Consider the following 57,671-nt stretch of genomic DNA (forward strand, 5'->3'; position numbering starts at 1 on the left):
AAAATCTGTCTCATATCTCATATCTCACATCTCAAATCTAATTAAAAAAACTAATTTCGTTGGCAATGAACGAGCATCTTGACCCCGGAGCAGAAAGATTGACCAATACCGAGCGCGATATTGAGAGGGTATTGCGTCCGCAGCAATTTGAGGATTTTACCGGTCAGCATAAAATATTAGCCAATTTAAAAGTCTTTGTACAAGCTGCCCGCCAGCGCGGCGAGGCGCTTGACCATGTGTTGTTACACGGTCCTCCGGGATTAGGCAAAACTACCCTGTCGCATATTATCGCTAACGAAATGAGTGTGGGTATCAAAATCACCTCAGGCCCGGTACTGGATAAACCCGGAGACCTTGCAGGCTTGCTTACCAACCTGGAAACCGGCGATATCCTGTTTATTGATGAGATCCATCGTTTAAGTCCGCTGGTTGAGGAGTATTTATACTCGGCCATGGAGGATTTTAAGATAGATATTATGCTGGAAAGCGGCCCAAACGCCCGTTCGGTGCAAATATCACTTAATCCCTTTACGCTGGTAGGTGCTACCACCCGCTCAGGTCTGCTCACGGCGCCATTAAGAGCCCGCTTTGGCATTAACTCTCGGTTGGAATATTATGATGCCAAGTTGCTTACAACTATTGTACTGCGCTCGGCATCCATACTCAAAACCCCTATCACGGATGAAGGTGCATATGAAATAGCCCGTCGCAGTCGCGGTACGCCGCGTATAGCGAATGCACTGCTACGCAGAACACGCGATTTTGCCCAGATCAAAGGCAACGGTAATATCGATACCGATATAGCTCAATACGCCCTGAACGCACTGAATGTGGATGAACATGGTTTAGATGAGATGGACAACAAGATACTCGTTACCATTATTGATAAGTTTAAGGGCGGCCCAGTTGGTTTAAAAACCATTGCTACCGCCGTTGGTGAGGATGAAGGTACTATTGAAGAAGTATACGAACCCTTTTTGATACAGGAAGGCTTTTTGATGCGCACCGCTCGCGGGCGCGAGGCTACAGAAAGCGCTTATAAACATTTAGGCAAAATAAAACTGGGTGGCAATCCATCTCTATTTTAGTAAACCAAAAAATCTACCATATTAAGCCATGAGAACACCATTACAAAAAAGTTTCGGGTTTTATTGCAAAATGCTTTTAGCTATTGCTATTATTTTCACAGTTTATTCAGCTAATACGCAAGCGCAGATCACCCCGGCCGACTCCCTGGCCAAAATTAAAGCCGATAGCCTGGTAACACGACGATTAGCTACCGGTACTAAAGTGGGTATTGCTGGGTTGAACCATGACCATATACATTTGATATTGAATGAGTACCGCCATGGTAACGTGAACATTGTTGGTATAGCTGAGCCCGACAAAAAGCTTTGGCAAAAGTTTGGTAAAATATATAACCTGCCCGACTCCCTGTTTTTTGAGGACCTGAAAACCATGTGCCTCAAACGTAAACCTACCATTGTATTGGGCTATAATGCAGTAGGCAAACACATTGACATTGTAGAAACTTGTGCCCCGATGGGTATCTCGGTTATGGTTGAAAAACCTTTGGCAGCCACGCTCGAGCAGGCTAAAAGGATGGAATTCCTGGCGCTTAAATATTACATTAACCTGCTTACTAATTACGAAACCACCTGGTACCCATCGGTACAAAGCGCCTATAATACCGTAAAAACCGATAGTATTGGCGTTATCCGTAAGATGGTTTTTCATGATGGCCACCAGGGTCCCCGGGAGATTGGCTGTAGTGAGGATTTTTTAAGCTGGCTAACCGATCCGGAACTTAACGGAGCAGGGGCATTAAATGATTTTGGCTGCTACGGTGCCGATATGATGACCTGGTTCATGCAGGGCCAGCGTCCTATCGCGGTAACAGCAATCGCTCGTCATTACAAACCATCGGTATATCCCAAAGTAGAAGATGATGCTACCATTATAGTAGAATATCCCAATGCTACCGGGATGATCGAAGCATCGTGGAACTGGCCTTTTAGCATAAAGGACATGGAAATATTCGGGGCCAAAGGTTATATCCATACTTTTGATCCTGACAAAGTTCAGGTACGCATCAACAATGATGTAAAAGAGTTTAAAGCGCCTCCATTGGCCTTAACAGAAAGCGCCCCTGTACCTTATTTTACCACCGCACTTAAAAACCCCATCAAAGTACGCAACGACCGCTCATCGTTAAAATACAACATGATCGTAATGCAGATACTGGATGCCGCCAAAAGATCGATCAAAGAAGGTAAAAGAATAGTTTTGTAATAGCTGGTTAAATAATTTTATTTATAAAATTGCAAACCTGCACATTTATAATATTAATTTCGCCGTTAATTATAATCTAAAATCATTACTGTCATATGTTAAAAAAAGCTTTTGTGTGGTTAACCGTTTGTACATTAGGTGCAATGTCATGCCAGTCTAAACCTTCTGATAAAACAGCTGCGGCTGCTGATAAAAATGCCGGAACTCCTGCCGCTACACCGGGTGGAAAGATTGATAACGCCGCCATTATGGCCCGTAAACAGGTGCCTGTGGTTTGCTATCACCAGATACGCGACTGGAAAGCCACCGATTCAAAAAATGCCAAAGATTACATCGTACAAATAGCGGCTTTTAAAGAACATATCAAAATGCTGGCCGACAGTGGATACCATACTATTTTGCCTGATCAGTTATACGCTTATCTGACAACCGGCGCACCACTGCCTAAAAAGCCTATTATGCTAACATTTGATGATACCGACCTTGATCAGTTCACTATTGCTAACCCAACGCTCAAAAAATATGGCTTTAAGGCTGTTTATTTTGTAATGACGGTATCTATCGGCCGCCCTCATTATATGACTGCCGATATGGTTAAGAAACTATCTGATGAGGGTAACATAATCGGAAGCCATACCTGGGATCATCATCGGGTTGATAAATACTCCCATAATTCGACGTTGAAGATCATTGGCAAAAACGGCAAAGTAACTACCCGTCCGGTTGATGATTGGGTTACACAGATAGATAAGCCTACCAAAAAACTGGAAGAAATTACAGGTAAAAAGATAGATTATTTCGCCTATCCTTTCGGCATCTGGAAAAAACCGGTTTTACCAGAGATCCAAAAAAAGGGTTTTAAGATAGCTTTCCAGCTGGCTGATAAACGTGATCCGGATTACCCGCTAATGACCGTTAGAAGGATATTGGATAGTGGTTACTGGAGCACCAAAACGTTCAGCAATAGCGTAAGAAACAGCTTTTAGCCCCCGGCCCCCTAAAAGGGCAGTTTACGATTAAACCTTTATCACCATGCTATTAAAACCCCTGCTACTGTTGCTTGCTTCAGGCATTATAGCATGTCAGTCGAAACTAACTACAAAAGCTGCTGTAATTCCACAGCCGGCTATAAAAGCAGCAGTATCAACGGGTATAAGCCCTGTTGATACTGCTGCTATCATGAAGCGAAAACAGATCCCTGTTTTATGCTATCATCAGATAAGAGATTCGCGCCCTACAGATTCCAAAAGCGCTAAAGATGATATTGTACAAATAGCGGCATTTAAAGAGCATATCAAAATGCTGGCTGATCAGGGATATCACAGCATTCTGCCCGACCAGTTGTATGATTATCTCACTGCGGGTACTCCACTGCCGTCCAGGCCAATCATGTTTACTTTTGACGATACTGATCTGGACCAATTTACCATCGCTGCCCCGGAGTTAAAAAAATACAATTTCAAAGCCGTTTATTTTATCATGACGGTATCTATTGGCCGGTCGAATTACATGAACAAAGCACAGATCAAACAACTATCTGATGAAGGAAATGTGATTGGCAGTCATACCTGGGATCATCATCCTTTTACAAAACTTAGCGGCAAGGATTGGGAAATTCAGTTGGACAAGCCCACAAAAAAGTTAGAGGAAATAACAGGCAAACCTGTTAAGTACTTTGCCTACCCTTTTGGTTTATGGAACAAAGAAGGACTCCCCGAGTTACATAAAAGAGGTTTTAAGGGAGCTTTTCAGCTCTCTACAAAACGTTATCCTGGTGATCCATTAATGACCATCAGAAGGATCATCGACAGCGGACATTGGAATGCAAAAAATCTGATGGGTAATATAAACCGTGATTTTTAATTGACTGTCTTCCAATTAGTCGTTAAACTGCGCTCAATAGGACGACTATCGACTTACCACTAAAGACTTTTAACTTAACACTATTTTCCGGCAACCCATTTTACAGCTTCATCCAACTGCTCCAAAGGGTAACCTTTATACTGTCCTGGAATAATGTATTTAAACAGGTGACTAAATTCACGTACACCTTTTTGATCGGTTACAATAGCAAGTTTGTGCCATCGCAAAAAGTATTTCAGGCCTATTTCGATGTTTCCGCACCAGGCCCCTGCTGTAAAATTTTGAATATTAGTTTCTAAAACTAATAAAAAATTGATTTTCCCTGTTTTTGTTACCTGCTCCTGGAGCAAAGGTAAAAGGGCTTTCTCGTAATCGTTAATGGTTACCTCACCAACTGCATGCATACCTAACACATGTGAAGGCAAATAATTCATGTGTTCAAGCATCTTCCATATTTGCAACAATAGTTACAAATACCACACCAATAATTAAAAAAAGTATTTTTTATTTAAAATACTATGATTAGCGGCTTCTGATTAATAACAGTTAGCTAAATGGCCCTCGATTTATGAATTTTATTTTATACTATCTTTGCATTGGTAATGCAAAACAGGACAATATATAGCCAATTGATCAAAACCGAAGCCCAAAAGCTTGGTTTTTTGTTTTGTGGTATCTCAAAAGCCGAATTTTTGGAAGATGAAGCCCCACGGCTGGAGTCATGGTTAAAAAAGAACATGCATGGCGAAATGCAATACATGGAAAATCATTTTGACAAACGGCTTGATCCCCGTTTGCTGGTTGATGGTGCCAAATCGGTAATATCATTAGGTATTAATTACTACACGAATAATAAACAAGAAGACCCTAACGCTCCCAAAATATCCAAATACGCCTATGGAATTGACTACCATACGGTTATCAAGGATAAATTAAGACAGCTTTTACAAACCATTAATGAAAAAATAGGCGAGGTTGGCGGTCGTGTATTTGTTGATTCAGCCCCGGTACTGGATAAAGCCTGGGCAAAAAAGGCAGGCATGGGCTGGATTGGCAAAAACTCCAACCTGTTGAATAAAAAGGCTGGTTCCTTCTTTTTTCTGGCCGAACTGATCATTGATCTGGAATTGGAATATGATATAGCCCCAACGATGGATCATTGTGGTACCTGCACCAATTGTATTGATGCCTGCCCTACCGATGCCATTGTTGGCCCATACATGGTTGATGGAAGCCGCTGCATCTCCTACCTCACTATTGAGCTAAAGAACGAAATTCCGCAAGAGTTTAAGGGCAAAATGGATAACTGGATGTTTGGCTGCGATATTTGCCAGGATGTATGCCCCTGGAACCGTTTTTCAATACTGAATACCGAACCTGCTTTCACACCACACCCCGAACTGCTTCATCTGAAAGCTGATGACTGGCAGGAAATAACGCAGGACGTTTTTCAAAAAGTATTTAAAAACTCAGCCGTAAAACGCACCAAATTCACGGGACTAAAACGGAATATTGATTTTTTGAAAGAGATATGAGATATGAGATATGAGATATGAGATATGAGATATGAGATATGAGATATGAGATATGAGATATGAGATATGAGAACAATTGCCAATCAGAATAATTGTTTTAATTTCTTAACAAAAAAGCCTTGCAGATTAACCGCAAAGCCTTTTTGTATAAATATAAATGGTTAAATACGAGATTGCGTTGTCTCAAATCTCATATCTAACATCTCAAATCCAACTTATCCCTTTTTAAACTTCAGGGCTAATTGTTGCAGCATATCGTCATCAACAGGTTTCGCGGGCTCTTCCTTCTTTTTATTAAAAGGTTTAGGCGGATATTGAGTCCGGGTATGATCGGGTTTGGTAAATTCTTTTTTAGGGTAATCAGTTCTTGGAGTATCCGCTTTTGGAGCTTGTTGTTCTGGTTTTGGTTGTGCTGCTGCTTTTGCCTGGCGCTCAGCCGCTTTTTTACCATTCCAACGGGTGTATATTTCTTCCAGCTTCCTTTTGGTATATAGCGGAAAATCACCCTGCATCATCCAGGAATAATAGCTTGGTTCTACGTTAAATACATCCTCCACGCGTTTACCTTTATGCTTACCAAAATTGATCAGCTCTTCGCCTTGCTCATTAAAAACCATACGACCGGCAAAATCAACCGGCTTGCTTAGGTTAGTAAAATTATGTAGTGCCTCTACATCGCCCACAACCGGGATACTGATATTTCCTTTCTTATCTTCCCACTGCATATTCTCGTAGCGTTCAATCTGCGCCAGTAAAACTTCCATAGTGGCGCGGGTATCGGCTTCGGCAGAGTGTGCGTTCTCAATCACCTTATTACAGTAAAACTGATAGGCCGCTTTTAATGTACGCTGCTCCATCTGGTGAAATATGTTTTGTACATCCACAAAATGACGCGCATCCAGGTTAAATGATACTCCAGCACGCAAAAACTCCTCCATTAACATTGGGATATCAAACTTGTTAGAATTGTAACCGGCCAAATCACTTTCACCAATAAATTCCGCTACCGCCTGCCCTATTTCCTTAAACAGCAATTCATCCTTGATGTGCTCATCATAGATACCATGCACCAGGGATGACTCCAAAGGAATAGGCATGCCAGGGTTAACGCGCCAGGTTTTTACCTCCTCGCTGCCATCCGGGTTTAGTTTTATTACAGAGATTTCAACTATACGATCGGAACCAATATTGGTACCGGTTGTTTCCAGGTCGAAAAAAGCAAGAGGGCGTTTTAAATTTAATTTCATTTTAAAAGTATCGATAGTAGATGGTACAAAGGTCGCAAATGTCCTAAAAAGAATCAGCAGAATAAATTTTTTAATTTATTTAATATAAACGTTTTATTTTTAATTTAATACCTTCCTATTTTATCACAATATTTCATGAAGAAACTTTTACTCATTTCGCTTTTATTCATTGGTATACAACACATTGCAGTAGCACAAGACTTTAAAGAAGGTTTTGTACAGGAAGAGGTAGACATGCGCCGATACGACAAAGATACGGCTGCCCACGCCGTTTATTTAAATGAATATGGCAATTCGAGGATAGATGTAACAAGCGACGACCATATCAGGCTTATTTATAACTACCATGCCAAAATAAAAATATTTGATAACAAGGGTTTCTCCAACGGTACTATCGAGATTCCTATACACAATAGTGATGATGTATCAGAAGAAGTGACGGACATAACCGGCACTACTTATTACAAGGACGACAATGGACTGATACAAAAAATAGATCTTGACCCCAAAAAAGTGTTCAAGACAAAAGATTATAAATATGGTAGTACGGTCAAATTCGCCCTGCCTGGCCTGCGTAACGGCTGTGTTATTGAGTTCAGATATACATTGATATCGCCCTATTGGGACAGTTTTCGCAAATGGGAATTCCAGGATGATATACCCAAGATCTACTCCCAGTATGAAGTTCATATACCTGGTTTTTGGACATTCAACGCATCGTTAAGAGGCCCATATAAACTTACTAAAACCACCTCCGAATTGGAGCGGGAGTGCTTTACTTCGCACGGATCAAAAAGTGATTGCTCGCATCTGGTTTATGGCATGAAAGATATTCCAGCATTTGTAGTGGAAGATTATATGACTTCACCAAAGAATTTTTTGTCAGCTATATATTTTGAGTTAGTGGAGTGGACCAATCCTTATACCGGCGTTAAAACTTTAGTTAGTAAGGAGTGGAAAGATATAGACAGGCAGCTTAAGATTGAAGACGCGTTTGGATCGCAGCTAAAGCGAAAAGACCTGATGAAGGAGCGTATGGCACCTGTTATAGCTGGTAAAACTACCGAAATGGATAAAGCTACTGCTATTTACGCCTATCTGCAAAAATGGTATAAATGGAACGAATACATTGGCATATCCAGCTCAGATGGTATTAAGCGGGCCATGGATGCTCATACCGGTAGTATAGCCGATATTAATCTCACTTTGATCACGGCATTAAATGCGGCAGGCATTAATACCGAGGCGGTGCTACTATCAACCAGGGAGCATGGCAACATCAATACCCTGTACCCTGTGATCAGTGATTTCAACTATGTGGTAGCCAAAACAAACATTGACGGAAAATCTTATTACCTGGATGCTACCGATCCCTTATTATCTTTTGGAGTACTTCAACTAAAATGTTTGAATGATAAAGGCCGGGTTATAAGCCTGGATAAGCCCTCCTACTGGGTTGAATTAAGCACCCTGCAAAAAACCAGCGAGATTCACACGCTTGATCTAATCCTGCTTGAAAATGGAAAGATCAAAGGCACTATCACCAATTATTATAGTGGCTATGATGCTTATCTGCAACGCAAAGCGATTAAAAAGTTCAACTCGGTTGATGAATATATAGAGGACCTGGACGGAAAACTGCCCAAAATAAAAATCTTAAAATCAAACATCAGTAATTTGGATAGTCTTGGTCAGCCCCTTGGCGAAGTATTTGAAGTGGAGATAGATGCCTTTGAAAATATGAACAAAGCACATTTGGTGTTTAATCCTTTCTTTTGGGAAAAAAGAACTACTAATCCCTTTAAACTTGCCGAACGCGATTACCCGGTTGACTGGGGTATGGCGCGTGATAACCGGCTTGTACTAACCATGCATTTGCCGCCTCAATACGTTGTTGAAACCCCGCCCCAGGTGGTGGCTTTTGCTTTACCTAATAGCGGTGGTATGTTTGTTACCAATTTTGACAACCACGATAACGAATTCACTTTTTCAAACATCACCCGGTTTACCAAAGCCATTTATATGCCCGAAGAATATCCTTATCTTAAGGAATTATATAATAAGATAGTCCTTACAGAAAAAACTGATATGGTTTTTAAGAAAAAATAATGAGAGCAGGTTTATTACTATTTTTTTTATTGATCGGTAACCTGTATGCCAGCGCGCAGGATAATTATGATGTGTCGCTCATCTCCAAAGATCTGTTACCTTATGCCAGCGCTGTAGTGCGAAATAATGAAGTAAGCGTTGAGGTAAAGGACTATGACAATACACTTTATCACATCAAAACCGCGGTTACCATATTAAATAAAAATGGCAACAATATAGCCGATATAGTGGTTTGGCATAATAAAAGCCGTGTTATCAAAAGTATTAAGGGAATAGTTTATAACCAGTTTGGTAAGCCTATCAGTAAGTTTTCGGAAAGTGATTTTGAGGATGTAAGCGCACGGGATGGCTTTTCGTTATTCCAGGATTTAAAGGTCAAGCATTATAATCCTGCTGTAACTGATTATCCATATACAATTGTTTATGAATACGAAGTAAAATCAAAACAGTCACTCAACTTTAGCGATTGGGAACCCAACTCCACTACCGGGCAGGCAGTTGAAAAAAGCACATACGCCTTTAGCTGTAAACCTGATTTTAATATCCGGTACAAAGAGATCAACATGCCCGTTAAAGTAGTTACAGGCATTAATAAAGATGGCTATAAAACCTATACCTGGCAGGTTAATAACTTAAAAGCGGTTAAGGATGAACCTTATAGCCTTAACGAAGATAAATACCTGAGTTGTGTTAAAATAGCTCCCGAAAAATTCAGCTACGAAGGGATCACCGGTTCGTTCAACAATTGGAAGGAGATGGGGAAATGGATTTATGATAAGCTACTGGCCAGTCGCCTTCAGGTACCTGGTGCTACAGGATCATACATGAAACAACTCACCGATGGCATTACCGATCCAAAATTAAAAGCCAAAAAGATATACGAATATATGCAGGGTAAAACCCACTATATAAGTGTACAGGTAGGTATTGGGGGATATCAGCCCTTTTTAGCTGCCGATGTAGATCAGCAAAATTATGGCGATTGTAAGGCCCTGGTAAACTACACCCAGGCTTTGCTTAAAACCGTGAATATTGACTCCTATTATTGTATAGTGGAAGCCGGTAGCCGTAAACAAAGTCCGTTAAGCGATTTTGCCAGCATGAACCAGTTTGACCACGTTATTTTATGCCTGCCTTTTAAAAATGATACTACTTTTTTAGAATGCACCAGTCAGAAAATACCTTTCGGCTTTCTGAGTGATTTTACCGATGATCGTTTGGTGCTGGCCTGCACACCGGAAGGCGGCAAATTGTTGCACACACCCAAGTATACTGCCCCAAATAACCTGCAACAGCGCAAAGCCACCTTCGTTTTGGATGCACAAGGAAATTTATCGGGCGAAATGCAAACCATTTTTAAGGGTACGCAATACGATAATCGGGAAAGCATAATTGAAGAAGCGCCTAAAGAACGGATAAAAAGCCTACAGAAGGAATATGCCATCAATAACATGGACATTGAAAAAGCTGAGTTTAAACAGGATAAAAACCTGCAGCCTGTAACCACCGAAACAATTAAATTGAGCGCCGGCGAATATGGATCTGTAAATGACGGAAAAATAACCTTCCTGGCTAATGCCACTAACAGGACCCACACCGTTCCGCGCGAGATACGTAACCGGCGCCATGAAGTGTATATCAATCGGGGTTATACAGATGAAGATGAGATCATTTACACCCTACCGGCGGGTTATCATTTAGATATGCACCCTAATGATGTTTCCATCAACAAACCATTTGGCAAATTTTCGGCAACTATAACCGTAAACGGGAATGAATTGAAATATAAACGCCGTGTGCAACTGCTTGACGGAACTTACAGTAAGGATATTTATCAGGACCTGATCGATTTTTTTCAGGCTATTGTGGAGAGCGACGACAACAATGTTACCCTGACTAAAGGTAACTAAATATCACAATACCAAGTATGATGCCGATGATCATCACCAAATAAAGTAAGATCTCGTTACCTGCAAAACGCTTATATTTAGTCCAGAAGGAGTAATTCTCTTTTTGATCTGACATAATGTGGCAAAATTACCAATTAATTCAAGATGTGCAGATATGCGGATGTGCAAATGTGCAGATTTTAGATGTGTAGATTAAATTATCAATAAGTTATTTCATTTGCACATTTGCACATTATTTACCGGCACTCGCATCTGTAACGCTGGTATCGGCCATGATGGAACCGGCACGAGAAAAGTATTTATATATAGAAGGGTCACGTAGGCGAACAATAATCACCCCTCGCCTGGAACTGGCGTGCACCACATATCCATTTTGAAGGTATACGCCAACATGGCTAAACTGCTTACCGTCAAAATCAAAGAAAACCAGGTCGCCTTCTTTCAGATCTTCTTCGTATTTACGTTTAATTACGGCGATCTGTTTACTGGTCATCCTCGGGATAGTAATACCGTAAACTTGCTGCTCCAGTAAAAAAGCAAGGCCCGAACAATCTACACCATTCTGATCCAAACCGCCAAATTTATAAGGAACGCCCATCCATTGATCAATAAACGTATATAAACGACCATTTTGGATATCGCTCCTATCCACCCCCATGATCTGTGAATACTTATCGGCCATTTCTGTCCTTGGTTTCACAATTTCGCCGGGTTGCCCTTTCATCGCAGCCTTACGCGAATGACAGGAAGTTAGTACCAATGGTACAAAAAACACGGCAAACAGATAAAGCAGATGGCGATGTTTAGTCATGCAGTAAAATTATACTTAAACTATAGCTATTTAATACGGATGTTTTTAACATATTAACAATGGGTGGATATGCAGATGTAAGCCTCAGATGTGCAGATATGCGGATGTGCAAATATGCAGATGATATTAAATGCCTATATCGACTTTAGTCCACACATTTGAAACGGCAAAGCCGCCAACGGAGTTAATTTGCATATCCGCACATCTGCATATTTGCACATTTGAAAACTGTGCATCTAAAATCGGGACTGGGGGGCCAAATACTTTCCAAACCAATCAATATAGCGCTGTACCCTATCCACCTGGTAGCTTGGTATACTGATACCGTGATATTGGCCAGGATAAAGCACCAGCTCTGTTGGTATACCCTGTGATCGTAGCGCCTGGTACATTTGCTCACTCCCGGAAGTTGGTACGTTAAAATCCTTTAAGCCCGACATAAACAGCGTTGGTGTCTTGATCTTATCCGCATGAAAAAATGGATAGGATAGTTTAATATACTTATCGGCGTTCTTCCACGGAACACCCAATTCATTATCATACTGAACCACCCATTGGTCGCTGCCATAAATGGATAGTTGCAAAGCACTGCCTGCCCCACTTGCCGCGGCTTTAAAGCGAGGATCCGTAGCTATGGTATAATCTGTTAATATACCACCATAACTCCAGCCCCCTATGCCTAATCGCTGAGGATCGGCAACACCCATTTTCACTAATTCATCAACGGCGCCAAGCAGGTCTTTTACTTCCTTGTTACCCCAATCGGCATAAATGGCTTTGGTAAATTCTAAGCCCCTGCCGGTACTACCCCTGTAGTTAACCGCGGCAACAGCATAGCCAGCGCCGGCCAGTACCTGCCTGGTTGCATCAAATTCAAACTCGTCCTGATCAGTGGGGCCCCCATGTATATATAAAATAAAAGGCAGTTTCTGGGTTACAACGCTGTCCGGAGTATACAATATTCCGGATACCAGCGTACCATCGTTACTAAACGACTGGAAACCTTTCACATAAGCCAGTTTAACCTTACTCAGCCATTTATCCTGATGAAAAGTAAGCCGGCGGATCTTCCCGTTTTCAATAGCCACCAATTCATGCGACATATACGGGTTCGTCATTTTGGCTATCCAATTACCCGGCGAATGTGCTATCAGTGTCTCAAAACTACATTGGATACCCTTATTAATTACGGTGGATTTACGAAGCAGCAAATTATATTGGGCCACGTATCTGATCCGGTCATTACTTACCAAATAAACGATGCCCTTACCATCCTTACTCCAGGCATGGTTGCTCACTGGTCTGTCCAATTGCGCGGTAAGCAGTTTATTGTTTTTACCGTCCGCGTCCATAAGGCAAAGTACATCATGCTGATAAATAAAATAATCAGCATCGCTGGTTGAACGCAGGTAAGCGATATACTTACCATCCGGGCTCCATAAGGGCTTAATATCATGGCCGGTAAAAATGGTTAATTGTTTGGCTTCGGCTCCACTTTTGGCTTCAATGGTAAAAATGTCCGAATTTTCATTTTTGTCGGGATCATCGGTATGGTTACTTACAAAGGCTATGGTTTTACCATTCGGGCTCCAAACCGGCGAATCATCATCCATATCTCCCCTGGTTAAAGTGTCCAATTTCTTGGTATCAATATCATAAACATATAAATGCCCATGCCGATGCTGCAGATAACCCTCAATATCCTGTTTAAAATGATAGCGGTCGATTTTTATGGGAGCAATTGTTTTGGGTTCGGGTTTACCCCCATTTTCCGGATCCTTGATAATCAGGGCCAATCTTTTGCTATCCGGCGACCAGACGTAATCCTGTAACTCTCCTTTTATATCGGTTAGTTTGTGACCTTCGCCACCTCTGCGATCCATCAGCCAAACCTGCCCCCCATTTTTGGAATCTTTTTCGGATAGGAAGGATAAATATTTACCATCCGGGCTCCATTTGGGTGTTGAGGATGGCTCATCATCAAAAGTAAGCTGAATGGACTGCTTGCCATCATAGCTTTGCATCCAGATGTGTGAAATCCTTTTATCCTTAGCCGAGTCAACTTCGGCCAGGCTGTAGGCTATCCATTTACCATCGGGTGAAAGCTGCGGGTCATCCAACGTAGGGATATGGTAAAAATCGGTTGGCTTAAACGGTTTTTTAACCGTTTGAGCCAAAGCGTTGCTGCAGAGCCCAACTAAAATAAATAATAATGTCTTTGTATTCATCATATCAACTATTCGGATATTTCAGTAGTCATATTGCCAATAAAAAGCTTCCCACTTAGGGGTTGGGGGGAAGTTACTTTAAGTATTTATTATACCAATCTACATAACGTTGCAACCTGTCAACCAGGTAACTTGGCTTGGTAAGGCCATGAAACTGATTGGGGTACAATATCAATTCTGTTGGCACCTCCTGCGATCTCAGCGCCTGATACATTTGCTCGCTCCCTACGGTAGGTACATTAAAATCGCGCAGGCCCGACATGAACATCACCGGTGTTTTTATTTTATCAGCATGAAAGAACGGATATGATAGCTGAATCCACTTATCAGTAGTTTTCCAGGGCAAGCCAATTTCATTTTCATATTGCAATACATACTGATCAGTTCCATAAACTGATAACTGCAAAGCGCTGCCCGCACCACTGGCAGCTGCTTTGAAACGCGTGTCAGATGCAATGGTATAATCGGTCAGGATACCTCCATAACTCCATCCACCAATACCTAAATGATCAGGATCAGCAATTCCCATTCTTTCCAGGTGATCAACAGCGCCTAACAAGTCTTTTACTTCCTTATTACCCCAGTCAGCGTATATGGCTTTACAATAATCAAGACCACGGCCATTGCTGCCCCGGTAGTTTACGCCGGCTACAGCATATCCGGCCGCTGCAAGCATTTGCCGGGTAGCATCAAAGGTATATTCGTCCTGCCCTACAGGGCCGCCGTGTATAAACAATATCAACGGCCATTTTTTACCGGGGATACTATCCGGTGTAAACAATATCCCTGATACCTGCGTACCATCAGCACTGCTCGATTGGAAACCCGACACATGGGCAAGCTTTACCGTATTCAGCCAATTTTGATGATGAAAAGTTAAACGGCGAAGCTTTTCACCTTCCAAAGCAAATATTTCTGCAGGCGTATACGGATCGCTTTTGGCCACCACCCAGTTACCAGACAAATTGGTATTAATATCGGTGATGCCAAACATCCCCTTGCTTACCGTTGCTATTTTGCCGCTGTTAATATTAATACTGGCCAGGCAACGCTGCCGGTCGTCCGTTACTAAAAATGATATGTTTTTATTGTCTTTACCCCAGGTTTGGTCAGAAACAGGTCTGTCGAGCTGCGACGTCAACACTCTGTTGTTGGAGCCAACCGCATCCATGATACATAACACATTCTGATCATACATCATATAATCAGCATCACTTGTGCTGCGCAGATAAGAGATATATCGACCATCGGGGCTCCATTGCGGGTTGCTGTCACGGCCCTTCCAGGTGGTCAACTGTAACATGGTTGAATTGGGCCGGGCATCAATAGTAAATATATCCTTATTCTGATTTTTATCAGGGTCAACGGTGCGGTTGCTTACAAAGGCGATTGTCCGGCTATCTGGCGACCATACCGGCTCATTTTCATCTTTATCGCCTTTGGTAAGCGTGTCGAGTTTCTTAGTATTTACATCAATCAGGTACAAATGATCATGCAATTGCTGTAAATAGCCTTCTACATCCTGCTTAAAATGATAGCGGTCGATCACAATAGGTTTGGGTGTTTTTGGTGCCTCCTTGCCTTTGTTTTCCGGATCACCGATTACCATTACTATTTTCTTGCTATCCGGCGACCAGGCATACTCACTCAGGCTACCTTTTACATCGGTCAGCTTAAAGCCTTCGCCACCACGCCTGTCTATCAGCCAAAGCTGCGAGCCGTTTTTGGAATCGCGCGAAGAAAGAAAGGCCAGGTACTTACCATCTGGGCTCCACCTGGGCGATGAAGCTGCTTCATCGCCATGCGTCAACTCTATTGACTCTTTGCCATCCCAGCTTTGCATCCACAGGTGCGAAACACGTTTGTCCTTAGCCGTATCAACGGTTGATACGCTGTAAGCCACCCACTTACCATCAGGAGCAAGCTGCGGATCGCTCACTGCCGGTATACGGTAAAAATCAATTGGCTTTAAGGGTTTCTTTTCCTGCTGGGCAAGCGCATAAAAGGAAATGGATAAAGTAATAAGAGATAATAAGGTTCTTTTCATACAACATAGGTATATAGTGATGTAATTTAGCAATTATGCCAAACAATTTGCCTGAACCGTAATCATCGGGATTTAATGATTTACATGATTTTGACTAAAGCTTAATTTGTCTGAACTCGAATTTATCGAATTTTTGAATTACTGGAATTTTTTACCGTTGGTCTTAGAATTATTCTAATTCTGTAAATTCAAAAATTCTGTAAATTCGAGTTCAGACAATCTTATATCACCCCGGCCTTTTCCAGTTCCACCTGCATTTGTTGCTGCATGCGTTGTGCTTCGGCACGGGCAGCATCGGCAAAATCCTTCCCGTTACCGGCATAGATGATAGAACGGGAAGCATTCACGATCAAACCGCAATCTTTAGTGATACCATACTGGCATACTTCTTCCAGGCTCCCACCCTGTGCGCCAACACCTGGAACCAATAAAAAGTTATCAGGGGCATATTTACGGATATTGGTAAACTCCGTGCTTTTGGTAGCGCCAACCACATACATGATCCTGTCGGCACCGGCCCAGGTATTGGCCTTTTGTATCACAGTTTCATACAAATAACCATCGCCTGTTTGCAGGTATTGAAAATCTTTACTGCCTACCGATGAGGTAAGCGCCAATAAAATGATCCATTTTCCTTCGTAAGCCAGGTATGGCGTCACACTATCATTACCCATGTAAGGCGTAATGGTAATAGCGTCAAAACTCATACCCGATGCTTTTTCATCAAAAAAGGCCTGCGCGTATTTATCAGAAGTATTACCGATATCGCCCCGTTTAGCATCTATTATATTTAAGGTATCGGTAGGCAAATACTTCCAGGTATCGATGAGGCTTTGCAAACCCTTTAATCCATAGGCCTCATAAAAAGCGGCATTAGGTTTGTAGGAGATACAAAGATCCTTGGTGGCATCGATGATCCTTTTATTAAATTCCAGAATAGGATCGGGGTAATCTTTTAAAAATTCGGGGATCTTATTAATATCAGTATCCAGACCAACACATAGAAATGATTTTTTCTGTTTGATCTGTTCAATTAGCCGGGCGCGTGAAATCATTAATGCTTAAATATTTTGAATGTCAAAAAAACTAAAAAATTAGCTTATATGCGGTCAATTAGGAGATATTTATTTTAATTAATTTGAAATTATAAATTATTTGATTACAATTGCAGCGTTTTCCTTTGAATTTTTCTTGCACTAAAGAAACAATTTAAAACCCCACGTTATTTATTACAATAATATTTACCTGGATTTGGATGTTTACTTATACAAAGTTTCAAGATCAATTTCTTTTAATAATTCTTCATGCTTAACCACCAAACGCGCATGAGGCCTTATTACCGTCAAGAAAACAAATTACAACATTAAAAATCCCATTGAACTATAATTCATATCATGTCTGATAAAATAGAATTGAACGACAAACTCGTTTCTGAGTTGCGCGAAATTGCAAAAAATTTAGGTATTGCCGAGGCCGACGAGCTCAGAAAGCCACAGTTAATAACCCGCATTATTGAACAACAACAGCTTATTGAGGCTGCCCGAGCCCAACAAAATATTGTTGAGTCAAACTATACTCCTACTAATGCCCCTGCGGCCGAAACAGGAGATAAAACACGTAAAAGAACCCGTGTATTAAAACCCAAAACACAACCACGTGTTGAAGTACCTTTGGATGATACCAACCTGTTTGATGTACAGGATGAAGAACCAACTGAAGAAACGGAGAACGAAGTACCTGCTATAACCGTTGCTGATGATGCATCCCCGGTTCAACAAGGTGAAGCCCCTGCCAGAAGCGATGAGCCTGCTACCGAAGGCCGCCCGCAAAAATTTGACAGACGTGCCAATGGTAATGGCAATCAACCTCAGCAAAAAGCCCAGGAACCTGCTATTAACCTCGATTTTGATAACGTAATAGTAAATGAAGGCGTATTGGAAATTATGCCTGATGGCTATGGCTTTTTACGCTCCTCAGATTATAACTACCTTACCTCGCCCGATGATATTTATGTATCGCAATCACAGATAAAACTATTTGGCCTTAAAACTGGTGATACCGTTCGTGGTAGCATCCGTCCGCCAAAAGAGGGCGAAAAGTATTTCCCGCTGGTACGTGTGGAAGCCATTAATGGCCGTATCCCGGCCGAAGTGCGTGACCGTGTACCATTTGACCACCTTACACCGCTTTTCCCATCAGAAAAATTAAGCCTGTTTACAGATGCCGGGAACTATTCAACCCGTATCATGGACCTTTTTTCGCCAATTGGTAAAGGTCAGCGTGGTTTAATTGTGGCCCAGCCAAAAACGGGTAAAACCATGTTGTTAAAAGATGTGGCCAACGCGATAGCAAAAAATCACCCGGAAGTTTACCTGATCATATTACTGATCGATGAACGCCCGGAAGAGGTAACCGATATGGCCCGCAGCGTACGCGCCGAAGTAGTTTCGTCAACTTTTGATGAACCTGCAGAGCGTCACGTAAAAATTGCCAATATTGTTTTAGAAAAAGCAAAACGTATGGTTGAGTGCGGTCATGATGTAGTGATCCTGTTGGATTCTATCACCCGTTTGGCACGTGCGTATAATACTGTTGCTCCGGCATCCGGTAAAATATTATCGGGTGGTGTTGATGCTAACGCACTGCACAAACCTAAACGCTTTTTTGGTGCCGCCCGTAACATCGAGGATGGCGGTTCATTAACCATTATTGCTACTGCCCTTACCGAAACCGGCTCAAAAATGGACGAGGTTATTTTTGAAGAATTTAAAGGTACCGGTAACATGGAGCTGCAATTGGATCGTAAACTTTCCAACAAACGTATATTCCCTGCTATTGATATTACCGCTTCAAGTACCCGTCGTGACGACTTACTGCTTGACCGCGACACTTTACAACGCATCTGGATACTACGTAACCACCTTGCCGATATGAATTCGCAGGAATCAATGGAGTTTTTACAGGCCCAGATAAAAGGCACAAAAACCAACGAAGAGTTTTTGATTTCGATGAATTCGTAATATTTTAGTATTTCTGAAGTTATAGATAAATGAGATTTTAGAATCAAGAGGCAAGAATCAAGAGACAAGCCCATTTAGGTTATCCTGACTCTTGATTCTTGCCTCTTGATTCTTTTCAAATAAAATTATTATCTGTAACTTCATAAATACTTAATAAAATCCTGATAACTTCATGGCCTGATAATGAAGAAGCGCGTTAAGAAACATCTCCCCAATGCCATTACCTGTGCCAACCTGTTTAGCGGCTGTATAGGAATAGTATTTGCTTTTCAGGGCAACCTCATCATAGCAGCCTACGCTATCTTTCTTTCTTCTATATTCGACTTTTTTGACGGACTGGCCTCAAGAGTGCTAAACTCCTATTCATTTATAGGTAAAGATCTGGATTCACTTGCGGATATGGTAAGCTTTGGTTTTTTACCATCGGCCATATTATATGAGTTATATTTAAAAGCTCCGCAAATTGACCATATAAGTCCTTATTTGTGCTATGTAGCATTTTTAATAACGGTATTCTCGGCCTTACGCCTGGCCAAATTCAATAATGATACCCGCCAGTCTGATAGTTTTATTGGCCTGCCAACACCAGCCAATGCTATATTTATTGCTTCGCTGCCATTAATTATGCAGCAATATCACGGTTTGGATACTTATATACTAAACCCTTACATACTTACTGTTTTAGTAGCGGTAATGTGTGTATTGTTGGTATCCGAAATACCGCTAATGTCCCTTAAATTCAAGAACCGCGATTTTAATAAAAACATTTTCCGCTATTTACTGCTGTTGTTTTCGGCAATACTGATTCTATTTTTTAAATTTGTGGCAGTTCCGGTGGTGATATTTATATACATCACTTTATCTTTAATTCAATTTAAATTCACAAATGACAAAGTTCCAGGCTGAAATAGACGTAATGCCCAAAAAAGAAATACTTGATCCTCAAGGAAAAGCAGTAACCGGAAGCATGAAAAATCTTGGTTTAGCCGAAATACAAAACGTACGTATCGGCAAACACATTACCCTCGAAATTGAAGCCGACAGCGCCGAAACCGCTCATGCCAAAGTAGATCAGGCCTGCAAAAATCTGTTAGCTAACCTCATTATGGAAAGCTATACTTTCAAAATACAACAAGTAGCTTAAGCTAAAGGCATAAAGCCGAAAGCTTAAAGCGAAAAATGTAAAATTAACTTACTTACAGAGTTTATAAAAAATTAAGGCAATCAAATTGATTGCCTTAATTTTTTATACTGTGTTTTGCGTTTTTGGCTTTGAGCCTTAAGCTTTCTGCTTACAGCTCCCCCTCTTTCTCTTCTTTTATCTTTTTAAGGGTAACTAAATTGGCGTTGACCAGCGTTTTCACCTGGTTAAATTTTCCCACAACCTCATTCAGATTAGGTGCCGCTTCTTTACAAGCTATTTCAATCTCCTGTAAAATTTCCTGACTTATGGGCATACCAAAAAAACCCAGGTTTGGCTTTAGCTTATGCGCGGCCTGGCCAGCGGTGGCCCAATCTTGAACAGCCAAGGAATTTTCAATCTCACCGAGTAATTCCGGGGTTTGCTGCAGAAACATACCTATCGACTCTACAATAAATTCCGTACTGCCATCGGCAATTTCATACAAAAATGAAAGATCAAGATCCTGGTCTGGTGAAATATTTAGCATATTTATTAAGAGTTGATTGAGTGTGTGGTTGATTAAGTCGAATAGGTTAATTACAACCACTCAATCAACTTAATCAACCACTCACTACTTACTAATTTATACTTTTTTTACAATCAAGTCGTCTATCAATTCACTTTTTAGCTGTAAAATATTCTTATGCAGTATCGGGTGAATAAAAGCAGCAGCAATTTCGGCCAAAGGCTCCAGGGTAAACCGCCGTTTATGGAGTTCGGGGTGAGGTACTTTCAAGTCTGGTTCCTGGATAACCTCATCGCCGTAAAACAAAATATCAATATCAATAGTACGCGAACCCCATTTCTCTTTACGTTCGCGCCCTAACAAAATTTCTATGGCCAGTATTTTCTCCAATAATACCCTTGCAGGCAGCGAAGTACGGAGCTGTACTACCTGGTTCAGATAATCAGGCGCATCGGTTTTACCCCATGATTGGGTTTCAAATACCGACGATAGCTTTACAACAGGGGCAATTTCTGCTTCGATATGGTCAATTGCCTGTTTCAGAAACAGTTTCCTATTGCCAAGGTTACTGCCTAAAAGCAAAAAAATATCATTCATGTTGTAACAAATATTATAGAAACGGCTCTTACCATTATCGGTATTGAATTACTAAGTTTGCATAGATAAAAAGATTTATAACATTAATGAAACAATTCTTCAAATTCGTTCTGGCTACCATTGTTGGTGTAGTTTTAATCACCGTTGTTTTGGTTTTAGTTGTGATAGGGATAATTTCGGCCAGTGGCGATAAAACAATTGAAGTTGAGCCCAATTCGGTACTGCATATGGCCTTTACAAACCCCATTACCGAGCGTACTCCCAATAACCCTTTGGCCGGTCTAAGTTTTTTAGGGTTTGATAAAGACAAGGCAACCGGGTTAAATGATATCCTGGCCAATATCAAAAAGGCTAAAACCGACGCCAACATTAAAGGTATTTTCCTGGACGAAAGCTACATGGTATCCGGCCAGGCTACTACTGAAGAGATTCGGAACGCGTTGATCGACTTTAAAAAATCGGGCAAATTCATCATAGCTTACTCAGAAGTATATACACAAGGCTTTTATTACCTGGCATCAGTTGCCGATAAGGTTTATATGAATCCTAAAGGCATCTTTGAGCTCAAGGGTTTTAATTCTGAGGTTACTTTTTTAAAGGGAGCGCTTGATAAGCTCGGCGTTGAAATACAGATTATTAAAGTAGGCACCTTCAAAAGCGCTGTTGAGCCCTTATTCCTTACTAAAATGAGCGATGCCAACCGCCTGCAGGTTACCTCCTACCTCGGCTCGCTGTACGATCATTTTTTAACCGGCATCAGCAAAAGCCGGGGTATTAATAAAGATTCTTTATTTAACTATGCCAATAATGCCCGCGTACAATTACCGGAAGATGCCGTTAAATTAAAGCTGATAGACGGTTTAAAGTACAAAGATGAAATACTGGACGACCTGAAAGAACGCACCGGCATCGAGAAAAAAAGCGACCTGAACAGTGTGGAACTGGCCGACTATACCAAAAGCAATGCTGATGATGATAATAAAGATGAAGCAACATCGTCCAAAAACCGCATAGCTGTTGTTTATGCATCTGGCGAAATTTCTGGCGGTGAAGGAGATGACAATACCATCGGCTCCGAAAGAATATCAAAAGCCCTGCGCAAAGTAAGGCTTGATAATAAAGTAAAAGCGGTTGTGCTTCGTGTAAACTCTCCGGGGGGCAGCTCCCTGGCCTCAGATGTGATCTGGCGCGAGGTTATGCTCACCAAAAAAGTAAAACCAATCATCGTTTCCATGGGCGATTTAGCGGCATCGGGCGGTTATTATATTTCATGCGCAGCCGATTCGATCATCGCGCAACCCAATACCATTACCGGATCAATAGGCATTTTCGCTATTTTACCCAATATGCAAAAGCTTTTTAACGATAAGCTGGGCGTTACTTTTGATGGTGTAAAAACCGGCAAGTATGCCGACCTGGGTGATATAAGCCGCCCCTTAACCCCCGAAGAAAAACTACTGCTTCAAAACAATGTAAACCGGGGTTATGATGATTTTACCAAAGCCGTCGCCGATGGCCGCCACAAAACACAGGCATATATTAACAGCATAGGTCAGGGTCGGGTTTGGACAGGCGAACAGGCATTAAAAAATGGACTGGTTGATCGCCTGGGCAATATCAATGATGCCATAACATCTGCCGCTAAAAAAGCCAATATTAAAAACTACAAGCTGGTAGCCTATCCCGAGCAAAAAAGTTTCCTTAACCAGCTAAGCGGCGATGTAACCGCCGAGGCACGCACCCGTATATTACAATCGGAACTGGGTGATAATTATAAAGTTTACGAACAAATTAAAGGTGTTACCCAAATGATGCACACCCCGCAGGCACGTATGCCTTACAGTATTGAAATAAAATAAGTTTTCCAGTTTATATTTTGATTAAAGCTGCTTGTATGGGCAGCTTTTTTTATTTTTAGGGAAAAGAATAAAGCAATGAAATTTCTTGGTGGTTTATTCAATACCCTCCCAATGTAAATACCAATAAACTAATGAACCAGTGAGCCAATGAACTAATTTTCCGATGGCTTTTTTGTATTTTTACCGACCTCAATATTATTATGGAAAACAAACCCATAGCCCGTACACTTCGTTTATTATCGCAACTCATGGAACTGCATGAGGGTAATCCATTCAAAATAAAATCGGTAGCCAATGCCGCCTTTAAAGTTGATAAGCTGCCCTTCCCTATTGCCGGTAAAACACTGGAACAACTGGAAAAAGTAGATGGTATTGGCAAAAGCATTGCATCTAAGATCATCGAACTGTTTGAAACCGGCACCATTGCCGAAATGCAGGAATTACTGGATAATACCCCGGTAGGTGTGGTTGAAATGATGGGAATTAAAGGCATCGGCCCTAAAAAGGTAGCTATTATTTGGAAAGATCTGGGTATTGAAAATACCGGTGAACTCTTTTATGCCTGTAACGAGAACCGCCTGATAGAGGCCAAAGGCTTTGGTCTTAAAACCCAGGAAGAGATACGCAAAGCCATCGAGTTCAGGATGGCCAGCAACGGCAAGTTCCTGTTTGCCCAGGTGGAAAAGGAAGCCAATGAGTTAATGGATGAAATAAAAGCTATTTTTCCAGACGCGCTGAAACATTTCGCCGGTGAATTTCGCCGGTTAAATGAGATCATCACCGAAATTGTGATCGTTGTGGGCAGTATAAATCAGGAGGTTGCTTATAACGCCCTGCTTGATTCGAAGATCCTGAACAATGTTTCAATGAATGAGAACCATATCTCGGGCGAGCTGCAAAACGGTTTATTGGTTGATATTATTTGTGTTGATAAGGCCGATTACTTTAAAGAGTTATTCCTCAATACAGGTACAGATGATCATATTCAGGCTGTATTGGAGCGAATTAACGTACCCCTGGGACAACCTGAAACGGAAGAACTCATTTACACCAAAGCCGGTTTAGCCTGGATACAACCTGAGCTGCGTGAGGGCACTACCTTTATTGAAAAGGCTGAAAAAAATGAATTGCCTACGCTGATTATTACACACGATCTGAAAGGCAGTCTGCATAACCACAGTACCTGGAGCGATGGCGTAAATACAGTTGAAGAAATGGCGCTTTATTGCCGTGATAACTTAAAACTGGAATACCTGGGCATGTGCGATCATAGCAAAAGCGCGTTTTACGCCAAAGGCTTAAGCATTGAACGGGTTTTGCAACAGCATGAGGAGATTGATCATCTGAACAAAAAACTTGAAGGCTTTCACATATTTAAAGGTATCGAATCGGATATTTTATATGATGGTTCACTTGACTATCCGGACGAGATTCTTCAAAAGTTTGATTTTATAGTAGCATCCGTTCACTCCATACTTAAAATGGATGAGGAAAAAGCCACTTCAAGATTGATAACAGCGATTGAAAACCCGTATACTACCATATTGGGCCACCCTACCGGCAGGTTATTATTAAGTAGAGGCGGATATCCAATCAACTATAAAAAAGTAATTGATGCCTGCGCGGCAAACCATGTGGTGATAGAAATTAATGCCAATCCGTTAAGGCTCGATCTCGACTGGCGCTGGCACCAATATGCTTTGGAAAAAGGTGTTTGGCTATCCATTAACCCCGATGCTCACCGCGTAGAAGGTTTTCTGGATATGCGCTTCGGTGTTTTAGCCGCACGTAAAGGCGGTTTATTTAAAGAGATGTGTCTTAATGCGTTATCATTACCTGAGATCACCGAAGTATTTGAGAAAAAGTCAAAATTCAAAAGTTAAAATTCAAAAACTCATCACTGACCACGCACCATTCACTAATTCACTAATTCAAAATTAAATGAAGATACTGGTGATCCGCTTTAGTTCTATGGGAGATATTATTTATACCACTCCTGTTGTGCGCTGTCTCAAAAAGCAAATACCCGGAGCCGAGATCCATTTTTTAACTAAACCAGCGTTCCGGTATATTTACGATAGCAACCCTTATGTAGATAAACTTCTGCTGCTAAGGCCCACATTATCAGCAACAATTGATGAAATAAAAACCGAACGTTATGACTATATCATAGACTTACACAATAATTTGCGTACTGCCATTATCAAATTGCGTACAGGTATCCGCTCGTCAACATACAAAAAACAGCCAATCAAAAAATGGCTAAGTCTTAAATTTAAACTAAAGCTGATTCCTCCCACTCACCTGGTCGACCGTTACCTTAAAGCGGTTAAATTTTTAGGCGTGGTTAATGACGGACAGCCTATAGATTATTATATCAAAGCTAATCATCAACTAAATAACTTATTACCCCCATCGCACCAGGCTGGATATGTGGCATTTGTAATTGGAGCCACACATTTTACCAAGCGGATGCCTAACGATAAGATCATCAGTATTTGCCGGCAACTGAACCAACCGATGGTATTATTAGGAGGTAATGATGTAAAGGCTAATGGAGACATTATTGTCCACGCGATTGGTTCTAAAGCTTATAATGCTTGCGGTATCACCACGCTTGACGAGTCTGTTTTTCTGGTATCCGAAGCTAAAAGCATCATTGGGTTTGATACCGGACTTACCCATATTGCAGAGGCTTTTAACAAACCCATCGTATCTGTTTGGGGAGGCACGGTACCCGACCTTTTGGGTGTGCAGCCTTATATGGTTAAAGATGTATTGATTGCCGGTATTGAATTATCCTGTCGTCCATGCTCCAAATTCGGTCTGGAAAAATGTCCATTAGGCCACTTCAAATGTATGAATGATATGCCCGAAGATGGAATTGTTCAATTCGCGAATAAGGCACAATAACTACTGACAATCAAATATTTAGTATATAAATATAATCATTAAAATGTTTTTTCGGTGATTAATTAATTTATTTACATTTGTTGATAATTATTAATCTTATCACTTTTATATGAAAAAACTCCTACTTTCCCTGCTTTTGGCGGGCGCATCACTTGTAACCTTTGCCCAGTTACCAACAATCGGAATTAAAGGCGGCGTTAACTTTGCCACTTTAAATGCATCAATTGGCGGTCTTAGTGCTAACTCTAACTCTTTAACCACTTTTAACGCGGGCGTTTTTGTTGATTTTAAGTTTGGTAATGTTTCCTTACAACCTGCTCTTAACCTTAGCGGCCGGGGCGGAAAATTTAACGGAGCCTCTTTTACCGATAACAGCGACCCAAATGTTGATGTTGAGATTGAACAAGGTACAGGAAAAGTCAACCTGCTTTATTTACAATTACCTGTAAATATTGTGTATCATGTGCCGGTGGTTGTTGGTGATATCTATTTTGGAGCCGGACCTTACGCTGCAAGAGGAATTTCGGGCAAAATAAAAGTAACCGATCCTCAAAGCGGACAAACTGCAAGCGAAGATGTTAAATTTGGTGGCAATGACGACAACAGTATTAAATCTATGGAGTATGGTGCCAACGCTATCGCAGGAATTAAACTGAAAGGCGGCTTGCTTTTTAATGTAAATTATGACCTGGGTTTAACTAACATAAACCCAACCGCCGACAGTGGCAAATTAAAAACCCGCGTATTTGGTGTTTCTATAGGTTACGCATTTTAATCCAATCTATTAAAACAAACAAAAAAAGAGGGTTAATTTGAACCCTCTTTTTTTGTTTATTATATAAAAAACTTATTAAGTTTAGCTGTTATATTATATAAATAAACCTATACTGAAAGCATGAAAAAGCTAATTTTAATTCGCCATGCCAAGGCAACTCACGAAAGTGGTTATGCCGATTTTGACCGCCCTCTAAAACAATCCGGAATGCAGGATGCGTTAACGATGGCAGACGTTTTAAAAGATCGGGCCATTGTTCCTGAAATAATGGTGACCAGTCCGGCTTTACGTACTTTAACCACGGCGCAGATATTTACAGAGCACTTACAACTGCCCCCATCGCAAACCGATATAAAAATATATGATGCAAGTGAACGTACGCTTGTAAACGTAGTCAATAATCTGCCCAATGAGTATGGGTATATTGGCCTGGTAGGTCATAATCCAGGTATAAGTCAATTATTACATTATTTAACCGGTCAATTGCGTGATGTACCGACCTGCGCTATCGCACTGATTAGTTTTGATAATGACGACTGGCGTTCCATCAGCAATGAAGACGGACATCTGTCTTTCTATGATTCGCCGAAGGGGTAGTTTAGGGGAAAAAGCTAACTTACTTTATAGGTTTTCCCGGGTAGTGATTGAATATAGCCCTGCATTTCCATATTAAGTAAATTCATTGCCAGCATACTCATGGGCATATTGGCTTTTATAGTCAAATCATCAATAGCTAAAGGCGATTGATGCTGCTGTAAAATGTCAAATATCAACCGTTCGTCCTTCGAGAGATCAATAGGTAAAACAAACTGATCAGTTGGTTTAGCTTTATCTGCTTTTTCCCAGCCCAGGCTAAAGGCCAAATCAGCCATACAGGTTAGTAAAGCCGCTTTATGGTTACGTATCAGGAAATTACACCCTTCAGAATATTTATCATCCAGGCGGCCGGGAAACGCGAATACATCACGGTTGTAGGAGTTAGCTATTTCGGCAGTTATGAGTGCCCCGCCTTTTATACCAGCTTCTATTACCACGGTAGCATCAGCGATACCAGCTACGATGCGGTTACGCTGCGGAAAATTCTCTCGGTCGGGTATAGTTCCGGATGGATATTCGCTTAGCAAACCACCATTCTCCAGCATTTTATCGGCTGTAGCCCGGTTTTGGCTGGGGTAAAGCCTGTCGAGGCCATGTCCTAATACACCAATTGTAGGTATATTGTGTTTCAGGCATTCTTTGTGGGCGGCAACATCAATACCTAAAGCTAAGCCACTTACTATTAATACATTGTACTGTTGTAATTCTTCAATAAGCTGTTTACATAACAAGCGGCCATAATCGGTAGCGTTTCGGGTACCCACAATACTGATCACGTGTTGGGGGTTCAGATCCATATTGCCCTTTGCATACAGCAATATGGGTGAGTCGGCGCAGTTTTTTAGCCGTTTTGGATATCTGCTGTCTGTGTAAAAGATAGGCTGTATATCATGTTTTTCAATATATAGCAACTCTTGTTCGGCTTTTTTAAGGGCATCATCAAAGTTCCATTGGGCCACTTTTTTATCACCAATGCCAGGAATCCTGGTCATTTTTGCTGTGGGCGATCTAAATACCTCTTCTTCACTGCCTAAATAAGCGATCAATGCTTTAGCCGATACAGGACCTAAATTTTTTACAAATGATAATGCTACTCGGTGTAGTAATGACATAATTAATAATGTTCAATTCCAAATCTCAATGTGCAGGATTGGTATTTGAAATCCGCCATTTCTATTCACATCTAAAGTATAAAAAAAATCCTAAAAATATTAGCACAAATAAAAAACTATAAAAATAGTTTGCAAACTATAAAAATAGTTAATACCTTTATTTAACCTAACTATAAAAATAGTTTACTATGAACTTAAAGGAATTAACCAAGGCTGAAGAGCAGGTGATGCAAATACTTTGGCAACTTAAAGAGGCTATTGTGAAGGATATCATTGAGCAGATGCCCGATCCAAAACCTGCGTACAACACGGTATCAACTGTAGTAAGGGTATTGGAGGGTAAAGGTTTTATTGACCATAAAGCATACGGTAACTCGCATGTTTATTACCCTGTTGTTACTGATGACCAGTACAAAAAATTTACGTTTGATAAGATGATGAAAAACTATTTCAGCAACTCCTATCAAAGCCTGGTGTCGTTTATTGTTGACGAAAAAAAGCTGGGTGTAAAAGAGCTTGACGAATTAACCTCATTGATTGATCAACTTAAAAATCAAAAATCATGAACTGGCTGCATTACCTGCTTGAGGCAAACATTTATCTCGCTGTATTTTACACCGGCTATTGTTTGTTCTTAAATAAAGAAACCCATTATACATTAAACAGGGCTTACCTTTTACTAAGCTGTCTCTCATCTTTTTTGCTCCCACTGGTACAGGTGGGTATATTAAAACCAACCGTGCACGACACCATAAACGTAAGATACCTTACACCGGCCACAAACCAAGAGACCAATATACTGGATATACTTTTTTATACTTACTTGTTAGGGGCTATGATATTGCTTATCCTGTTGTTATTGAAGTTGTTTAAACTGGTAAAAATCACACAAACTGCAAACAAAACAGCCGACAACAGATACAAAATTGTACTGCTCGAAAACTCCAATACAGCATTCTCTTTCTTTAACTACCTTTTTATCGGGTCAAAAACAGAGGGTATCAATACCATTATCCGGCACGAAATGGTACATATTCGCCAAAAACACACATTAGATGTGTTATTCCTTGAATTTATCAAAATCATTAATTGGTTCAACCCGCTTGTTTACCTGTTGCAAAACAGCCTTAAAACCATACATGAATACATCGCCGATGAGCAAACCGCCGCTTTTGAAAACGACACCCTCACTTATTCTTCGTTTTTAGTAAACAATGCGTACGGACTTAGCGGCTCATCAATTGCACCTTCATTTTTCAATTATAATTTATTAAAAAAGAGGATAATTATGTTAAATCAAAAACGCTCAGGGAATTTAGCCAGGCTAAAATACCTTGTAGCTGTACCCATTTGTGCTGCGGCCCTTTGTGCCTCCACGCTGGGTTTCAGCAAAACTTATGCATTGGTTGATCTGGTACCGCAACAAGCAGACACCGTTATTAAGGTAAAACCGTTGAAAGTACCGCCACCACCACCTGCTCCTCCTGCAAAAAAACCTCAGGTAACCGTTGTGAAATTCGCACCGCCAAAGAAACAGGTAACAAAACGTCCGCCACCACCGCCTCCTGTACCACCGGTAAAAAACCCTAAAGCAGCTATTATAAAATTTGCGCCACCAGGAGCTGTAAAAGATCCATCATCTCCAGCTGCGCCGTCAAAAGCTGTGAAGGAGATTCAAATAGATGAGCCAGCTTCACAAGCTCCCGCAAAGATAGCTATTGATGTAAAGGATAAACCGGCAAAGCAGACTAAAACCGGGACGACAATTAGGGTAAAATCCGACACATTGAAACATAATAAATAGCTTTTCAATCCATCGGACAGTAAAAAGGTTACTTTTAAACAAACTGCTGAACGGCTAAAACCGCTTCGGCATTTTTCCATGTAAAGGCAGCATTAGCCTAACCCTTCACGTAGATCACCTGCTTGGTGTTAAAAAACTCTTCTGTAAAATAATCTTTAAGATGATATTGTTGCACTTTGAGGCCAGATTCCTTGATCTCCTGCTCCAGATCGCCACCTTTAAGGTATAGGATCCCATTAGATAAGGTATTTTTTGAATCTTTATTGAACTTACCACGCACCCATGGATAAAAATCTTTGAGTTGCGTAACCGCCCGCGATACCACAAAATCAAACTTTTCATCCAATTGTTCGGCCCGCAAGTGTGAGGCTTTTACATTGGTTAAGCCCAGTGCCTTAGCCACTTCCTGTACTACTTTTATTTTTTTACCGATAGAATCAACCAAATGGAACCGGGTATCCGGGAATAAAATGGCTAACGGTATACCCGGAAAACCGCCCCCTGTACCTACATCCAGCACGTTTTCATCTGGTAAAAAGGTCATTACCTGAGCAATCCCCAATGAATGCAGCACATGACGCTCATACAACAGGTCGATATCTTTGCGCGATATCACATTGATCTGGCTGTTCCATAAATTATATAACTCCGGCAGTTGTTCAATTTGAGTACGTTGTTTCGCGGTCAGATCCGGAAAATATTTGAATACGATATCAGATGTCATCCCTGTTAAAACGGTTAATGATATTACCCAGTAAATATCTGGCCCTAAACAATTGTGCTTTAACCGTACCCAAAGGCAAATCAAGCTGCTGGGCTATTTCCTCGTATGACAATTCATCAAAATAGCGCAGTGTGATCAAATTTCTATACCGGTGTGGCAGGCTTTCGATCAATAACTTAAGCTCCTGTGTTTGTTGTTTTTTGATTGATGTTTCTTCAGGATTCAAAACATCAGCTTTTATTTGTAGTGGTTTTTCGTCCCCATCATCATCGGTCATTCCGTGGATAGATTGGGTATTGAGCTTCTTTTTACGGATGAAATCTATACAATTATTGGTAGCCACCCTAAATAACCAGGTACTAAAAGCATAATCGGGTTGATACTTATCCAGTTTTTCAAAAGCTTTGGCAAAGGTTTCAACGGTAAGATCCATCGCATCCTCCTTGTTGTTAACCATTTTTAAAACCATAAAATAAATAGAATCTTTATACCTGTGCATCAAGTCGGCATAGGCCTTTTGATCACCCTCGCGAGCTCTAACCACAAGGTAAAAATCATTCTTCGCGTTATCGGTAAAGTTGGCGTTTATTTCCATTGGGTTGTTTTTAAAAATGTCCCGATCAGCCCAAAAACATTTAAATACATATAATATATAACGTCAAAAAATGGTAAATACCATATCAGATCTTTACCATCAAGCTTTTTAAATATCTTACTGTATATAACAAGCTGTAATATCAATCTAAAGCCAAACAAACCTAATGCCAGCAGGGGCTCATATTTAAAAACCAGAGATATTATAAGCAAAATATAATACAGAAAACCGCTCATAGCATCAAAGCTGAGCATTCGCCTGTGCCGGTTTTTATACAATTTACCAACTCCCATATGGCGTTTCTTTTGCCTGTACCACGACGCTAAAGTTGTTTTCGCACTGGTATAAGTGAACGTTTCCGGGTGTATCTCTATAATCGTATTATCAATAGTAGCATGCTGGTTTACAAACAGATCATCATCGCCGGATATCACATGCATGTGCGAAGCAAAGCCTTTTTGACTAAAAAACAAAGTTTTAGTATAACCTAAATTACGACCGATACCCATGTATGGATCTCCATTAAGCGCAGCTGACAAATAATTTATAGCTGTTTTAATAGTTTCAAACCGCACAAACGGATTCAAAAAGTTACGGGTTTTATAATAAGGAGAGTAACCTAAAACAATCTGGGCCTTGGTACTAAAATTAACTGCCATGCGTGTTATCCAGTTTTCGGAGGCAGGCTTACAATCGGCATCAGTAAACAGCATATACTCATTCTTTGCGGCTTTTATTCCGAGGGTAAGAGCGAATTTTTTCCCGGTTTTAAAGCGATCATGTTCTGTTATGGTAACCACTTTTAAATGCGGATACTCCCGTTGCATATCGTTTAAAACATCATTTGATGAGTCATAAGAGCAATCATTGATCACCACTACTTCAAAATCGGGGTAGTTTTGCTTGAGTATAAAAGGCAGGTTTTCCTGCAGATTTTTGGCTTCATTGCGTGCGCTTATAATTACCGAAACAGGTATCAATACCTCTGGTAACTCCTCCGCTGGTTTATATCGTGAAAGGCGGCTATGGTTACTTATCAGGTAATACAACTGAACAATAAAACACAGCTGAAAAAGAATGAAGAGCGCGTTGTGAATATAAGTTTCCAAGCAGTTATAATATCAGGCAAATTTGTTAAAAATCGCCGGAATAAAAGTGGTCAACATAGGTTTATTTCGTGATTATTACACACACTGGCTTGTTTTTTTCCACACTGGGGCGGAGTAAGGATAAAGGAACAAGGATTAAGGATTATAAATGATGAGAAAAGATAACTTACATAAGTGTAAACCTGCCGAATTTTTATCTTTTGTTTCTTAATCCTTGTTCCTTTATCCTTTAGTCCTTTATCCGCTTTATTTGTTAATTTTGCAACCTCAAAATGAAATTTAATTTAACAGCACAAGACCCGCTTTCAAAAGCCCGCGCAGGTGAAATTACCACCGATCACGGCACCATACAAACCCCTATATTTATGCCCGTTGGTACTGCCGGCACAGTAAAGGCAGTGCATCAGCATGAACTTAAAAATGATATAGAGGCGCAAATTATTTTAGGTAACACCTATCATTTATACCTCAGACCAGGTCTTCATACACTTGAACAGGCCGGGGGATTGCATAAATTTAATGGCTGGGATGGACCTATTTTAACCGATAGCGGCGGTTACCAGGTGTATTCATTAACCGAAGTACGCAAAATAAAAGAGGAAGGTGTTACTTTCCGTTCGCATATTGACGGCTCAAAACATCTGTTCACGCCAGAAAATGTAATGGATATTCAGCGCATTATAGGTGCCGACATCATCATGGCTTTTGATGAATGTACCCCTTATCCTTGCGATTATCACTACGCCAGACGATCAATTGACATGACACACCGTTGGCTAAAACGTTGCTGCGACCGCCTTGACAGTACTGAACCAAAATACGGATATAGCCAAACGCTTTTCCCTATTGTACAAGGCTCTGTATATAAAGATCTGCGCGTAAAATCAGCAGAAGTTATTGCTTCTTACGAGCGTGAAGGTAATGCTATAGGCGGACTTTCGGTTGGCGAACCTGCCGAAGAAATGTATGCCATGACAGAAATTGTTTGCAATATATTACCGGAGCAAAAACCACGTTACTTAATGGGTGTAGGTACACCGATTAATATATTGGAAAATATAGCCTTAGGAATTGATATGTTTGATTGCGTTATGCCAACCCGGAACGCCCGCAATGGTATGCTTTTCACTAAAAATGGCATTATCAATATCAAAAACGAGAAGTGGAAAAATGATTTTTCAGCCATTGAAAGTGATAGCGAACTGTTTGCCGATAAAAATTATACAAAAGCATATTTGCGCCATTTAATACACTCGGGCGAGATGCTTGGAGCTCAAATTGCTACTTTGCATAATCTCCATTTTTACCTGTGGCTGGTTAAAGAGGCGCGCAAAAAGATCATATCCGGTGAGTTTTATAACTGGAAAAATATCATGGTTAAGCAACTTGGTCAACGATTATAGCCGTTCAATATTTCATTGGTTCATTAGTTTATTAGTCTTAACAATATTAATAACAGCTCATATGAAACCAATGAACCAACGAGCCAATGAACTAATAAACAAAAAATGAAGGCTTTTATTCACCAGCATCTGAAGGTTATTGACAGGTTTATTATGGGTAAATACCTGGGCACTTTTGTGTTTACCATGGGTATTTTTGCTGCTGTATCGGTAGTGTTTGATGTATCTGAGAAGCTGGATAATTTTACCAATAAACACGCTTCATTACACGATATTGTATTTCAGTATTATGCAGGGTTCGTCCCCTTTTACCTGAATATGCTATCGCCCCTGATTAACTTTTTGGCGGTAATTTTCTTTACAGCCAAAATGGCCAACCAAACAGAAATTGTACCTATTTTAAGTGGAAAAGCCAGTTTTAACCGCTTTTTAAGGCCTTATTTTATAGCTTCTACTATCATATTTATCGTATCCTTTTTTGCTAATGTCTACCTCATTCCGTATACCAATCACCTAAAAAACGACTTTGAGAATGCCAATGGTATAACTGATAATGACCCTACTAAAATTGAGGTACATATGCAGATAGACAAACATACTTTTGTATATCTGCAAAACTATGATCCAACCGTACATACTGGATATCAGTTTATTATGGAAAAGTTTAATGGAGATACCCTCCGTGAAAAATTGATTGCCCAACAGGTTACCTATGATTCGGTTAAGAGGGTTTGGTCATTAAAAAACTATACAGTTAAATATATAAACGGCCTAAAAGAGCAATTTATCAATAGTCCGACGCCAAAAGACACTACGCTTGATATGCACCCGAGCGATTTTGTGGTATATGATAATGTGTATGCTGCTATGTCCCTAAAGGATTTAAATAAGAATATAGATAAAGAAAAACTACGCCGTCCGGAGGTTCTAAACAATCTTTATTATGAGAAGTATCACCGTTTTATATACCCTTTGTCTGCCTATGTTTTAACCATTGTGGGCGTAGCCTTGTCATCCCGTAAGGTACGGGGCGGTGTTGGCTTACCGCTGGGAATTGGCATTATACTCTGCTTTACCTATATTATCGTAGAGAAATTTTCCATAGTATTCTCAATAAAGGGAGGTGTACCACCCATTTTTACCGTTATGATCCCTAATACTACGTTTGGCTTACTCGGTTACTATTTACTCTTAAAAGCACCAAAATAGTGGTTACGAAAAGCGGTAAAGAAAGCCTTAACAAGAACCTGATCATACTCCATTTCACTGTTTTTATCTGGGGATTTACCGGTATTTTGGGTAATCTTATTACTATTTCGGCAGTACAACTGGTATGGTACAGAGTGATGATTGCCGTTATATCGCTGTTTTTATATTTCAATTTTAACAAAACGGCTATCAGGGTTGACCAAAAAACCTTCCTAAAAATGTCGCACACAGGCGCTTTAGTGGGTGGTCATTGGATACTTTTCTTTGCCTCTATCAAGCTATCTACGGTTCCTGTAACGCTGGTTTGCCTGTCCAGCATCACTTTATTTACGGCAATATTTGAGCCTTTGTTGAACAAAACAAAGATCTCAAAACTGGAGATCATGGCCGGATTACTGATCATAACCGGCATTGTTTTGATATTTAAATTTGAATCACATTACACTAAGGGTATCATTACCGGACTTGTAAGCGCCGTTTGCGCTAGCCTTTTTTCGATCATCAATTCAAAATTTATAAAGAACCACGAGGCTCCTATCATCGCTTTTTATGAGTTAACCGGTGCGTTTTTCTGGATCTCGATATACCTTTTATTAACCAATGGGTTTAACAGATCGCTCCTTTTAAAACCCAGCGATATCGGGTATCTGATACTGCTTGGCACTGTATGTACATCACTCGCATATGTTGCCGGGGTATCTGTTATGCGTGAGCTTTCGGCTTTTAAAGTGGCCCTGATCACCAACCTCGAGCCGGTTTATGGTATCCTGATGTCATTCATTTTTTTGGGTGATATGAACAAAATGACGGTAGGTTTCTGGGCAGGAGCAGTCATTATTTTGTCTACAATATTCCTGTATCCGGTAGCTCAAAAGCAAATCGCTAAACGAAAAGCAAGGCCTTAATCCTTCCTACTTTATTCCCTCCGACAGCACTTTTCCTGTAAACACCATATTATTTCATCGGTACTTTACCCTCTCTATAGCTACAAAAATCACCGTCAGATTCTTTGTATTTGGTGCTGGCAAACCTCGATAGGGGATAGAAAGGTATCGGATTTTAAGGCCATTTTTAGGCCTTGTATGGCATTATTTTTTTTCGCCGGGTTTCTCACTGTTTAAACATCCTTGCGCGTAACAGCGCCAAAATTCACTTTTTAGTTAGTGTACTAAATAAAAAATTAAGCAATTACGACAAAATACCATCTAAACTCCTTTTAAAACAAAAATTATATTCAAAAGTTTTTCAAATACTTATTTTACTAAATTTATAAAATTTTAATAATCAAATATTTAAAGAGATTATAAAAAGTAAAAATTAAACAAAACAGATTTAACTAAAACAATAAAAACTAAAAAAATTAGCAACAAAAGTTCAAGTAGTTAAATAATGTATTTATATCACTAACATTCAGATAAATAAAAGCTCTTATATAACTAACAACTACAGACAAGGAGATTAATTTAAAAGTTTACAGATAGTGTTATGAACTTAAAAACAAGGAATGAAATAAAATTGGCCAGACATACCCAGTTGTATACAAAAAATTAAATTCGGTGAATTTTTTTGGATTCTCAGCGGAGGAACAGGAGTCTGTTTTCGGGCCACAGAACATGGCGGTATAAGAAGGGAGAACAGTCAAAACGCAGCAGAACCTGGATCGCCAAATCAGGTATATATTCAGCAGTCCCGACCCTGTCAAAATAACGGTTTCATTTTGTTCAGCTTTCTTCCAGGGTTAAAATTCAAAACCATCAAAAACAGATTCCATTTTTATACGACGATCGAAAACCAATTTTTCAGGCGTCCTGTTTTACCTCCCTGCTCCCGCCATGTTTTTCAGTTTTCAAAAAGTGCTTAATGAAAATGATTTTTAATAAAGATTTAAAAACCGGATATTGTAAAAACTGTTAAACCAAATCGTCATGAGCATTAAAACAATCACCATAATAGTTATCACCATTTTGCTCACTGCGGCATTGGTGCAAAACACAGACAAGGTTCCATTCGCTTTTTTATTTTCCAATTTTTATATTTCAAAATTGACGATGATGGCCGTGGTAGCCGTTGTAGCTTTTATTTTAGGTTGGCTTGTTGGCCGCCCCAAGAAAGCAAAATTTGACATTGGAGGTTATCATGACAACATCCACAAAAAAGAAGGCCCCAATACACTAAGCGACGAGGACAGGGAGTACATCAGCTAATAGCTATACAACAATTATGGAAAAGAAAATCGGATTTATCGGCCTTGGTAACATAGGCATGCCCATAGCCCAAAATCTCATCAAGTCGGGTTATCACTTACAGGTCTATAATCGTACTCATTCAAAAATAGATGAGCTTGATGCTGCTTACGTCACCAAATGCCAAACACCTGCTGATGCATCCGAGGGAGTCCACATCGTGATCACCGTACTTTCAGATGACGACGTACTGAAAGAAATAACCTTGGGCGATCAGGGTATTCTGGAGAAGTTACCTGAGCATGCCATCCATATTTCCATGAGTACCGTCGCGCCCGAAACATCCGAACAACTTACCCTGCTTCATGAAGAAGCCGGCAGTCACTATCTGGCCGCTCCTGTGTTTGGCCGGGCAGAGGCCGCTGAGGCCCGTAAACTCTGGATCTGCGTATCCGGCAATCAGCATGCCAAGGATACGGCCAAACCTGTACTGAATTGCTTAGGCCAGGGTGTGATTGATTTTGGAGAATCTGCGGGCGGAGCAAACGTGATAAAAATTGCAGGTAACTTTATGATCATGGCTTCGATGGAACTCATGGCGGAGGCTTATACCCTTGCAGAAAAGAACGGACTGGACCGGGCACAGGTAGCCAACTTTTTTGGATCGACACTGTTCAATGTTCCTATTTTTCAGAATTATGGCCGGGCTATTGCCAATAAGCAGTACGAGCCGGTAGGTTTCAAATCAAAATTAGGCTATAAGGACGCGCGTCTGGCATTTAAACTATCCCAGACAAGCCAGACACCCATGCCACTCGTAAATGCCTTACACAGCCGCTTATTGAGCGCCGTGGCAAAGGGCTGGGGCGAGACTGATTGGGTAGAAGCTATTGGACGGGGCGTGAGCGAAGATGCGGGAGTTTGATTAATTCGGATTTCGGATGTTCGACTTCGGATTTTTTTGAATGCCTGATTTTTTTCAATTAATCATGTAGAGTTTTGTTAAGCACGACAAAATCCGAAGTCGAACATCTGAAATCTCAAATTATAAATAAAACACTTCATTCTCTGCTTCCAAATGTTGCAGGTTGGGGGTTTGTTCAAATATGCCAAATACCGATGCTCCGCTCCCGCTCATGCTGGCGTAGATGGCGCCAGCTTCATACAAGGCTGCTTTAACACCTCGTATCTCCACATGGTTTTTAAATATCGATGCTTCAAAATCATTCTTGATATATTTTTTCCACTCGGTGATAGGTTCCGCAATGAGATCAAATAATGATTCTTTTACAGGGGTTGGTTTAACCCCTCTGAAAGCCTCGGCGGTTGATATGTGAATATCAGGCATCACCAAAGCGATTTTATATTTGGACAGATCCAATCTGATCGATTCAAACTCATCACCCTTCTCAAAAGCGAAGACCGGTTTATTCTCGATAAAGAAGGCACAGTCAGCACCAAGTTTGCGTGCATAACCGGTCATTTCAGCAACAGACAGCCCGAGTTCAAATTGCTGATTCATCAGCCTGATAAAATAAGCGGCATCGGCCGAGCCCCCGCCCAGTCCGGCCCCTATCGGAATATTTTTATGCAGATGGATACTCACCGGCGGCAGGTCATGGTCATTTTTTAATAAATGATAACCTTTAATGCACAGGTTGTCCTCTACCCTGCCCGGGATATCCAAACCGGATGATTCAAAACTCAGCTTATCGCTCACTACAACCTCAAGCGCATCTTTAATGTTGATGGGGTAAAAAATGGTTTCCAGATTATGATAACCGTCAGGCCGGCGTTCGATAATGTTGAGGCCAATGTTTATTTTTGCGTTCGGAAAAAGGATCATAGAAAAAAGACTAACACCGCGTGTATTTTTGCACATCGGTTAGGATGTCAAAATTAGATTATTTTTCTTTGCCTTTTAAAATTGTTCATTGGTTCACTGGTTCATTAGTTCATTAGGCTCTTCAAAACTTAATCAACTTAATCCAACCACTCACCAATCAACCCAATCTAATTTAATCAACCAAAAATGAAACAGTATCTCGATTTGATGAGCCATGTGATGGAAACCGGCGCGCAAAAGCATGACAGGACAGGAACCGGTACGGTAAGTGTGTTTGGCTACCAGATGCGTTTCAACCTCAAAGATGGTTTCCCAATGGTGACCACCAAAAAATTGCACCTTAAATCCATTATTCATGAACTCATCTGGTTTTTGAGCGGCGATACCAATATCAGCTATCTGAAAGAAAACGGAGTACGCATTTGGGATGAGTGGGCCGATGCCGAGGGTAACCTCGGGCCGGTGTACGGCTACCAGTGGCGTTCATGGCCAAAACCCGACGGTGGTCACATTGACCAGATAACCCAGGTGGTAAATCAAATTAAAAACAATCCCGACTCGCGCCGCATGATCGTATCGGCATGGAATGTTGCAGATGTGAACCAGATGGCCCTGCCCCCTTGCCATAGTCTTTTCCAGTTTTACGTAGAGCCCCCTAACCCACTGAAGGGAGAATCAAGAGGCAAGCTGTCTTGTCAATTATATCAGCGCAGTGCCGATATATTTTTGGGTGTACCGTTCAATATCGCTTCCTACGCTTTGCTGACAATGATGATGGCACAGGTATGTGATCTGGACTATGGCGACTTCATCCATACTTTTGGCGATGCCCATTTGTACAACAACCATATGGATCAAGCCCGTTTGCAACTAAGCCGTGAACCACGCCCCCTGCCAACCATGAAGATCAATCCTGAGGTAAAAGACATCTTCGCTTTTAAGTTTGAAGATTTCACTTTGGAGAATTATGATCCGTGGCCGCATATTAAGGCAGCAGTGGCGGTGTAGTTGTCTGAATCAGAATTTTCAGAATTTAAAAATTAACAGAATTTTATTAATCTTACAACAATTAATGCCCACACGTCATTGCGAGGTACGAAGCAATCCCCGATCTGTAGAGTCACCCTGTACAGCATAAAGATTGCTTCGTACCTCGCAATGACGTAATAGGCAGGATATACTACTACTGAATTCAGGAAATTCTCAAATTCTGAAAATTCTGATTCAGACAAATGACTAAATGACGATAATGACCACATCTATCATAGTTGCCATAGCCAAAAACCATGCTATCGGCAAAGACAATAAACTACTCTGGTATTTACCCAATGACCTGAAACATTTTAAGGATGTCACCACCGGGCATACGGTTATCATGGGCCGCAAAACCTATGAATCGGTTGGCAAACCATTACCCAAACGCCGCAACATCGTAGTAACCCAACAGTCCATCGCTATTGAGGGCTGTGAAGTTGCAGGCTCTATAGAAGATGCCCTGGGGCTTTGCGCCGGCGAGGATGAGGTATTTATTGTTGGAGGCGCCCAAATTTACCGGCAAGCCTTACCGCTAACCGATCGTATCTATTTAACGGTGATCGACCAGGATTTTGATGGCGATACTTTTTTTCCGGAGCTGGATCCGCAGGAATGGAAAGAGATGGAACGGAAAAATTTTGAGCCTGATGAAAAAAACAAGTACAGGTACTCCTTCATCACGTTGGAACGTCGGTAACATTTTCTGTCATCAAATTGTTTTAATTTAAAATTTCATGCTTGCGAAATTTTATTAGATTTGCCGTCTTATTAAAAAAAGCTTATAAACTAATTAATTACATATTATAATTCGATGCAAGGTAAAGGGGTTATTAAATTTTTCGCCATTCTGCTGGCTGTAGTATGCTTATACCAGCTGTCTTTCACGTGGGTGGCGCGCAAAGTTCAAAGTGATGCCAAAGTATATTCAAAGGGTGACCCTAAGAAAGAAACAGCGTATCTGGATTCGATGTCTTCACAACCGGTATATCCGTTGTTCAAACACAATTATCAATACGTTCTTCAAAGAGAATTGGCATTAGGTCTCGACCTTAAAGGCGGGATGAACGTTACCATGCAAATTTCGCTTGACGAGTTGGTAAGGAAAATTGCCAACAACAATCCGGATGTTGTGTTTAACCAGGCTTTGGCAAATGCCGACAAATTACAGGCTAATGCACAAACCACTCAAAAGGATTTCATCACACTTTTTGTTAGCGAATACGAAAAACTGAATCCGAACGGTAAACTGGCCGCCATCTTTTCAACAAAAGACAACCAGGACCATTTGAAGTTTAACGCTTCAAACAGCGAGGTTGCTGCTTATTTGAAAGATCAGGCTAATACCGCGGTAAAACAATCGTATACGGTTTTAAATACCCGTATCAACCAGTTTGGTGTTACGCAACCTAACATTCAGTTAGAGCAAAGCTCAAATCGCATTTTGGTTGAGCTGCCAGGTGTAAAAGAACCGGAGCGTGTCCGTAAGCTATTACAAGGCTCTGCCAAGTTAGAGTTCTATGAAACTTATGATAATGCCGAGGCTTATCAATACCTGATCAATATTGACAACTTGCTTGCCGCAAAAAACAAAACAGCTAAAGCAGATTCATCAAAGGCTAAAGCTACAACAACAGCTGCCGCCAAAACTGACACTGCCGCCAAAGCGGGTTCATTATTGAGTAAGGTTCAAAAGAATGCTGCTAAAGATACTTCTGCATCGGCGTTGGCCAATAAAACGCAATTGGCTGCATTGCACCCACTGTTTTCAGTGTTGTCCCTAAACGTTATTCCTGACGCAAGCGGACAACAGCAATTAGGTCAGGGTCCGGTTGTAGGTTATTCTCCGCTGAAAGATACGGCTAAAGTTAACTCTTACTTGCATAACGCCGATGTGCAGGCGGTAATACCACGCAACCTGAAATTTCTTTGGGAAGTAAAACCTGCAAAAAATAGTAAGGACAAAATATTCGCATTATATGCGATCAAATTAACAGGCGCTGAAAACGGCCCGGTATTATCGGGTGATGTGATCAATGACGCGCGTGCTGATAATGATCCTAAAGGAAATCCGGAAGTTGTGATGATCATGAACTCCGAAGGCGCCCAAAAATGGCGTACAGTTACTGCTGAGGCATCGTCAGGTACCAACAAAAAATCAGTAGCGATTGTATTGGACGATAATGTATACTCTGCGCCAGTCGTTCAGAATGAAATTTCCGGTGGTGTATCTTCTATCTCTGGAAACTTTACGATTGAAGATACTAAGGATTTGGCCAACGTATTAAAAGCTGGTCGTTTACCTGCTCCGGCTCACATCATATCGGAATCTGTAGTAGGTCCGTCATTGGGTCAGGAAGCCATCAATGCCGGTGTTACTTCAAGTATATTAGGCTTGGTTGTGGTATTGATATTCATGATCGCTTATTACAACCGTGCGGGTACTGTAGCGGTTGTAGCGGTTGTCATCAACATATTTTTCCTGATGGGTGTATTAACCAGCTTAGGCGCGGTATTAACTTTACCTGGTATTGCCGGTATCGTACTCACGCTGGGTATTGCGGTTGATGCCAACGTACTGGTTTACGAACGTGTTCGTGAAGAATTGGGCTTAGGTAAATCATTAAGAATAGCTGTAGCCGATGGTTTCAAACACGCTTTACCATCTATTCTCGATTCACAGATCAGTACTTTCTTAACCGGTTTGATCCTGTTCATCTTCGGTTCGGGCCCGATACAAGGTTTCGCTACCACATTGATGATCGGTATCATTACCTCATTGTTCTGCTCATTGCTGATCTCAAGGGTTATATTTGAGTGGATGCTTGATAAAGGTTGGGATATCAAATTTTCACATCCATGGAGCTCACATACCTTCAAAAATGCCAATTTCAAATTCGTAAAAAATCGTTTCAAGTTTTACGCGTTCTCAGGTATATTCATCTTAGCTGGCTTAATATCCATCTTCACCCGCGGTTTTAGTTACGGGGTAGATTTTGAAGGCGGTCGTAACTATATCATTACCTTCCCTAATAAAGCCGTTACTACCGAAGCCATACATGATGCAGTTGATGCTACATTAGGCCGCAGTACGGAGGTCAAAACATTTGGTGCTGATAAAATGAGTATCACCACAAACCTGTTGATCAAGGATAACAACGCTGCTACTGATTCTAAAGTAAGGAGCACATTGATCCAGGCTTTAGGCACCAAAGAGGCAACCCGTATAACCGATAAGGATATAGTAGGTTTCTCAAAAGTAAGCGCTACTGTTGCTGATGAATTAAAAACATCAGCCGTCTACACCGTATTGTTCGCTATATTTGTTATCTCAGCCTATATCCTGATCCGTTTCCGCAAATGGCAGTTCAGTTTGGGTGCGATGGTAGCAACCGCGCACGATGCTCTACTGGTATTATCATTCTTCTCTTTATTCAGAGGTATACTTCCATTCTCGCTGGATATTGACCAGGCGTTCATTGCAGCGATATTAACGGTAATCGGTTACTCGATCAATGATACCGTGGTAGTGTTTGACAGGATCCGCGAGTTCCTGGAACTGCACCATGCTAAAACTGATAACCCTGAAGAAGTAATTAACCAGGCTATCAACAGCACATTAAGTCGTACCATCATTACCGCTTTAACCGTGGTGTTCGTATTAATCGTATTGTTCATATTTGGTGGCGACGTGATCAAAGGCTTCTCCTTTGCGTTATTGATCGGTGTGATCTTCGGAACATACTCTTCAATCTGCGTAGCAACTCCGGTTATTGTTGACTTTGGTAAAAAAGACCTGAGATAAACACTCCGTAAATTTATTTATAAGGCCCCAAAGAACATTTGGGGCTTTTTTTGTTTCTATAAATATTCGAGGCATTTAAAAAGAGACACATTTGTTGTATCTCTGCATAAAATAAAACACCTGTGCTATGAACTTAACAGACAGCTCAAAATTCCCACTGGTAGTTATTGTTGGCGGAGGCTTTGGCGGCCTCCAGGTAGCCAAGCATCTTAAAGAAAAGCCCGTTGATGTTTTAATGCTCGACAAGCATAATTATCATACTTTTCAACCACTTTTATACCAGGTGGCTACGGGAAGCCTCGAGTCGGAATCCATCGCTTTTTCGCTGCGTAAAAACTTTGCCAATCAAAAGAACTTCAGGTTCAGGATTGCCGAGGTGCTTAAAGTAAATGCCGAAAAGAACACGATTGACACTACCATTGGCGAAATAGCCTATGATTATCTTGTGATAGCTACCGGCTCAACCACCAATTTTTTTGGGAATAAGGATATCGAAAAGTTTTCGATGCCTATGAAATCTGTACCGGAGGCACTTAACCTGCGATACGCTGTATTGCAAAACATAGAGGAAGCCTTACTAAAAACTACCAAAGAGGAACGCGACCCTTATTTGACCTTTGTACTGGTAGGTGCCGGGCCAACCGGTGTAGAACTATCCGGAGCATTGGCCGAATTACGTAATCATATCCTCGCTAAAGATTATCCCGAGCTCAAAAAAGAGGATATGAAGGTATACCTTGTTGATTTCCTGCCAAAAGTATTGGGGCCTTTTTCTGAGGAAGCATCAGCCGCGACTAAAGAGTTTTTGACCAAAATGGGTGTTGAGGTACTTTTAGGCGTAAAAGTAGATAGTTACGATGGCGAAGAAATCAAGTTTGAAGGCGGTAAAACCATCCGCACTAAAACCGTAATATGGAGTGCCGGCGTTATGGGTGTAGTGCCAGAAGGTATTGACCCTAACTTTATTGAACGCGGCAACAGGATCAGGGTTGATAGCATTTGCCGTGTGGTAGGCACTAACAATATCTTTGCCATTGGCGATGTGGCAGCCATGATAACCGACGAAACCCCAAAAGGCCACCCTGGTGTGGCACAGGTAGCTATACAAATGGGTCAGCATGTGGCCAAATCTATAGCCCAGCTCATCAACCATGAACCAACAACACCTTTTAAGTATTTTGATAAAGGCTCGTTAGCCACTATTGGCCGTAATAAAGCCGTTGCCGACCTGGGTAAAATAAAGTTCCAAGGATTTTTTGCCTGGCTCATATGGCTGTTTGTCCACCTGATATCGCTTTTAGGTGGCCGTAACAAGGTGATCGTGTTTATTAACTGGGTATCCAGCTATATTACGTATAATGGCGGCACAAGGCTTATTATCCGCAAATTTGAACGTGAGGGCCTTACCGAAGATCAGCACCTACCAAAAACGGTTGATTGATTCCGAAGTCTTAGGTCCGAAGCCAGAAGTCTTTAGTTAAAACGCAAAAACGTCAGACTTAAAAACTAACTTTGGACTATAGACCTCAGACTTAGTACTTGAAATGAGCATAAAAATAACCGAATGCCCCCGCGATGCCATGCAGGGCCTGCATGATTTTGTACCTACTGATATCAAAGCGGCTTATATTAACCTGCTGTTACAGGTAGGTTTCGACACTATTGATTTTGGCAGTTTTGTATCTGCTAAAGCGATACCACAAATGCAAGACACTGCCGAGGTATTAAAAAAGCTGGATATGAGCAATGCACGATCAAAACTGCTGGCTATTATTGCCAACTATCGCGGTGCCGAAGATGCTGTTAAACATGAGGAGATCACCTACCTGGGCTATCCCTTTTCTATATCCGAAACTTTCCAGCTTCGTAATACCAATACTACAATGCCGCAGGCTTTTGATAATGTAAAACGGATAAAAGAGCTATGTGCAGCTAATAATAAACAATTACTGGTTTACCTTTCCATGGGCTTCGGTAACCCTTATGGCGACGAATGGAATACCGGCATTATTGAACACTGGACAGAACAACTTATTGGTCACGACGTCAAGAACATAGCCCTTGCCGATACCATTGGCATTGCCCAGGCAGCACAGATCAGCAGTATTTATCCCGACCTATGCCGTAAATTTCCTGAAACAGAATTTGGCGTCCATCTGCATTCTACTCCTGATACCTGGCAACCCAAGATAGAAGCGGCTTATAAAAGTGGGTGTAAACGCTTTGATGTGGCACTAAAAGGTTATGGAGGCTGCCCAATGGCCGCAGATGACCTCACAGGCAACATCGCCACCGAAAATCTAATAGAGTACCTCCATTCGCAAAACGAGCCCCTGGAGCTTGATTCGGCCAAATTCCAGGAAGCTATGGATTATTCAGGAAAAGTATTTTCTTAGATGTGCAGATTTCAAATGTGCAGGTGTGCAGATGATAAATGTCACCCCCATTAGTCATTAAATTATAATTCAAACAATCTGCACATCTGAAATTTGCACATCCGCACATCTAATCTTGTTCGCACATCTATCAGGCCACAGCTTTCGCTGCTTTGCTTATTTTTGCTTTAACATTTTTATCAAAATTTTCCATTACCAGTACTGCTGCCCCAATCAGTTCGGCGTCAAAGCCAAGCTCCGATACCAGTAACTCAGTGCCTCCTGCAAGCCTCGGGATACAGTATTTATGCAGAGCCTGCTGAATAGGCGCCATCAATATCTTAGCTACTTTGGCTCCCCTGCCGCTTAATACGATATTGGCAGGGTTCATGATATGGATAAGAATGGCCAGCGCCTTCCCTATTTTATAACCCGCATCTGACAGTAGTTCAATAGCAAACTGATCGCCATTGTTGGCTGCTTCCAGTACGGCATCACCCATGAGTTTTGAGTGGTCATTATCGTTACTGTTATATTTTAAACTGGTAATACGCCCCTGTTGAATACCTGCAATGGCTTTTCGGGCGACAACCAGCATAGATGCTTCTGCTTCAAGGCAGCCACGCTTTCCGCATTCGCAAAGCGCACCATCCTCTGATAAAGGTATATGGCTTAATTCACCGGCAAAACCATTATATCCACGGAATAATTTACCATTTACGATCATCCCCAAACCAATGCCCCAACCCAGGTTGATGACCATAACCTCATTTTGCGATTTGGCTATTCCGAATTTTTGTTCGGCCAGGGCTATCAAACTCGAGTCGTTGTCGATATAGGTAGTAATACCTGTTTTGGCAGTAAGATAGGCGGTCAAACTTTCGCCACCGGCGTCAAGGTAAGTGTAATTGATACCTTCGGTAACGTTGATAAAGCCCGGCATACCAATACCAATACCGGCTATCTTTTCTTTGGCAACGCCTGAGCCTTTAATATAACTGTTGATCTCCGAGGTCAGTTTAGCCAGAGCGTCAGGATTGTTAAGCAGTTTAAGCTCAAAAGTAACCATATCAGCTACAGCATTATTCAGCAGGTCAAAAAGCTGGATACGTGCCGTAAGCTGGTCAAGCGCTATAGCTAAAATATACATAGTATTAGCCTTTACCGAATACATCAGCGGCCTGCGGCCTCCGCTTGAAGGGGCGTAACCATCCTCAACAACAAACCCCTCGTCCATTAATTCATTTACAGCTTTGGCAATCGATGGTATGCTTTTATCAAATAGTTCACTTAATCCCGCACATGACATCGCTTTATTAAAATAAAGCGTTTTAATGATCATATTTTTTAGCCTACTGCCCTTGATGCCTTTATTCTCCAGTTCCATTCAATAATTTATAATTGGGTTTATAACAGGCAATGCCTTAGTGTTTTGAATTGTATAAAAATAAAAATAAAGTATTTAACTACAACTGTAATTATTACACTCAATAAGGGTACCTGTACAATTGACAAAATTAATGAAACAATTGCCTACAGCACGTAAAAAAAGATATTACCTGAACATGCTGCCTTTATTTTCCGGAACATGTTCATGCCTATTTATTTCACAACCGCTTTATCTGGTTTTGACGACCATTCATGCGGAATATTGATCATGATCAGCGCATTATCAAACTTTACAGATCCTTTCGGGAATATTGATTCATCCTCAAAATAGCTCGATCTCACCTTGCTCACTTCCAGGGCTTTTACTTCCCATTGATTGGTTTCAAGCAGCAAGCCTTCGTATTTGTTTCCGTTGGGTGAGTACCCGGTTGACCCCCGCTTTAAAAAATTCAGATGCCGTTGCAAGGTCTCCAAAAACCGAATCAGGATTTAAAGTAGCTGATAACGTGGCATCTATACTAATGAAAGCTCCGTCAGAGCTTTCAAAGCCAACATGATACTTTCCTTCATGTTCATCAACATCAAACAAAGCCCTGTAGTGTTTTCCCGGGAATATCCTGCCGCCTGCAAGTGTATTGAACAGCGACGAGGTATCCCGCCGGGGTATGTATACCCCCTCTTTGGTTTGGCCATCCTCCTGCCACTCTACAGCTATACGGTGCGCCCCGTTCTCAGATCCAAGACCCACAAAAGCAGGTAAACCTTTTGGCCTCACCTGCTTGAGTCTGATGAGGCAGATACCCGCAATGGCTTTGCCTTTTATTAGTTTAGGGGTAAAAGGCGGCGGCACCATGGTTTGGGCTACTTCCGCATCAATAGCAAAATTAACCAGTATGCGGCGGTCGATAATTCCGGTTATTGTAGGGATCTTCATGGTTAAAAACTTTTTAAACCTATTATTTTAACACTTTTTTAATTGAAAACAGGATAAATCCAGCTCAAAAAGCATCGATTTTTTGATTAAAACTATCAATTTTAACACTTTTTAACAAATTTTTGGCAGGTTTTGAAAGGTTTAAGAAGTATTAATATATTCATTTTCAAATAATCAATTACTAAACGATTGATTCTCGGCTTGTTTGTGCCTTAATTAAAACGGCCCGGTACTCTTGTTAAAAGAGTACCGGGCCGCTATTATCTATAAATATATCGAAAATTATCGGCAAACTAAAACTTCGTATAACAGCGGATGACGGCGCCTTTATCAGTTACGTTTCTGGGCAAAAAGCCAGTCCCATAAACCAGGTGTGTTATTAACCCGGTCCCAGATATTATGCCCGTCATTGGGGAACTCGGTATATTTAGGATTTCCGCCTGCTTTTTTGATGGCGTTGATCATATCACGTGAACCGCTAACAGGAACATTTTTGTCGTTGGCACCGTGGAATGCCCATACCGGGATATTGACGATCCGGGAGGCCAATTTAGGATCTTCGCCTCCTGCAACAGGTATCGCGGCGGCAAACATATCCGGCCGGGTACAGATAAAATGCCAGGCCCCATAACCACCTCTTGACAGCCCTGTAACATAGCGTCTTTTTACATCTATCCCCGGTTCTTTATCCAGTGAACTGATGGCTTCATAAACCAACGAATCAACCGATGGATAATTAGGGATACCTCCCCAGCCAGATCCGGGCGGGCAATTTGGTATAAAAAGAAATGCAGGATAATTTGCTCTGTTAATATCTGTTGATAATACCTCAGCTGCCACAGCGCCTTCCATTTGCCTGATCTTATCCGTGGCGGGTTGGCCGCCGTAAGGAAGACTTACAACCAAAGGATACTTCTTTGCGGGATCGAAATTTAATGGCTTGAGTAAATGATAGAACAAGGTATCGCCTTTACTGTCCACATAGGTGCGGGATTCAAATAACCGAGCCATCGTTTGGGTTTTTTCAAAATTTACAGCCCCCCAATATATGGACGAATTAGCGTCGGAAGTCAGCATCACTCCCGAAATTATTGCGATAATCAAAGCCAATGTTCGCGCTATACCCAATGTAACTTTTACAGATTCCTTAACCGGACTTGTGTTTTCTTTATTTAACAACTTAATTTCATTTAAAAAATGCATGATAAACGGAATGTAAATTAAGCTGCCAGGTATTGATGTCCATTGGGCAATTTTTGCTAATATGCTATTTAATTGCACATCTTTTGAAAACAGGGTCCAGACAGTAGTTGAAACCAAAATCAAACCGACTACTAATATAAAAGCCCCTCCTATCCTTAACCAAAACCTTTTCCTGGTACTTGAAAATAGAAGGCTTAGCGCGGATACAATGCCGATACTTAAAGAAGTAAGAACCATAGGCATATAATAATTGAGTAATGCCCTTGATGTTAATAGCATTAAAACAAGAGCCGCAAAACAAAGGTTTACTATGATAGAGGCTATCAAGGTATAGAAAGCAGCCCAATACTCCCGGTAATAATAATACTTTAACAAGAATATTCCTCCTGTTAAAGCAATTGCATTTATTACTAAAAACCAGGCAGCAAATGAACTCAGCGTATAAACCTGAACACCGGTCCAAATTTGCGTTACGCTTTGGAATAAGCTGCAAGCAACAGTCAATCCTAAAAAAAAGATCCCGAAATTATATAGACTTTTGTTCATATGCTTATGGATAAGGAAGTAATTCAGTTCAAACTACACGAACGCTTTTGATTGTTATAAGTAAATATATGCTTATTTTAATAATATTTTTTCTATTCCTGATCAGGGGGGACAGCCTGGAACCTTAGAAAGTTTAATACCTGTTTGGGGAAACGGGAGAGCTGCTGTCGATGATTTTCAAAACGGAAACTATTGGACAGGGGCGTTTCACACGGCAATGGCTATTTCCGATGTTTTTTTGGTTAAAGCTGCATATACCGCTTTGGCGAAGGTTGCTGTCGTAGGAATTGCTAAATTAGCGGCGGAAGAGGGAACAAACTTAGTTTACCGTGGACTTGATCCTATAACCCAAGAGGTTAAATACGTTGGAATTACAGCGAGAGATTTTGCTGTTAGGGAAGCAGAACATAAAGCCGCCATTGGAACGGGTAGAGAATTGTTAGATTATGAAGTCGTGGAGGGGGCAACTGGTCTAAGCAGGAGAGGGGCCCGTATTTTGGAACAGAAGTTAATTAACGATTATGGTTTGGATAATTTATTGAACAAAATAAATTCTATAGCACCTAGTAAGTGGTCGCTATATGGTATAACCCCTTAAGATATGGCAAGAACAACCACAAAAATAGGAGATGTATTTTCCGTTAAACTGGACGATAAGAGTAAAAAGTATTTTCAGTTGATCGCTTTTGATTTATATCAATTAAACAGCGATGTAATAAGGGCATTTAAAAAAGTTTATTCTATTGACACAAATCCCGATCTATCAGAAATCACAAAAGGTGAAGTAGATTTTTATGCTCACTGCGTAACAAAATTCGGTATAAAGATGGGTCTATGGGAAAAGGTAGGTAATATCGCTAATGTAGGTCAAACAGATCATATCATATTTAGAGGTACAAGTGACCTTGGACATAAGCGTGGTGAAGAACCTATAAAAATATCAGAAAAATGGTACGTATGGAAGCTTGGCGACCTTCAAACAGTTCGGGTAGGTAAATTAGAAGGTGAAAATAGAAAAGCAGAAATTGGATTAGTAATCAATCCGCTCGGGATTGTACATAGAATAAAAACAGGGAAATATCTATTTGAAAATTATCCAGGATTTGAATAACTACAGGAGTTTACCGACTCGCATTTAGGCGCATATGCTTTTTTGTCAGGCCCAAATCACATACTGGTCGAGTTTGGAGGGCAGGAAAAGCGGGCAAAGGCAAATCGTCCTAAAATATTTTAGGCTTTCAGCTTAAATGAAATAAGTAAGCCCGTCCGCCAGTTGGCAGACGGGCTCTATAGTTGTTGTTTTAGCGTAAATTGGGCCTAAAATGTGGTAAGCTTTTTGCTTAATTTAGTTCTTTGAGATATTAAAGGTGGGGCATTTACCACAACAGCCAACAAGCAATTGTATAACGGCGGCTCTTGCCAGTTCAAGCGTCTTCGCTTGAACTTTATTCCCCCTAAAAACCACCGCCTAAGGCGGTAGGTTAGAATTGAAGGCAAGGCCAGTTTTTGTAACTTTGGTATGTGACGAAATATAGGAAACTCTCTCATAGTTTTTACTATTGTGTATATCACATAGTCTGGACACCGAAGTATCGGTTTAAGATTTTGCGTGATGTGCTTGCAGATACGATGGAAGATAAGATCCGTACGATTTGCGCATGGAAAGAGGTTGAAGTAATTGAGATGAATGTTCAGCCAGATCATGTTCATCTGGTATGTAGCATTCCACCCAAAATAAGTGTAAGTGATTTCATGGGTATTTTAAAAGGAAAGACAGCAATAATGATGTTTAAGAGCTATCCAACGTTAAGGAAGAGGCCGTACTGGGGCAATCATTTTTGGAGCCGGGGCTATTTTGTGAGTACAGTAGGGATAGACGAAGAGCGAATCAAGAATTATGTAAAATATCAAGAATCGGAAGAGCGCAAAGAAGATGGTACAGCAGATTTGAAACTGTTTTAACGAATGTCCCCTTTCAGGGGTTAATTAAAGCCCCCACCTCAGGTGGGGGTTGTTTACTGCAGGTGAGCGTCGACGCTCACCTATGGGGTATTTAAGCGTGGACGCTTAAATAGGCGGGGTATTAAACACAAAGACTTCCGAAGTTTTTAAAACTCCGGAAGTCTCCATTAATGTTCCTGCTTTAAGCTTTCCGCCTTCAGCTTTAAGCTCTATTGTACTTCAAATTCTTTTTTCAGCTTGATATCAACCGATGAGCTGCCAATCATGACCATAAATTTACCGGGTTCAACCGTCCAGTTCATGTTTTTATCCAGCAGGGCCAGGTCATCGGGATGCAGGGTGAACTGCACAGTTTTCTTTTCGCCGGAGGCCAGGTTAACGCGTTCAAATCCACGCAGGTCGTACTCGTAAGTGGTTACGCTGCTAACTTCATCCTTAAGGTATAATTGCACCACATCATCACCTTTGCGGCTGCCTGTGTTGGTTACATCCACACTTACCTGTACATCGCCTTGTGAGTTCTCTTTCTCTGGCGATACCTGCAGGTTGCTATACTCAAATTTGGTATAGCTTAAGCCGTAGCCATAAGGGTACAACGCGCCATTCACGCTGGTTTTTCCCCAGCTGTTCTCGCCGCCCTGACTGGCCTGCGAAGCCGGTTTAAACGGAAAGTTAAACTCAATTTGTCCTGTTGTTTTTGGGAAGGTAATAGGCAATCTGCCGCCGGGGTTATTATCACCAAATAGGGTTTCGGCTATTACACGACCGCTTTCCGGACCAGGGAACCAGGCTTCGAGTATGGCCGGTACAAATTTATTTTCCCAGTTAATGGTAAGTGGTTGCCCGTTGATCATCACCATCACCACCGGTTTGCCGGTAGCCTGTAGCGCCTGGATCAGTTTTAACTGCCTGCCGGGTAAATTTAGTCCGGTACGGGAAAGACTCTCGCCTACCCTTTCAAAATCTTCACCTACCACAGCTATCACTACATCAGCCTGTTTGGCTTGTGCTACAGCCGAATCGATACCGGCCTGCTCCTGAGCGGTAAGCGGCGTTTCGATGATCTCGCTCTCGGGCCAGGTGGCATCCACCACATTACAGCCTTTGGCATAGGTAACATTTACATCTTTACCTACGTAATTTTTAATACCATCCAGCACATTGGTAACCGGATTGTGCGATGGACCGTACCTGCTGGTTGCATAATTTTTTTCGGCGGCCAGCGGACCGGTCACCAGTATATTTTTCAGTTTGCTTTTATCCAAAGGCAACAGATCACCCTGATTCTTCAACAATACCATCGATTCCCGGTTCATTTGCAGCGACATGGCATTATCGGCAGCTGTATGTACTTTTTTATCAGATGATTTTGGATCTTTCACATACGGGTCATCAAACAAACCCAAACGGAATTTTACCCGCAGCACATCGGCTACCCTGGAATCAATCACCTTCATGGAAAGCTTATTCTCTTTGATCAGCTCGCGCAGGGGCATAATATAAGTTTGCGGCATGGTAAAGTTGGTGCGCACGTTCAATCCGGCTTCTACCACCTGTCTTACTGCTTCCTTATAATCGCCTGCTACATGGTGTTTAGAGTACAGGTATTCTACAGCCTCGCTGTCAGATACCACATAGCCATTGAAGCCAAATTTCTGGCGCAGCAGCTCGGTTAAAAAGTAATAACTGCCGGTAATGGGCACGCCATCCCAATCGTTATAACTGCTCATTACACCCATAGGATGCGCTTCCTGTATCACCCGGCGAAACGGGTAAAGATAGATCTGATACATCTCGCGGGGGGCCACATGCGGATCGGTACGGGCACTGCCATCACGCCCACCTTTTGGTACGCTGTACACCGCAAAATGTTTAAGGGTTGAGGCTACGCCCTCCTCCTGGATACCCAGTACCATTTGCTTGCCCAACTCAGCAATATGGAAAGGATTTTCGCCATAGCACTCCACTACACGGCCCCAGCGCTGGTCGCGTGCAGGATCAAGAATGGGTGCATAAACGTTGGTGTAACCCAAGGCTTTTGCTTCACGACCTACGGTTTGACCAGCCTGGCGTACCAGTTGCTTATCAAAAGTACTGCCGATAGATATCGGGGCGGGCAAAGGTGTGGCGCGATCATGATTCAGGCCGTGGATGCCTTCGTTGGTAAAATCAACCGGGATCCCCAGGCGGGTTTCTTCCACAAACCATTTCTGGATAGTGTTGATGGCCGAAGCATGTTTACTGTAGGGGAACGAGTATTCGGTATATGCCCTGTCGGTTGTAGAAACCAGGTTGTTCAGTTCCTCGTCGATATTGGCGATACCATCTTTCCAGACCTCGTTTTTCCATGATGGCGCAGGCATTTCCTCTTTTAAAACCCGTTTGTAACCGTAAAGCGTGGCCATTTGGCAGGTTTTTTCTTCAACAGTCATCTGGCTCAGCAGATCGGCAACGCGTTTGTCGACCGTTTGTGAGGGGTCTTCAAAAACGTCCATTTTGCCGTTCTTGTTAAAATCGACCCAACCTTTATGGTAAATATTTTTTTGTTGTGCCGATGCGGATAGGGCCAATCCGGCGATCAGCGCAGAGGCCATGCTTACGCGTGGCAGGGAGTACTTTTTTCTCATGCAGATATAATTGCGGTTAGTACTCCAAATATATGTTTTAAGTAGAGTGTTGGATTATGTACGCTCCATAGAAATTACGAAAACGATTGCGGAAGGTTGATTTGCACATCGGCGAAGACTCACCCGACCATCGCTACGCTCGGTCACCCTCTCTTCAGCTTCGCTGGAAAGAGGGAATTGAGAAAGCCAACCAGTTTGTAAAACTCAAATCGAACATGGAACAGCGCAGGGCCACAGCATCTGCAGTGTATAATAATTATCTGTTTGTTTTTGGTGGTTCAACCCGTTTTAAAGCTTTCAGAAGCTCGACTTTGCAAACTACACAGGTGGCTAATGTAGCTCCTTTTTTGAGTAATAGCGCGAGTAAGTAAGGTATTGTATGATAAAATCCATACTGTAAGGTTACTTCTTTACAGTATGGATTTTATCATATTCCTTTTCAGCTTCTTTATAAATAATACCAATTGGCTTCATTTTAATACTGCGAAGAAACCCGCTCATTGCATCATCATACCAGGTTATGCTTGGAAATTCAACATCGCCGTGGAATACTAATATTAACCCGTATTTTCTCTTCGCATACTGCATAAAGTAATCACTGTTATCCACCTCAAGCCCTGTATAGTAGTAATAATATTTTCCTCTTTTAAAATCAGCATCTGCACATCTAATTATACTATCTTTATTGTTGCTGCGTAATATTCTTACCAGGTGAAGATTCTCAACTGAGTCTTTAGATAACTTTTTAAAGTATAATTTTTCTTCTTGTTTCCTTTGTTGACAAGATATTAGCAAGAAGACAGCTAACAAGGCGAATAAGCATTTTTTAGGCATGAACAGAGGATGATTTATTCATAAAGATAATACAATTGATCATCCAATCGCGGAATAATAGATCCTTCGTTCCTCAGGATGACAATCGATTAATTATCCTCAGCTCCTTATTACTATATTACTACTCAGCCGCCTCTTCGCCTTTGGTACCCAGCTTTACAATATCGCCTTTTTGAAATAAGATAGCTTGAAGCGTGGTACGCCAAACCGGCTTTTTGCGCAGCAGAAATTCCAGATCCATGCCAAAATGTTTAAACTCTTCCTGTTGGGCGTTTTGCATAATGGCTTTTGCTGCCTCATCAGTTTCAACAGATATGCGCTGCTCATACCAATTGATGGCTTCCGCCTCTTCGGTTAAGGATACGATCATCCGCGCAAAAGTTCTGGTTTCGGCGGATAGCTCGTTGGCTGGTTCGTGATATTGATCAAATGACATAATATTTTCTTTATTTTAAAAGGTTTCATATACCGCATTTGTTTTGATATAGCGATATTTGGATAAACCAGGATGACATTAGTGATCAATCTATTCAACTATGAACCAGGAAGAACCACTTTCAAAAGATCGCGATTATAGCAGTATCAGCCCTTCGGCACGGTCATTATTATTACTGAAAGGCTTTACGGATATTCCTTTCGCACTGGAATCAGCAAAACTGATCAGCCGGCCTGATCATTACCAGCCGAATTTTAATATTAAAGATCTCGCCTTTTGGGCACGTGTGCTGCACTTTGAATCGCGGTATAAGAGTATTAACCAATTACTGGCCGGTCTGCCTATTCAAAATATATTGGAGATTTCTTCCGGATTTTCGTTCCGGGGATTAAGCTCGGTATTGAATAAGGCGGTTTATTACATTGATACCGATCTGCCGGACGTAATTGCAACCAAACTAAATCTATTGGACGATCTATTGCCTCATGATATCGTACCTCATGGCGAACTGGAAACTTTAGCCCTCAATGCGCTGGATGAAGCCGCTTTTACTACCATAGCCGGTCATTTTCCCGGAGGTGAAGTACTTATTATAAATGAAGGCTTGCTGGTTTACCTGGATATGGACGAAAAACGGAAGTTATGCCACAACATCCGCAAAGTACTCCAACAACGGGGCGGTTACTGGATCACAGCCGATATTTATGTTAAATCCCCAAACCGTTTTCCGGAGCTTAAAATGAACGATAAACTACAGGAGTTTTTCAAGGAGCACCGCATTGAAGAAAACAAATTCAATAGTTTTGAAGAAGCTGAGGCTTTTTTTAAGGCTGAAGGATTCGTTATCGACAAGGAAGCAGAAGCCGAGCACCAAAACTCCAGCTCATTAAAATATTTGTTGGCAAACGCTACCCAGGAACAATTGGAAAATATGCGCTGGGTAGGGCGCGTGCGTGCCACATGGCGATTAAAACTGGCCGATTAATTTTTTTCTTATTAAACCAAATTATAAATTGCGGGTCATACCAATAATACCATATTACTAATCTTAATATGGTATTATTATTTATAAACCCTGCTTATGAAAAAAT

The 57,671-nt window shown here is 41.2% G+C and carries 54 protein-coding genes (1 of these 54 only partly in view); 33 read left to right on the top strand and 21 right to left on the bottom strand.

The annotated features are described in order from the left end of the window. Positions 1–65 precede the first annotated feature (65 nt). The 4 genes from ruvB (at position 66) to AB6735_RS08335 (ending at position 4,155) form a co-directional block, all read left to right on the top strand. The gene (gene ruvB, locus AB6735_RS08320) at positions 66–1,088 is read left to right on the top strand and encodes a Holliday junction branch migration DNA helicase RuvB (RefSeq protein ID WP_370995469.1); all 1,023 of its coding nucleotides are present in this window, start codon (positions 66–68) and stop codon (positions 1,086–1,088) included. A 28-nt stretch (positions 1,089–1,116) separates the two neighbouring features. Next, positions 1,117–2,292 carry a Gfo/Idh/MocA family protein gene (locus AB6735_RS08325; protein WP_370995470.1) on the top strand — a complete coding sequence of 392 codons (1,176 nt, stop codon included), beginning with the start codon at positions 1,117–1,119 and terminating at the stop codon, positions 2,290–2,292. Positions 2,293–2,387: 95 nt separating this feature from the next. After that, positions 2,388–3,278, top strand: coding sequence for a polysaccharide deacetylase family protein (locus AB6735_RS08330; RefSeq protein WP_370995471.1), 891 nt, complete (start codon positions 2,388–2,390; stop codon positions 3,276–3,278). A gap of 46 nt (positions 3,279–3,324) precedes the next feature. After that, entirely contained in the window at positions 3,325–4,155 is an 831-nt protein-coding gene (locus AB6735_RS08335; protein WP_370995472.1) for a polysaccharide deacetylase family protein, read from the top strand. A gap of 80 nt (positions 4,156–4,235) precedes the next feature. Here the strand turns inward: AB6735_RS08335 and AB6735_RS08340 are convergent, their stop codons facing one another. Then, entirely contained in the window at positions 4,236–4,601 is a 366-nt protein-coding gene (locus tag AB6735_RS08340; protein WP_370995473.1) for an STAS/SEC14 domain-containing protein, read from the bottom strand. Positions 4,602–4,757: 156 nt separating this feature from the next. Here AB6735_RS08340 and queG point away from each other — a divergent pair, with 156 nt between their 5' ends. Continuing rightward, positions 4,758–5,690, top strand: coding sequence for a tRNA epoxyqueuosine(34) reductase QueG (gene queG, locus AB6735_RS08345; protein WP_370995474.1), 933 nt, complete (start codon positions 4,758–4,760; stop codon positions 5,688–5,690). Positions 5,691–5,905: 215 nt separating this feature from the next. Here the strand turns inward: queG and AB6735_RS08350 are convergent, their stop codons facing one another. Then, positions 5,906–6,937: an exonuclease domain-containing protein gene (locus AB6735_RS08350; protein ID WP_370995475.1), complete on the bottom strand. Its 1,032-nt coding sequence runs from the start codon at positions 6,935–6,937 to the stop codon at positions 5,906–5,908. Between the two features lie 135 nt (positions 6,938–7,072). Between AB6735_RS08350 and AB6735_RS08355 the strand changes: the two genes are divergently transcribed. Continuing rightward, positions 7,073–9,046 (top strand): DUF3857 domain-containing protein, encoded by a 1,974-nt coding sequence (locus AB6735_RS08355; RefSeq protein ID WP_370995476.1) that lies wholly within the window; start codon positions 7,073–7,075, stop codon positions 9,044–9,046. Next, positions 9,046–10,956, top strand: a complete 1,911-nt coding sequence (locus AB6735_RS08360) for a DUF3857 domain-containing protein (RefSeq protein WP_370995477.1) — start codon at positions 9,046–9,048, stop codon at positions 10,954–10,956. The genes AB6735_RS08355 and AB6735_RS08360 overlap by 1 nt, the downstream gene beginning before the upstream one ends. Here AB6735_RS08360 and AB6735_RS08365 read toward each other — a convergent pair. The 5 genes from AB6735_RS08365 to pyrF all read right to left on the bottom strand — a co-directional run bounded on the left by AB6735_RS08365 (position 10,943) and on the right by pyrF (position 17,094). Further along, entirely contained in the window at positions 10,943–11,071 is a 129-nt protein-coding gene (locus tag AB6735_RS08365) for a hypothetical protein (protein WP_256367780.1), read from the bottom strand. The two genes, AB6735_RS08360 and AB6735_RS08365, sit on opposite strands and share 14 nt — an antisense overlap. 117 nt (positions 11,072–11,188) lie before the next feature. Next, entirely contained in the window at positions 11,189–11,767 is a 579-nt protein-coding gene (locus tag AB6735_RS08370) for a C40 family peptidase (RefSeq protein WP_370995478.1), read from the bottom strand. Positions 11,768–12,003: 236 nt separating this feature from the next. Further along, positions 12,004–13,998 carry a prolyl oligopeptidase family serine peptidase gene (locus AB6735_RS08375; protein WP_370995479.1) on the bottom strand — a complete coding sequence of 665 codons (1,995 nt, stop codon included), beginning with the start codon at positions 13,996–13,998 and terminating at the stop codon, positions 12,004–12,006. A 70-nt stretch (positions 13,999–14,068) separates the two neighbouring features. Further along, a complete protein-coding gene (locus AB6735_RS08380; RefSeq protein WP_370995480.1) occupies positions 14,069–16,042 on the bottom strand; it encodes a prolyl oligopeptidase family serine peptidase in 1,974 nt (657 codons plus the stop codon). 221 nt (positions 16,043–16,263) lie between these two features. Continuing rightward, on the bottom strand, positions 16,264–17,094 hold the full coding sequence (gene pyrF, locus AB6735_RS08385) for an orotidine-5'-phosphate decarboxylase (protein ID WP_370995548.1): 831 nt from the start codon (positions 17,092–17,094) through the stop codon (positions 16,264–16,266). A 342-nt stretch (positions 17,095–17,436) separates the two neighbouring features. On the opposite strand from pyrF, the gene rho reads away from it, so the two are divergent. The 3 genes from rho (at position 17,437) to purS (ending at position 20,206) form a co-directional block, all read left to right on the top strand. Continuing rightward, positions 17,437–19,062, top strand: coding sequence for a transcription termination factor Rho (gene rho / locus AB6735_RS08390; RefSeq protein ID WP_370995481.1), 1,626 nt, complete (start codon positions 17,437–17,439; stop codon positions 19,060–19,062). A gap of 183 nt (positions 19,063–19,245) precedes the next feature. Further along, a complete protein-coding gene (pssA, locus tag AB6735_RS08395; protein WP_370995482.1) occupies positions 19,246–19,968 on the top strand; it encodes a CDP-diacylglycerol--serine O-phosphatidyltransferase in 723 nt (240 codons plus the stop codon). Then, positions 19,949–20,206 (top strand): phosphoribosylformylglycinamidine synthase subunit PurS, encoded by a 258-nt coding sequence (gene purS / locus AB6735_RS08400; protein WP_183588183.1) that lies wholly within the window; start codon positions 19,949–19,951, stop codon positions 20,204–20,206. The genes pssA and purS overlap by 20 nt, the downstream gene beginning before the upstream one ends. Before the next feature lie 148 nt (positions 20,207–20,354). Here purS and AB6735_RS08405 read toward each other — a convergent pair whose 3' ends face one another. Together AB6735_RS08405 and folK are read right to left on the bottom strand one after the other, a co-directional pair. Then, positions 20,355–20,732 carry an Hpt domain-containing protein gene (locus tag AB6735_RS08405; protein ID WP_370995483.1) on the bottom strand — a complete coding sequence of 126 codons (378 nt, stop codon included), beginning with the start codon at positions 20,730–20,732 and terminating at the stop codon, positions 20,355–20,357. A 96-nt stretch (positions 20,733–20,828) separates the two neighbouring features. After that, a complete protein-coding gene (folK, locus tag AB6735_RS08410; protein ID WP_370995484.1) occupies positions 20,829–21,308 on the bottom strand; it encodes a 2-amino-4-hydroxy-6-hydroxymethyldihydropteridine diphosphokinase in 480 nt (159 codons plus the stop codon). An 86-nt stretch (positions 21,309–21,394) separates the two neighbouring features. On the opposite strand from folK, the gene sppA reads away from it, so the two are divergent. The 5 genes from sppA (at position 21,395) to AB6735_RS08435 (ending at position 27,452) form a co-directional block, all read left to right on the top strand. Then, a complete protein-coding gene (gene sppA, locus AB6735_RS08415) occupies positions 21,395–23,167 on the top strand; it encodes a signal peptide peptidase SppA (RefSeq protein ID WP_370995485.1) in 1,773 nt (590 codons plus the stop codon). Between the two features lie 200 nt (positions 23,168–23,367). Continuing rightward, positions 23,368–25,050, top strand: a complete 1,683-nt coding sequence (locus AB6735_RS08420; RefSeq protein ID WP_370995486.1) for a helix-hairpin-helix domain-containing protein — start codon at positions 23,368–23,370, stop codon at positions 25,048–25,050. Positions 25,051–25,108: 58 nt separating this feature from the next. Then, on the top strand, positions 25,109–26,080 hold the full coding sequence (locus AB6735_RS08425; protein WP_370995487.1) for a glycosyltransferase family 9 protein: 972 nt from the start codon (positions 25,109–25,111) through the stop codon (positions 26,078–26,080). 109 nt (positions 26,081–26,189) lie between these two features. Further along, on the top strand, positions 26,190–26,855 hold the full coding sequence (locus AB6735_RS08430) for a porin family protein (protein WP_370995488.1): 666 nt from the start codon (positions 26,190–26,192) through the stop codon (positions 26,853–26,855). A gap of 120 nt (positions 26,856–26,975) precedes the next feature. Then, positions 26,976–27,452 carry a histidine phosphatase family protein gene (locus AB6735_RS08435; protein ID WP_370995489.1) on the top strand — a complete coding sequence of 159 codons (477 nt, stop codon included), beginning with the start codon at positions 26,976–26,978 and terminating at the stop codon, positions 27,450–27,452. Positions 27,453–27,466: 14 nt separating this feature from the next. On the opposite strand, the gene dprA is transcribed toward AB6735_RS08435, so the two are convergent. Next, complete coding sequence (dprA, locus tag AB6735_RS08440) at positions 27,467–28,564, bottom strand: DNA-processing protein DprA (RefSeq protein ID WP_370995490.1); 1,098 nt, start codon at positions 28,562–28,564, stop codon at positions 27,467–27,469. 188 nt (positions 28,565–28,752) lie between these two features. Between dprA and AB6735_RS08445 the strand changes: the two genes are divergently transcribed. Continuing rightward, a complete protein-coding gene (locus AB6735_RS08445) occupies positions 28,753–29,130 on the top strand; it encodes a BlaI/MecI/CopY family transcriptional regulator (RefSeq protein ID WP_370995491.1) in 378 nt (125 codons plus the stop codon). After that, positions 29,127–30,368, top strand: a complete 1,242-nt coding sequence (locus AB6735_RS08450; RefSeq protein ID WP_370995492.1) for a M56 family metallopeptidase — start codon at positions 29,127–29,129, stop codon at positions 30,366–30,368. The genes AB6735_RS08445 and AB6735_RS08450 overlap by 4 nt, the downstream gene beginning before the upstream one ends. Positions 30,369–30,465: 97 nt before the next feature. Here the strand turns inward: AB6735_RS08450 and rsmG are convergent, their stop codons facing one another. The 3 genes from rsmG to AB6735_RS08465 are packed head-to-tail and all read right to left on the bottom strand — an operon-like array spanning position 30,466 to position 32,796. Continuing rightward, positions 30,466–31,092: a 16S rRNA (guanine(527)-N(7))-methyltransferase RsmG gene (gene rsmG, locus AB6735_RS08455; protein ID WP_370995493.1), complete on the bottom strand. Its 627-nt coding sequence runs from the start codon at positions 31,090–31,092 to the stop codon at positions 30,466–30,468. Next, on the bottom strand, positions 31,082–31,687 hold the full coding sequence (locus AB6735_RS08460; protein ID WP_370995494.1) for an RNA polymerase sigma factor: 606 nt from the start codon (positions 31,685–31,687) through the stop codon (positions 31,082–31,084). Before AB6735_RS08460 ends, rsmG begins: the two co-directional genes overlap by 11 nt. Then, on the bottom strand, positions 31,678–32,796 hold the full coding sequence (locus tag AB6735_RS08465) for a glycosyltransferase (RefSeq protein ID WP_370995495.1): 1,119 nt from the start codon (positions 32,794–32,796) through the stop codon (positions 31,678–31,680). The genes AB6735_RS08460 and AB6735_RS08465 overlap by 10 nt, the downstream gene beginning before the upstream one ends. Positions 32,797–33,068: 272 nt before the next feature. Here AB6735_RS08465 and tgt point away from each other — a divergent pair, with 272 nt between their 5' ends. From tgt to AB6735_RS08490, 5 genes are all read left to right on the top strand, one after another. Continuing rightward, positions 33,069–34,199 carry a tRNA guanosine(34) transglycosylase Tgt gene (gene tgt, locus AB6735_RS08470; RefSeq protein WP_370995496.1) on the top strand — a complete coding sequence of 377 codons (1,131 nt, stop codon included), beginning with the start codon at positions 33,069–33,071 and terminating at the stop codon, positions 34,197–34,199. Positions 34,200–34,304: 105 nt separating this feature from the next. Further along, complete coding sequence (locus AB6735_RS08475) at positions 34,305–35,408, top strand: LptF/LptG family permease (RefSeq protein ID WP_370995497.1); 1,104 nt, start codon at positions 34,305–34,307, stop codon at positions 35,406–35,408. Further along, a complete protein-coding gene (locus tag AB6735_RS08480; protein WP_370995549.1) occupies positions 35,405–36,313 on the top strand; it encodes a DMT family transporter in 909 nt (302 codons plus the stop codon). The genes AB6735_RS08475 and AB6735_RS08480 overlap by 4 nt, the downstream gene beginning before the upstream one ends. 1,020 nt (positions 36,314–37,333) lie before the next feature. After that, entirely contained in the window at positions 37,334–37,612 is a 279-nt protein-coding gene (locus tag AB6735_RS08485; protein ID WP_370995498.1) for a LapA family protein, read from the top strand. Between the two features lie 16 nt (positions 37,613–37,628). Further along, positions 37,629–38,516, top strand: a complete 888-nt coding sequence (locus AB6735_RS08490; RefSeq protein WP_370995499.1) for an NAD(P)-dependent oxidoreductase — start codon at positions 37,629–37,631, stop codon at positions 38,514–38,516. Between the two features lie 120 nt (positions 38,517–38,636). Here AB6735_RS08490 and ispE read toward each other — a convergent pair whose 3' ends face one another. After that, positions 38,637–39,473: a 4-(cytidine 5'-diphospho)-2-C-methyl-D-erythritol kinase gene (gene ispE, locus AB6735_RS08495; RefSeq protein WP_370995500.1), complete on the bottom strand. Its 837-nt coding sequence runs from the start codon at positions 39,471–39,473 to the stop codon at positions 38,637–38,639. A 150-nt stretch (positions 39,474–39,623) separates the two neighbouring features. Here ispE and AB6735_RS08500 point away from each other — a divergent pair, with 150 nt between their 5' ends. The 5 genes from AB6735_RS08500 (at position 39,624) to AB6735_RS08520 (ending at position 46,670) form a co-directional block, all read left to right on the top strand. Next, positions 39,624–40,445, top strand: a complete 822-nt coding sequence (locus AB6735_RS08500) for a thymidylate synthase (RefSeq protein ID WP_370995501.1) — start codon at positions 39,624–39,626, stop codon at positions 40,443–40,445. Between the two features lie 241 nt (positions 40,446–40,686). Next, the gene (locus AB6735_RS08505) at positions 40,687–41,169 is read left to right on the top strand and encodes a dihydrofolate reductase (protein ID WP_370995502.1); all 483 of its coding nucleotides are present in this window, start codon (positions 40,687–40,689) and stop codon (positions 41,167–41,169) included. A 114-nt stretch (positions 41,170–41,283) separates the two neighbouring features. Beyond that, positions 41,284–44,274 carry a protein translocase subunit SecDF gene (secDF, locus tag AB6735_RS08510; protein ID WP_370995503.1) on the top strand — a complete coding sequence of 997 codons (2,991 nt, stop codon included), beginning with the start codon at positions 41,284–41,286 and terminating at the stop codon, positions 44,272–44,274. Between the two features lie 127 nt (positions 44,275–44,401). After that, positions 44,402–45,715 (top strand): NAD(P)/FAD-dependent oxidoreductase, encoded by a 1,314-nt coding sequence (locus tag AB6735_RS08515; RefSeq protein WP_370995504.1) that lies wholly within the window; start codon positions 44,402–44,404, stop codon positions 45,713–45,715. 103 nt (positions 45,716–45,818) lie between these two features. Beyond that, positions 45,819–46,670, top strand: coding sequence for a hydroxymethylglutaryl-CoA lyase (locus AB6735_RS08520; RefSeq protein ID WP_370995505.1), 852 nt, complete (start codon positions 45,819–45,821; stop codon positions 46,668–46,670). A 130-nt stretch (positions 46,671–46,800) separates the two neighbouring features. On the opposite strand, the gene AB6735_RS08525 is transcribed toward AB6735_RS08520, so the two are convergent. From AB6735_RS08525 to AB6735_RS08540, 4 genes are all read right to left on the bottom strand, one after another. Beyond that, positions 46,801–48,036: an ROK family protein gene (locus tag AB6735_RS08525; protein ID WP_370995506.1), complete on the bottom strand. Its 1,236-nt coding sequence runs from the start codon at positions 48,034–48,036 to the stop codon at positions 46,801–46,803. Between the two features lie 215 nt (positions 48,037–48,251). Further along, positions 48,252–48,431 carry a hypothetical protein gene (locus tag AB6735_RS08530; RefSeq protein WP_370995507.1) on the bottom strand — a complete coding sequence of 60 codons (180 nt, stop codon included), beginning with the start codon at positions 48,429–48,431 and terminating at the stop codon, positions 48,252–48,254. Next, positions 48,421–48,972, bottom strand: a complete 552-nt coding sequence (locus AB6735_RS08535) for a DUF2071 domain-containing protein (RefSeq protein WP_370995508.1) — start codon at positions 48,970–48,972, stop codon at positions 48,421–48,423. Before AB6735_RS08535 ends, AB6735_RS08530 begins: the two co-directional genes overlap by 11 nt. A gap of 330 nt (positions 48,973–49,302) precedes the next feature. Beyond that, positions 49,303–50,721: a dienelactone hydrolase family protein gene (locus AB6735_RS08540; RefSeq protein WP_370995509.1), complete on the bottom strand. Its 1,419-nt coding sequence runs from the start codon at positions 50,719–50,721 to the stop codon at positions 49,303–49,305. A 217-nt stretch (positions 50,722–50,938) separates the two neighbouring features. Between AB6735_RS08540 and AB6735_RS08545 the strand changes: the two genes are divergently transcribed. The 3 genes from AB6735_RS08545 to tnpA all read left to right on the top strand — a co-directional run bounded on the left by AB6735_RS08545 (position 50,939) and on the right by tnpA (position 52,683). Beyond that, complete coding sequence (locus AB6735_RS08545; RefSeq protein WP_370995510.1) at positions 50,939–51,319, top strand: hypothetical protein; 381 nt, start codon at positions 50,939–50,941, stop codon at positions 51,317–51,319. 3 nt (positions 51,320–51,322) lie between these two features. Next, positions 51,323–51,832, top strand: a complete 510-nt coding sequence (locus AB6735_RS08550; RefSeq protein ID WP_370995511.1) for an Imm26 family immunity protein — start codon at positions 51,323–51,325, stop codon at positions 51,830–51,832. Positions 51,833–52,242: 410 nt separating this feature from the next. Then, positions 52,243–52,683 (top strand): IS200/IS605 family transposase, encoded by a 441-nt coding sequence (gene tnpA / locus AB6735_RS08555; RefSeq protein ID WP_370995512.1) that lies wholly within the window; start codon positions 52,243–52,245, stop codon positions 52,681–52,683. Between the two features lie 209 nt (positions 52,684–52,892). Here the strand turns inward: tnpA and AB6735_RS08560 are convergent, their stop codons facing one another. After that, entirely contained in the window at positions 52,893–55,310 is a 2,418-nt protein-coding gene (locus AB6735_RS08560; RefSeq protein ID WP_370995513.1) for a glycoside hydrolase family 3 N-terminal domain-containing protein, read from the bottom strand. Between the two features lie 86 nt (positions 55,311–55,396). On the opposite strand from AB6735_RS08560, the gene AB6735_RS08565 reads away from it, so the two are divergent. Beyond that, positions 55,397–55,681, top strand: a complete 285-nt coding sequence (locus tag AB6735_RS08565; protein ID WP_370995514.1) for a hypothetical protein — start codon at positions 55,397–55,399, stop codon at positions 55,679–55,681. A gap of 31 nt (positions 55,682–55,712) precedes the next feature. On the opposite strand, the gene AB6735_RS08570 is transcribed toward AB6735_RS08565, so the two are convergent. Both AB6735_RS08570 and AB6735_RS08575 read right to left on the bottom strand, forming a co-directional pair. Further along, entirely contained in the window at positions 55,713–56,144 is a 432-nt protein-coding gene (locus AB6735_RS08570; protein ID WP_370995515.1) for a hypothetical protein, read from the bottom strand. A 121-nt stretch (positions 56,145–56,265) separates the two neighbouring features. Further along, a complete protein-coding gene (locus tag AB6735_RS08575) occupies positions 56,266–56,580 on the bottom strand; it encodes a hypothetical protein (RefSeq protein ID WP_370995516.1) in 315 nt (104 codons plus the stop codon). 100 nt (positions 56,581–56,680) lie between these two features. Here AB6735_RS08575 and AB6735_RS08580 point away from each other — a divergent pair, with 100 nt between their 5' ends. Both AB6735_RS08580 and AB6735_RS08585 read left to right on the top strand, forming a co-directional pair. Beyond that, positions 56,681–57,565 (top strand): hypothetical protein, encoded by an 885-nt coding sequence (locus AB6735_RS08580; protein ID WP_370995517.1) that lies wholly within the window; start codon positions 56,681–56,683, stop codon positions 57,563–57,565. A gap of 96 nt (positions 57,566–57,661) precedes the next feature. Beyond that, positions 57,662–57,671, top strand: the 5' portion of a protein-coding gene (locus tag AB6735_RS08585; protein ID WP_370995518.1) for a hypothetical protein. It continues 704 nt past the right edge of the window; only the first 10 of its 714 coding nucleotides appear in the window; it begins with the start codon at positions 57,662–57,664; its stop codon lies beyond the right edge, outside the window.

This window comes from Mucilaginibacter sp. RCC_168 (assembly GCF_041355315.1).
GTDB lineage: Bacteria > Bacteroidota > Bacteroidia > Sphingobacteriales > Sphingobacteriaceae > Mucilaginibacter.

Bases quoted from the DNA above. Each gene is read 5' to 3' on its own strand.
- ruvB (WP_370995469.1), top strand. From the start codon at position 66: ATGAACGAGCATCTTGACCCCGGAGCAGAAAGATTGACCAATACCGAG.
- AB6735_RS08325 (WP_370995470.1), top strand. From the start codon at position 1,117: ATGAGAACACCATTACAAAAAAGTTTCGGGTTTTATTGCAAAATGCTT.
- AB6735_RS08330 (WP_370995471.1), top strand. From the start codon at position 2,388: ATGTTAAAAAAAGCTTTTGTGTGGTTAACCGTTTGTACATTAGGTGCA.
- AB6735_RS08335 (WP_370995472.1), top strand. From the start codon at position 3,325: ATGCTATTAAAACCCCTGCTACTGTTGCTTGCTTCAGGCATTATAGCA.
- AB6735_RS08340 (WP_370995473.1), bottom strand. From the start codon at position 4,601: ATGCTTGAACACATGAATTATTTGCCTTCACATGTGTTAGGTATGCAT.
- queG (WP_370995474.1), top strand. From the start codon at position 4,758: ATGCAAAACAGGACAATATATAGCCAATTGATCAAAACCGAAGCCCAA.
- AB6735_RS08350 (WP_370995475.1), bottom strand. From the start codon at position 6,937: ATGAAATTAAATTTAAAACGCCCTCTTGCTTTTTTCGACCTGGAAACA.
- AB6735_RS08355 (WP_370995476.1), top strand. From the start codon at position 7,073: ATGAAGAAACTTTTACTCATTTCGCTTTTATTCATTGGTATACAACAC.
- AB6735_RS08360 (WP_370995477.1), top strand. From the start codon at position 9,046: ATGAGAGCAGGTTTATTACTATTTTTTTTATTGATCGGTAACCTGTAT.
- AB6735_RS08365 (WP_256367780.1), bottom strand. From the start codon at position 11,071: ATGTCAGATCAAAAAGAGAATTACTCCTTCTGGACTAAATATAAGCGT.
- AB6735_RS08370 (WP_370995478.1), bottom strand. From the start codon at position 11,767: ATGACTAAACATCGCCATCTGCTTTATCTGTTTGCCGTGTTTTTTGTA.
- AB6735_RS08375 (WP_370995479.1), bottom strand. From the start codon at position 13,998: ATGATGAATACAAAGACATTATTATTTATTTTAGTTGGGCTCTGCAGC.
- AB6735_RS08380 (WP_370995480.1), bottom strand. From the start codon at position 16,042: ATGAAAAGAACCTTATTATCTCTTATTACTTTATCCATTTCCTTTTAT.
- rho (WP_370995481.1), top strand. From the start codon at position 17,437: ATGTCTGATAAAATAGAATTGAACGACAAACTCGTTTCTGAGTTGCGC.
- pssA (WP_370995482.1), top strand. From the start codon at position 19,246: ATGAAGAAGCGCGTTAAGAAACATCTCCCCAATGCCATTACCTGTGCC.
- purS (WP_183588183.1), top strand. From the start codon at position 19,949: ATGACAAAGTTCCAGGCTGAAATAGACGTAATGCCCAAAAAAGAAATA.
- AB6735_RS08405 (WP_370995483.1), bottom strand. From the start codon at position 20,732: ATGCTAAATATTTCACCAGACCAGGATCTTGATCTTTCATTTTTGTAT.
- folK (WP_370995484.1), bottom strand. From the start codon at position 21,308: ATGAATGATATTTTTTTGCTTTTAGGCAGTAACCTTGGCAATAGGAAA.
- sppA (WP_370995485.1), top strand. From the start codon at position 21,395: ATGAAACAATTCTTCAAATTCGTTCTGGCTACCATTGTTGGTGTAGTT.
- AB6735_RS08420 (WP_370995486.1), top strand. From the start codon at position 23,368: ATGGAAAACAAACCCATAGCCCGTACACTTCGTTTATTATCGCAACTC.
- AB6735_RS08425 (WP_370995487.1), top strand. From the start codon at position 25,109: ATGAAGATACTGGTGATCCGCTTTAGTTCTATGGGAGATATTATTTAT.
- AB6735_RS08430 (WP_370995488.1), top strand. From the start codon at position 26,190: ATGAAAAAACTCCTACTTTCCCTGCTTTTGGCGGGCGCATCACTTGTA.
- AB6735_RS08435 (WP_370995489.1), top strand. From the start codon at position 26,976: ATGAAAAAGCTAATTTTAATTCGCCATGCCAAGGCAACTCACGAAAGT.
- dprA (WP_370995490.1), bottom strand. From the start codon at position 28,564: ATGTCATTACTACACCGAGTAGCATTATCATTTGTAAAAAATTTAGGT.
- AB6735_RS08445 (WP_370995491.1), top strand. From the start codon at position 28,753: ATGAACTTAAAGGAATTAACCAAGGCTGAAGAGCAGGTGATGCAAATA.
- AB6735_RS08450 (WP_370995492.1), top strand. From the start codon at position 29,127: ATGAACTGGCTGCATTACCTGCTTGAGGCAAACATTTATCTCGCTGTA.
- rsmG (WP_370995493.1), bottom strand. From the start codon at position 31,092: ATGACATCTGATATCGTATTCAAATATTTTCCGGATCTGACCGCGAAA.
- AB6735_RS08460 (WP_370995494.1), bottom strand. From the start codon at position 31,687: ATGGAAATAAACGCCAACTTTACCGATAACGCGAAGAATGATTTTTAC.
- tgt (WP_370995496.1), top strand. From the start codon at position 33,069: ATGAAATTTAATTTAACAGCACAAGACCCGCTTTCAAAAGCCCGCGCA.
- AB6735_RS08475 (WP_370995497.1), top strand. From the start codon at position 34,305: ATGAAGGCTTTTATTCACCAGCATCTGAAGGTTATTGACAGGTTTATT.
- AB6735_RS08485 (WP_370995498.1), top strand. From the start codon at position 37,334: ATGAGCATTAAAACAATCACCATAATAGTTATCACCATTTTGCTCACT.
- AB6735_RS08490 (WP_370995499.1), top strand. From the start codon at position 37,629: ATGGAAAAGAAAATCGGATTTATCGGCCTTGGTAACATAGGCATGCCC.
- ispE (WP_370995500.1), bottom strand. From the start codon at position 39,473: ATGTGCAAAAATACACGCGGTGTTAGTCTTTTTTCTATGATCCTTTTT.
- AB6735_RS08500 (WP_370995501.1), top strand. From the start codon at position 39,624: ATGAAACAGTATCTCGATTTGATGAGCCATGTGATGGAAACCGGCGCG.
- AB6735_RS08505 (WP_370995502.1), top strand. From the start codon at position 40,687: ATGACCACATCTATCATAGTTGCCATAGCCAAAAACCATGCTATCGGC.
- secDF (WP_370995503.1), top strand. From the start codon at position 41,284: ATGCAAGGTAAAGGGGTTATTAAATTTTTCGCCATTCTGCTGGCTGTA.
- AB6735_RS08515 (WP_370995504.1), top strand. From the start codon at position 44,402: ATGAACTTAACAGACAGCTCAAAATTCCCACTGGTAGTTATTGTTGGC.
- AB6735_RS08520 (WP_370995505.1), top strand. From the start codon at position 45,819: ATGAGCATAAAAATAACCGAATGCCCCCGCGATGCCATGCAGGGCCTG.
- AB6735_RS08525 (WP_370995506.1), bottom strand. From the start codon at position 48,036: ATGGAACTGGAGAATAAAGGCATCAAGGGCAGTAGGCTAAAAAATATG.
- AB6735_RS08535 (WP_370995508.1), bottom strand. From the start codon at position 48,972: ATGAAGATCCCTACAATAACCGGAATTATCGACCGCCGCATACTGGTT.
- AB6735_RS08540 (WP_370995509.1), bottom strand. From the start codon at position 50,721: ATGAACAAAAGTCTATATAATTTCGGGATCTTTTTTTTAGGATTGACT.
- AB6735_RS08545 (WP_370995510.1), top strand. From the start codon at position 50,939: ATGGCTATTTCCGATGTTTTTTTGGTTAAAGCTGCATATACCGCTTTG.
- AB6735_RS08550 (WP_370995511.1), top strand. From the start codon at position 51,323: ATGGCAAGAACAACCACAAAAATAGGAGATGTATTTTCCGTTAAACTG.
- AB6735_RS08560 (WP_370995513.1), bottom strand. From the start codon at position 55,310: ATGAGAAAAAAGTACTCCCTGCCACGCGTAAGCATGGCCTCTGCGCTG.
- AB6735_RS08570 (WP_370995515.1), bottom strand. From the start codon at position 56,144: ATGCCTAAAAAATGCTTATTCGCCTTGTTAGCTGTCTTCTTGCTAATA.
- AB6735_RS08575 (WP_370995516.1), bottom strand. From the start codon at position 56,580: ATGTCATTTGATCAATATCACGAACCAGCCAACGAGCTATCCGCCGAA.
- AB6735_RS08580 (WP_370995517.1), top strand. From the start codon at position 56,681: ATGAACCAGGAAGAACCACTTTCAAAAGATCGCGATTATAGCAGTATC.